49 protein-coding genes, 2 tRNA genes and 1 other RNA gene (1 of these 52 running past the window's edge) are annotated in these 52,006 nt (G+C 63.9%); 30 read left to right on the plus strand and 22 right to left on the minus strand.

Features of this window, described 5'->3' with window-relative positions; all coding sequences use genetic code 11:
* Positions 1 to 236: the 5' end (the start) of an alpha/beta fold hydrolase gene (locus tag G455_RS0110060; RefSeq protein ID WP_028093592.1), read on the minus strand. It extends 646 nt beyond the left edge of the window; the window shows 236 of its 882 coding nt (coding positions 1-236); the start codon lies at positions 234 to 236; its stop codon lies beyond the left edge, outside the window.
* Positions 237 to 356: 120 nt separating this feature from the next.
* On the opposite strand from G455_RS0110060, the gene G455_RS0110065 reads away from it, so the two are divergent.
* Entirely contained in the window at positions 357 to 1,694 is a 1,338-nt protein-coding gene (locus tag G455_RS0110065; RefSeq protein WP_229861769.1) for an MATE family efflux transporter, read from the plus strand.
* A 99-nt stretch (positions 1,695 to 1,793) separates the two neighbouring features.
* On the opposite strand, the gene G455_RS0110070 is transcribed toward G455_RS0110065, so the two are convergent.
* The 5 genes from G455_RS0110070 to G455_RS0110090 all read right to left on the minus strand — a co-directional run bounded on the left by G455_RS0110070 (position 1,794) and on the right by G455_RS0110090 (position 8,417).
* Positions 1,794 to 1,868: transfer RNA gene (locus tag G455_RS0110070), tRNA-Gly, on the minus strand.
* A 27-nt stretch (positions 1,869 to 1,895) separates the two neighbouring features.
* Positions 1,896 to 1,970 (minus strand) — tRNA-Gly (locus tag G455_RS0110075).
* Positions 1,971 to 2,120: 150 nt separating this feature from the next.
* Complete coding sequence (locus G455_RS26910; RefSeq protein WP_229861768.1) at positions 2,121 to 3,272, minus strand: Hint domain-containing protein; 1,152 nt, start codon at positions 3,270 to 3,272, stop codon at positions 2,121 to 2,123.
* A 433-nt stretch (positions 3,273 to 3,705) separates the two neighbouring features.
* Positions 3,706 to 7,143 (minus strand): pyruvate carboxylase, encoded by a 3,438-nt coding sequence (locus tag G455_RS0110085; RefSeq protein WP_028093595.1) that lies wholly within the window; start codon positions 7,141 to 7,143, stop codon positions 3,706 to 3,708.
* Between the two features lie 110 nt (positions 7,144 to 7,253).
* Positions 7,254 to 8,417, minus strand: coding sequence for an alpha-hydroxy acid oxidase (locus G455_RS0110090; RefSeq protein WP_028093596.1), 1,164 nt, complete (start codon positions 8,415 to 8,417; stop codon positions 7,254 to 7,256).
* Positions 8,418 to 8,496: 79 nt separating this feature from the next.
* Between G455_RS0110090 and G455_RS0110095 the strand changes: the two genes are divergently transcribed.
* Positions 8,497 to 8,919 (plus strand): DUF1810 domain-containing protein, encoded by a 423-nt coding sequence (locus tag G455_RS0110095; RefSeq protein WP_028093597.1) that lies wholly within the window; start codon positions 8,497 to 8,499, stop codon positions 8,917 to 8,919.
* Between the two features lie 426 nt (positions 8,920 to 9,345).
* Here G455_RS0110095 and G455_RS0110105 read toward each other — a convergent pair whose 3' ends face one another.
* Positions 9,346 to 9,552 (minus strand): cold-shock protein, encoded by a 207-nt coding sequence (locus G455_RS0110105; RefSeq protein WP_028093598.1) that lies wholly within the window; start codon positions 9,550 to 9,552, stop codon positions 9,346 to 9,348.
* 229 nt (positions 9,553 to 9,781) lie between these two features.
* Between G455_RS0110105 and G455_RS0110110 the strand changes: the two genes are divergently transcribed.
* Entirely contained in the window at positions 9,782 to 10,102 is a 321-nt protein-coding gene (locus tag G455_RS0110110) for an ArsC/Spx/MgsR family protein (protein ID WP_028093599.1), read from the plus strand.
* Between the two features lie 40 nt (positions 10,103 to 10,142).
* Positions 10,143 to 10,511 carry a hypothetical protein gene (locus tag G455_RS0110115; RefSeq protein ID WP_028093600.1) on the plus strand — a complete coding sequence of 123 codons (369 nt, stop codon included), beginning with the start codon at positions 10,143 to 10,145 and terminating at the stop codon, positions 10,509 to 10,511.
* On the opposite strand, the gene G455_RS0110120 is transcribed toward G455_RS0110115, so the two are convergent.
* From G455_RS0110120 to G455_RS23765, 5 genes are all read right to left on the minus strand, one after another.
* Positions 10,508 to 11,245, minus strand: coding sequence for an HvfC/BufC N-terminal domain-containing protein (locus tag G455_RS0110120; RefSeq protein ID WP_028093601.1), 738 nt, complete (start codon positions 11,243 to 11,245; stop codon positions 10,508 to 10,510). The genes G455_RS0110115 and G455_RS0110120 overlap by 4 nt on opposite strands.
* Positions 11,242 to 12,096: an MNIO family bufferin maturase gene (bufB, locus tag G455_RS0110125; protein ID WP_028093602.1), complete on the minus strand. Its 855-nt coding sequence runs from the start codon at positions 12,094 to 12,096 to the stop codon at positions 11,242 to 11,244. The genes G455_RS0110120 and bufB overlap by 4 nt, the downstream gene beginning before the upstream one ends.
* A complete protein-coding gene (locus G455_RS0110130; protein ID WP_028093603.1) occupies positions 12,096 to 12,401 on the minus strand; it encodes a BufA1 family periplasmic bufferin-type metallophore in 306 nt (101 codons plus the stop codon). Before G455_RS0110130 ends, bufB begins: the two co-directional genes overlap by 1 nt.
* A 139-nt stretch (positions 12,402 to 12,540) precedes the next feature.
* A complete protein-coding gene (gene thrS, locus G455_RS0110135; RefSeq protein WP_028093604.1) occupies positions 12,541 to 14,487 on the minus strand; it encodes a threonine--tRNA ligase in 1,947 nt (648 codons plus the stop codon).
* 175 nt (positions 14,488 to 14,662) lie between these two features.
* A complete protein-coding gene (locus G455_RS23765; RefSeq protein WP_051312351.1) occupies positions 14,663 to 16,372 on the minus strand; it encodes an ATP-binding protein in 1,710 nt (569 codons plus the stop codon).
* A 190-nt stretch (positions 16,373 to 16,562) separates the two neighbouring features.
* On the opposite strand from G455_RS23765, the gene gatC reads away from it, so the two are divergent.
* The 6 genes from gatC to rpmG all read left to right on the plus strand — a co-directional run bounded on the left by gatC (position 16,563) and on the right by rpmG (position 20,814).
* Positions 16,563 to 16,850: an Asp-tRNA(Asn)/Glu-tRNA(Gln) amidotransferase subunit GatC gene (gatC, locus tag G455_RS0110145; protein WP_028093605.1), complete on the plus strand. Its 288-nt coding sequence runs from the start codon at positions 16,563 to 16,565 to the stop codon at positions 16,848 to 16,850.
* Between the two features lie 3 nt (positions 16,851 to 16,853).
* A complete protein-coding gene (gene gatA / locus G455_RS0110150) occupies positions 16,854 to 18,344 on the plus strand; it encodes an Asp-tRNA(Asn)/Glu-tRNA(Gln) amidotransferase subunit GatA (protein WP_028093606.1) in 1,491 nt (496 codons plus the stop codon).
* Positions 18,345 to 18,384: 40 nt separating this feature from the next.
* On the plus strand, positions 18,385 to 19,206 hold the full coding sequence (locus tag G455_RS23770) for a hypothetical protein (protein WP_051312353.1): 822 nt from the start codon (positions 18,385 to 18,387) through the stop codon (positions 19,204 to 19,206).
* Entirely contained in the window at positions 19,193 to 19,894 is a 702-nt protein-coding gene (locus tag G455_RS23775; RefSeq protein WP_051312355.1) for an N-acetylmuramoyl-L-alanine amidase, read from the plus strand. The genes G455_RS23770 and G455_RS23775 overlap by 14 nt, the downstream gene beginning before the upstream one ends.
* Before the next feature lie 147 nt (positions 19,895 to 20,041).
* Positions 20,042 to 20,437, plus strand: an RNA gene (rnpB, locus tag G455_RS25570) — RNase P RNA component class A.
* A gap of 209 nt (positions 20,438 to 20,646) precedes the next feature.
* Positions 20,647 to 20,814 (plus strand): 50S ribosomal protein L33, encoded by a 168-nt coding sequence (gene rpmG, locus G455_RS0110165; protein WP_028093607.1) that lies wholly within the window; start codon positions 20,647 to 20,649, stop codon positions 20,812 to 20,814.
* Positions 20,815 to 21,246: 432 nt separating this feature from the next.
* On the opposite strand, the gene G455_RS0110170 is transcribed toward rpmG, so the two are convergent.
* Complete coding sequence (locus G455_RS0110170) at positions 21,247 to 21,984, minus strand: Bax inhibitor-1/YccA family protein (protein ID WP_028093608.1); 738 nt, start codon at positions 21,982 to 21,984, stop codon at positions 21,247 to 21,249.
* 319 nt (positions 21,985 to 22,303) lie between these two features.
* Positions 22,304 to 22,513 (minus strand): DUF1127 domain-containing protein, encoded by a 210-nt coding sequence (locus G455_RS0110175; RefSeq protein WP_028093609.1) that lies wholly within the window; start codon positions 22,511 to 22,513, stop codon positions 22,304 to 22,306.
* 124 nt (positions 22,514 to 22,637) lie between these two features.
* Here G455_RS0110175 and G455_RS0110180 point away from each other — a divergent pair, with 124 nt between their 5' ends.
* The gene (locus tag G455_RS0110180; RefSeq protein ID WP_028093610.1) at positions 22,638 to 23,510 is read left to right on the plus strand and encodes a LysR family transcriptional regulator; all 873 of its coding nucleotides are present in this window, start codon (positions 22,638 to 22,640) and stop codon (positions 23,508 to 23,510) included.
* Between the two features lie 35 nt (positions 23,511 to 23,545).
* Here G455_RS0110180 and G455_RS0110185 read toward each other — a convergent pair whose 3' ends face one another.
* Positions 23,546 to 24,502: an NADPH:quinone oxidoreductase family protein gene (locus G455_RS0110185; protein WP_028093611.1), complete on the minus strand. Its 957-nt coding sequence runs from the start codon at positions 24,500 to 24,502 to the stop codon at positions 23,546 to 23,548.
* A 301-nt stretch (positions 24,503 to 24,803) separates the two neighbouring features.
* On the opposite strand from G455_RS0110185, the gene G455_RS0110190 reads away from it, so the two are divergent.
* From G455_RS0110190 to G455_RS0110200, 3 genes are all read left to right on the plus strand, one after another.
* Positions 24,804 to 25,175 carry a helix-turn-helix domain-containing protein gene (locus tag G455_RS0110190; protein ID WP_028093612.1) on the plus strand — a complete coding sequence of 124 codons (372 nt, stop codon included), beginning with the start codon at positions 24,804 to 24,806 and terminating at the stop codon, positions 25,173 to 25,175.
* Positions 25,176 to 25,420: 245 nt separating this feature from the next.
* Complete coding sequence (hisN, locus tag G455_RS0110195; protein WP_028093613.1) at positions 25,421 to 26,221, plus strand: histidinol-phosphatase; 801 nt, start codon at positions 25,421 to 25,423, stop codon at positions 26,219 to 26,221.
* 128 nt (positions 26,222 to 26,349) lie between these two features.
* On the plus strand, positions 26,350 to 27,687 hold the full coding sequence (locus G455_RS0110200; protein ID WP_028093614.1) for an 8-oxoguanine deaminase: 1,338 nt from the start codon (positions 26,350 to 26,352) through the stop codon (positions 27,685 to 27,687).
* A 188-nt stretch (positions 27,688 to 27,875) separates the two neighbouring features.
* On the opposite strand, the gene guaD is transcribed toward G455_RS0110200, so the two are convergent.
* On the minus strand, positions 27,876 to 29,165 hold the full coding sequence (gene guaD / locus G455_RS0110205) for a guanine deaminase (protein ID WP_028093615.1): 1,290 nt from the start codon (positions 29,163 to 29,165) through the stop codon (positions 27,876 to 27,878).
* Between the two features lie 137 nt (positions 29,166 to 29,302).
* On the opposite strand from guaD, the gene mgtE reads away from it, so the two are divergent.
* The 8 genes from mgtE (at position 29,303) to G455_RS25565 (ending at position 37,374) form a co-directional block, all read left to right on the plus strand.
* Complete coding sequence (mgtE, locus tag G455_RS0110210) at positions 29,303 to 30,709, plus strand: magnesium transporter (protein WP_028093616.1); 1,407 nt, start codon at positions 29,303 to 29,305, stop codon at positions 30,707 to 30,709.
* Positions 30,706 to 31,305, plus strand: a complete 600-nt coding sequence (locus G455_RS23780) for a 5-formyltetrahydrofolate cyclo-ligase (RefSeq protein WP_051312357.1) — start codon at positions 30,706 to 30,708, stop codon at positions 31,303 to 31,305. The genes mgtE and G455_RS23780 overlap by 4 nt, the downstream gene beginning before the upstream one ends.
* A 275-nt stretch (positions 31,306 to 31,580) precedes the next feature.
* The gene (locus G455_RS0110220; RefSeq protein ID WP_028093617.1) at positions 31,581 to 32,069 is read left to right on the plus strand and encodes an HPP family protein; all 489 of its coding nucleotides are present in this window, start codon (positions 31,581 to 31,583) and stop codon (positions 32,067 to 32,069) included.
* On the plus strand, positions 32,069 to 32,626 hold the full coding sequence (locus tag G455_RS0110225) for a TetR/AcrR family transcriptional regulator (protein WP_028093618.1): 558 nt from the start codon (positions 32,069 to 32,071) through the stop codon (positions 32,624 to 32,626). The genes G455_RS0110220 and G455_RS0110225 overlap by 1 nt, the downstream gene beginning before the upstream one ends.
* Positions 32,627 to 32,837: 211 nt before the next feature.
* Positions 32,838 to 33,236, plus strand: a complete 399-nt coding sequence (locus tag G455_RS25560) for a hypothetical protein (protein WP_051312359.1) — start codon at positions 32,838 to 32,840, stop codon at positions 33,234 to 33,236.
* 148 nt (positions 33,237 to 33,384) lie between these two features.
* Entirely contained in the window at positions 33,385 to 34,197 is an 813-nt protein-coding gene (locus tag G455_RS0110235) for a TIGR00282 family metallophosphoesterase (RefSeq protein WP_028093619.1), read from the plus strand.
* Positions 34,198 to 34,341: 144 nt separating this feature from the next.
* On the plus strand, positions 34,342 to 36,120 hold the full coding sequence (locus tag G455_RS0110240; protein WP_028093620.1) for an SLC13 family permease: 1,779 nt from the start codon (positions 34,342 to 34,344) through the stop codon (positions 36,118 to 36,120).
* Between the two features lie 78 nt (positions 36,121 to 36,198).
* Positions 36,199 to 37,374, plus strand: coding sequence for a TPM domain-containing protein (locus G455_RS25565; protein WP_051312361.1), 1,176 nt, complete (start codon positions 36,199 to 36,201; stop codon positions 37,372 to 37,374).
* A 114-nt stretch (positions 37,375 to 37,488) separates the two neighbouring features.
* Here G455_RS25565 and G455_RS0110250 read toward each other — a convergent pair whose 3' ends face one another.
* On the minus strand, positions 37,489 to 39,261 hold the full coding sequence (locus G455_RS0110250; protein WP_028093621.1) for an SLC13 family permease: 1,773 nt from the start codon (positions 39,259 to 39,261) through the stop codon (positions 37,489 to 37,491).
* A 144-nt stretch (positions 39,262 to 39,405) separates the two neighbouring features.
* Between G455_RS0110250 and G455_RS0110255 the strand changes: the two genes are divergently transcribed.
* A complete protein-coding gene (locus G455_RS0110255; RefSeq protein WP_028093622.1) occupies positions 39,406 to 40,146 on the plus strand; it encodes a YebC/PmpR family DNA-binding transcriptional regulator in 741 nt (246 codons plus the stop codon).
* 102 nt (positions 40,147 to 40,248) lie between these two features.
* Here G455_RS0110255 and G455_RS0110260 read toward each other — a convergent pair whose 3' ends face one another.
* Complete coding sequence (locus G455_RS0110260; RefSeq protein ID WP_028093623.1) at positions 40,249 to 41,007, minus strand: SDR family NAD(P)-dependent oxidoreductase; 759 nt, start codon at positions 41,005 to 41,007, stop codon at positions 40,249 to 40,251.
* A 178-nt stretch (positions 41,008 to 41,185) separates the two neighbouring features.
* Between G455_RS0110260 and G455_RS0110265 the strand changes: the two genes are divergently transcribed.
* The gene (locus tag G455_RS0110265) at positions 41,186 to 42,079 is read left to right on the plus strand and encodes an AraC family transcriptional regulator (protein ID WP_035366580.1); all 894 of its coding nucleotides are present in this window, start codon (positions 41,186 to 41,188) and stop codon (positions 42,077 to 42,079) included.
* 22 nt (positions 42,080 to 42,101) lie between these two features.
* Here the strand turns inward: G455_RS0110265 and G455_RS0110270 are convergent, their stop codons facing one another.
* Positions 42,102 to 43,010, minus strand: coding sequence for a LysR family transcriptional regulator ArgP (locus G455_RS0110270; RefSeq protein WP_028093625.1), 909 nt, complete (start codon positions 43,008 to 43,010; stop codon positions 42,102 to 42,104).
* Positions 43,011 to 43,097: 87 nt separating this feature from the next.
* Here G455_RS0110270 and G455_RS0110275 point away from each other — a divergent pair, with 87 nt between their 5' ends.
* The 5 genes from G455_RS0110275 to G455_RS0110295 all read left to right on the plus strand — a co-directional run bounded on the left by G455_RS0110275 (position 43,098) and on the right by G455_RS0110295 (position 47,148).
* On the plus strand, positions 43,098 to 43,697 hold the full coding sequence (locus G455_RS0110275) for a LysE/ArgO family amino acid transporter (protein WP_028093626.1): 600 nt from the start codon (positions 43,098 to 43,100) through the stop codon (positions 43,695 to 43,697).
* Between the two features lie 40 nt (positions 43,698 to 43,737).
* The gene (locus G455_RS0110280) at positions 43,738 to 44,655 is read left to right on the plus strand and encodes a DMT family transporter (RefSeq protein WP_028093627.1); all 918 of its coding nucleotides are present in this window, start codon (positions 43,738 to 43,740) and stop codon (positions 44,653 to 44,655) included.
* Positions 44,656 to 44,743: 88 nt separating this feature from the next.
* Positions 44,744 to 45,319 carry a choline-binding transcriptional repressor BetI gene (gene betI, locus G455_RS0110285; RefSeq protein ID WP_028093628.1) on the plus strand — a complete coding sequence of 192 codons (576 nt, stop codon included), beginning with the start codon at positions 44,744 to 44,746 and terminating at the stop codon, positions 45,317 to 45,319.
* Positions 45,316 to 46,824, plus strand: coding sequence for a choline-sulfatase (gene betC, locus G455_RS0110290; RefSeq protein WP_028093629.1), 1,509 nt, complete (start codon positions 45,316 to 45,318; stop codon positions 46,822 to 46,824). Before betI ends, betC begins: the two co-directional genes overlap by 4 nt.
* A gap of 87 nt (positions 46,825 to 46,911) precedes the next feature.
* On the plus strand, positions 46,912 to 47,148 hold the full coding sequence (locus G455_RS0110295) for a YdcH family protein (protein ID WP_028093630.1): 237 nt from the start codon (positions 46,912 to 46,914) through the stop codon (positions 47,146 to 47,148).
* A 69-nt stretch (positions 47,149 to 47,217) separates the two neighbouring features.
* Here G455_RS0110295 and G455_RS0110300 read toward each other — a convergent pair whose 3' ends face one another.
* The 3 genes from G455_RS0110300 to G455_RS0110310 form a co-directional block, all read right to left on the minus strand.
* Positions 47,218 to 48,618 (minus strand): helix-turn-helix domain-containing protein, encoded by a 1,401-nt coding sequence (locus G455_RS0110300; protein ID WP_028093631.1) that lies wholly within the window; start codon positions 48,616 to 48,618, stop codon positions 47,218 to 47,220.
* A 109-nt stretch (positions 48,619 to 48,727) separates the two neighbouring features.
* Positions 48,728 to 49,918, minus strand: coding sequence for a multidrug effflux MFS transporter (locus G455_RS0110305; protein ID WP_028093632.1), 1,191 nt, complete (start codon positions 49,916 to 49,918; stop codon positions 48,728 to 48,730).
* A 70-nt stretch (positions 49,919 to 49,988) separates the two neighbouring features.
* A complete protein-coding gene (locus G455_RS0110310) occupies positions 49,989 to 51,302 on the minus strand; it encodes a M10 family metallopeptidase C-terminal domain-containing protein (protein ID WP_229861771.1) in 1,314 nt (437 codons plus the stop codon).
* Between the two features lie 457 nt (positions 51,303 to 51,759).
* Between G455_RS0110310 and G455_RS0110320 the strand changes: the two genes are divergently transcribed.
* On the plus strand, positions 51,760 to 52,006 hold a 247-nt coding region (locus G455_RS0110320; RefSeq protein WP_028093634.1), incomplete at its 3' end, for a transposase.

A 52,006-nucleotide genomic window follows, 5' to 3' on the forward strand; every position in this document is an offset into this window, starting at 1 on the left:
CCGACCAACTGCGAGGTGCGATACATAGCGACGTCATCGGGGGCCCAGCTTTGGCCATAGCCGCGCTGGTCGGGGGCGATGCAATGGAACCGTTCGGCCAGAAGCGGTGCCAGTTCGGCCCAGGCGCCGCCGAATTCGGGAAAGCCATGCAGCAGCAAAAGCGGAGGATTGGCCGGGTCGCCCCAGCGGCGCAGGAAGAACGGGTGGCCGTTCAGATCAATGGTCTCGGTTCTCATGTCGGCACTCTAATCGCTTGCGGCCCTTCGGCAACGAAAATTCCCGGACGCGTCGCGACGGAAAGCCCCGGCTTGCCAGATGGCGGGGGGGTGTCTATGGCCAGAAATATGATCAAAGAGATGTCATATATCGGCCACGTCAAGGCGGTCGCACTTTTGGGGCTGCCGCTGGTCGGCGGGCATCTGGCGCAATTCGCCATCGGGTTGACCGACAGCGTGATGCTGGGGTGGTACGGGGTGGAGGCGCTGGCCGCGGTCACCCTTGCATCGAGCTATTTCTTCGTCCTGTTCCTGACCGGGGCCGGCTTTGGTTGGGCGGTGATGCCGATGGTTGCCGCCGCCTCTGCCGCCGGGGATGAGACCAGCGCGCGGCGCGCCACGCGCATGGGGCTCTGGTTGTCACTGCTCTATGCGGCGGCGGTGCTGCCGCTTCTGTGGTGGTCCGGGCCGATCCTGCGCGCCTTGGGGCAGCAACCCGAGGTGGCGGCAGATGCCGCGCAGTATCTGCGCGTGGCCTGCTGGGGGATGGGGCCTGCGCTGCTGGTGATGGTGCTGAAATCCTATCTCGCGGCGCTGGAGCGGACGCAGATCGTGTTGTGGATCACGGTTCTGGCGGCGCTGGCCAACGGTTTGGCCAATTATGCGCTGATCTTCGGACATTGGGGGATGCCGGCGCTGGGGCTGCGCGGGGCGGCGCTGGCATCGGTCATCACGCAGGGCATCTCGTTCCTGGCGGTGGTGCTCTATGTCGAGTTGGTCTTGCCCGAACAGGAGCTGTTTCGCCGCTTCTGGCGCCCGGATTGGGAGATGTTCGCACGGGTGTTCCGGCTGGGGTTGCCCATCGGTATCACCAGTCTGACAGAGGTCAGCCTGTTTGCGGCTTCGGCCGTGATGATGGGCTGGCTGGGGACGGTGCCGCTGGCCGCCCACGGAATCGCGCTGCAGGTGGCGTCGGCCACTTTCATGCTGCATCTGGGGCTGTCGAATGCCGCGACGGTGCGGGCGGGAAATGCCTTTGGTCGGGGCGATCGGGCGCATATGGCGCGCGGCGCCGTGGTGGTGACGGCGATGTCGCTGTGTCTGGCGCTGCTGGCAAGTGCGGTATTTCTGCTGGCTCCCGAGGTTCTGATCGGGTTGTTTCTTGATCCCGCCGATCCGGAGCGGGCGCAGATCATGGCCATTGGTTCGGCGCTTTTGGCGGTGGCGGCGCTGTTCCAACTGGTCGATGGTGGGCAGGTGGTGGCGCTGGGGCTGTTGCGTGGGGTGCAGGACACCACCATGCCGATGGTGATTGCGGCGCTGTCCTACTGGGCGGTGGGGCTGCCGTCGTCCTATCTTTTGGGGTTTGTCTGGGGCATGGGCGGCATTGGCATCTGGCTGGGGCTGGTGGCCGGGCTTGCCTGTGCAGCGGCGCTGCTGATGCTACGGTTCTGGCGGCGTGGCCTGGCCCTGGTCTGATCCGGGAACTGACTGGCGGCTGATCGGGACGGACACCGGAAAGATCACGAAACGGGCCTGGGGTCCGTCGTGATCTGTTCAGAGTCATCTGAGATTTTTTGGAGCGGGCGATGAGATTCGAACTCACGACCCCAACCTTGGCAAGGTTGTGCTCTACCCCTGAGCTACGCCCGCATCCTTGGGTAGGTCTTTTATACTCTCTGGAGCGGGCGATGAGATTCGAACTCACGACCCCAACCTTGGCAAGGTTGTGCTCTACCCCTGAGCTACGCCCGCATCCTTGAGTGAGGCGTGAGATATAAATATCCGGCCGGGGCTGCAAGAGGAAAATGCACCGACCGGGCGGATTTTTCTCCGGCATCGCGGGAAGATGGAAAAAACTGGGGGCGGGGGGCTGCGACCGTGCCCGATCGGCGGATCTGGTGGTCAGGCGTCGAGGCGGGGGGCCAGAAACGCACGATGGTTCTTGCAATGGCGCTGTGTCATCACCTTGGCCCGCTTGCCGGGGATCAGTTTCCGCGCCGGGCGGGGGGCGATGCCCGGGTGCCGCGCCAGGTCGGGAAACAGGGTCAAAATCTCGGTCCGGGAGTCGACGGGCAGATGTTTCAGCGCTTCAGGTCCAGTGTAGAGCGATTCCGTCGGCGCGCCATTGGCCAGGAGCAGTTGATGGCTGTCGAACAGGATATGGTAATAGGTCACTCCCGCGCCGGATTCGGCACTGTCCCTATCCATCACGATCCCGGGTGCGCCGATCAGATGTTTGGCGGCGACCAGAACCTCCGGGGTGTCGAACATCCGCGCCGAGATGCGCGAGGCGACCAGCATCCGATGTTGTGGCGAGACCAGCAGATCTTCCCGTGGGGTGCGCGGTCCGAGCGCACCGGCGGTGATGCGGATCGGGCACAAATTCGGATAGCGCAGCAGGTCCCTGGCGCTTAGGCAGCGTGACAGGATCAACCGGATCGCCTGCGGCCCGTTGTCCAGCGTCAACACATGGTCCCCCTCCCGCAGATCCTCGATCGCGATTTCACCATGCAGGGTCGTAATCAGCGTGCCGGTTGTAAAGCAGGGCGGTGGAGGCGGCGGGTGCATCTCCTGGCCGTCCTCGCCAGAGCCGCGCAGGATGGTCAGCTTGGTCTCCTCGGGCGGCCAGTCGCCGTCGAAGGTGTATCCGATCACGGTGCTACCGGAATAGGGGTTGTCGGGATCGCTGTCGACGCTGACCGCCACCAGTCGATATTTGGTGCCGTCCTGATCTCGAACCCAAAGCTCATATTCGTCTTCTATCCGCAGACCCGAGGGATAGGTGGTGCCGTCAATCCTGACGCTGTCGCTGATCACCTGGTTGTGCGCGGGAAAGTTGCCGCCGCTCCAATATGGGTTGGCGGGATCGTCCTGCAGCCTGTCGTCTTCATCGTTGACGCCAACGGTCAGCAGATCGTCACTGCGGTAGCTGAATTTATAAGTGCCCCAGTTCCAGCCGGCCCCGCTTCCGAACTGGACTTGAAAATCGCTGGGCCGTGCGCCGATGAAATCGAGCCCTGACAGGGGGATGATCTGGAGCGAATAGCTGGGCAAGGGGGGACCTCCTTCCGGGCCTTTCCGGGGGCGTGCGGCACGTCACGCCTTTAGAACGGGGGAGGTGTTACTTTTGGATTTCCCGCATCGGAAAATTTTGTTTGAATTTTGTGCAATCTGCGGGAGGAACCGCTGCGGGGCCGGGACAATCAAGACAGGCGGGAGAGATCGCTGGCCCCCGGGGATCGCGCATGTCGCGTCCGGGTGCTTTCAAGCTTCTGTTTCGGAATTATATTTTCGGATTCGCGGTGAAATGGCGCGCCGCTGAGAGGTGTCTCATCGACCATGCCAGCGAAGAAGAGAGGCGGCAGAAGGCGAGCGTGAAAAAGATATTAAATATTATTGAAAATCGGTCAGAGTGGCCTGTGTCCGCAGGTCGGCCCTGCCAGGTGTCCCCCGCCGGTCGCTGCGCGCCAGCCGGCGGGGGAGGGGATCATTCCAGTTCGATCAGCAGGTCCTTGGCGTCGATCTGGGTGCTGGGCTGGACATGCAGCGCCTTGATGGTGGCGTCGCGTTCGGCGTGGATGCCGGTTTCCATCTTCATCGCCTCGATGGTCAAGAGCAGGTCGCCTTCCTTGACCTGTTGGCCGGCCTGCACTGCGACGGTCGCCACAACTCCCGGCATCGGTGCACCGATATGGTTGGAGTTGCCGAGCTCTGCCTTCGGGCGGGCCACCTTGGCCGATTTCACCAGACGGTTCGCGACACGAATGGTGCGCGGCTGGCCGTTCAGTTCGAAGAAGACCTTCACCTCGCCATTCTCGTCGGTCTCGCCCACCGCCTGACAGCGGATTTCCAGCGTTTTGCCGGGGTCGATCTCGGCACTGATCTCCTCGCCCGGCTCCATGCCATAAAAGAAGGTCTTGGTCGGCAGGGTGCGCACGGGACCATAGGTCCGGTGCCGGCCCATGTAGTCGAGGAAGACCTTGGGATACATCAGGTATCCCATCAGATCCTCGTCATCGATGTGCTTGCCTTCAAGCTCTTCCTTCAGCTTGATGCGGGTCTCGTCCAGATCGACGGCGGGCAGGTGCTTGCCAGGGCGTTCGGTATTGGGCGCCTCGTCCTTCAGCACCTTCTTCAGGATCACCTCGGGGAAGCCCTGCGGCGGCTGGCCCAGGTTGCCGCGCATCATATCGATCACCGAATCCGGGAAGCTGACCTCGACCGTCGGATCCTCGACCTGCGCGCGGCTCAGGCCCTGGCTCACCATCATCAGTGCCATGTCGCCCACCACCTTGGACGAGGGCGTGACCTTGACGATATCGCCGAACATCATGTTCACATCGGCATAGGTCTTGGCGACCTCGTGCCAACGTTCCTCCAGCCCAAGACTGCGCGCCTGGGCCTTGAGGTTGGTGAACTGGCCGCCCGGCATTTCGTGCAGATAGACTTCCGATGCCGGCGCTTGCAGGCCGCTCTCGAAGGCGGCGTATTGGCCGCGCACTGCCTCGAAGTAATCGCTGATCTCGCGGATCGCGTCGATATCCAGCCCGGTGTCGCGATCGGTGTGGCGCAGCGCCTCGACCACCGATCCCAGCGTCGCCTGGCTGGTGTTGCCCGAGAAGCTGTCCATCGCGCAATCGACCGCATCCACCCCGGCCTCGGCCGCCGCCAGGATCGAGGCGATGGCGACGCCGGCGGTGTCATGGGTGTGATAGTGGATCGGCAGCCCGACTTCCTGCTTCAGCGCGCGCACCAGCGCCTTGGCCGAGGCAGGCTTCATCAGCCCGGCCATGTCCTTCAGCCCCAGCACATGGGCGCCGGCGGCCTCAAGCTCCTTGGCCATGTCGATATAGTATTTCAGATCGTATTTCGACCGCGCCGGGTCCAGCAGATCGCCGGTATAGCAGATGGTGCCTTCGCAAATTTTATTCTGTTCGATCACCGCATCCATGGCGACGCGCATGTTCTCGACCCAGTTCAGGCTGTCGAAGACGCGGAAGACGTCGATGCCCTGGGCAGCTTCCTTGATGAAGGCCTGCACCACGTTGTCGGGATAGTTGGTGTAACCGACGCCATTCGATCCGCGCAGCAACATCTGCGTCATCAGGTTCGGCATTGCCTCGCGCAGGTCGCGCAACCGTTGCCAGGGGCATTCTTGCAAGAAGCGGTAGGCGACATCGAAGGTCGCACCGCCCCAGCATTCGACTGACAGAAGCTGCGGCAGGTTGGCGGCATAGGTCGGGGCGACCCGGATCATGTCGATCGACCGCATCCGGGTTGCCAGCAGTGACTGATGCCCGTCGCGCATGGTGGTATCCGTGATCAGCAGCTGCTTTTGCGCCCGCATCCAATCGGCCACCGCCTTGGGCCCCTTGTGCTCAAGCAGGTTGCGGGTGCCCATCTGGGGTTCGGCCTTTTTCGCCGGCGGTTTCGGCAGTTTCAGCCCCGCCGCCGGCAGCGGCCGGTCCTTGGTTTCGGGGTGACCGTTCACCGTGATGTCGGCGATATAGGTCAGCACCTTGGTGCCGCGGTCCTGTCGTTTCGGGAAATGGAACAGGCCCGGCGTTTCGTCGATGAACTTGGTGGTATAGGTATTGTTCAGGAATACCGGGTGCTTCAGCAGGTTCTCGACGAAAGAGATATTGGTGTTCACGCCGCGGATGCGGAATTCGCGCAGCGCCCGGTCCATCCGGGAGATGGCCTTCTGCGGTGTCTGGGCGTGGGCGGTGACCTTGACCAGCAGCGAATCGTAATACCGCGTGATCACGCCGCCGGCGTAGGCCGTGCCGCCATCCAGCCGGATGCCCATGCCGGTGGCGGTACGATAGGCGCTGATGCGGCCGTAATCGGGGATGAAGTTGTTCTGCGGATCCTCGGTGGTGATCCGGGTCTGCAGCGCATGACCGTTCAGCCGGATATCGTCTTGGTTGGCCTTGCCGGTGGCCTCGGCAATCGTCTTGCCCTCGGCAATCAGGATCTGCGCCTGCACGATGTCGATGCCGGTGACTTCTTCGGTCACGGTATGTTCGACCTGAACGCGCGGGTTCACCTCGATGAAATAGAATTTCTCCGTCTCCATATCCATCAGGAACTCGACGGTGCCGGCACATTCATAATTGACGTGCTTGCAGATGCGATAGCCCAGATCGCAGATCTCGGCCCGCTGGGCGTCGGTCAGATAGGGGGCCGGGGCGCGTTCCACGACCTTCTGGTTGCGGCGCTGGACCGAACAGTCACGCTCGTAAAGGTGATACATGCCGCCATGCTTGTCGCCGAGGATCTGGACCTCGACGTGCCGCGCGCGGGTGATCATCTTTTCCAGATACCCCTCGCCATTGCCGAAGGCGGCCTCGGCCTCGCGCCGGCCTTCCATCACCTTCTCGGGCAGTTCCTTGGCGTTCAGGATCGGCCGCATGCCACGGCCGCCGCCCCCCCAGGAGGCCTTGAGCATCAGCGGAAAGCCGATCTCCTCTGCCTCGGCGACGATAGCGTCCATATCATCGCCCAGCACCTCGGTCGCCGGGATCACCGGCACGCCGGCGGCGATGGCGACCTTGCGGGCGCTGGCCTTGTCGCCAAGCGCGCGCATGGTGTCGGCCTTGGGTCCGATGAAGGTGATCCCCGCCTTTTCGCAGGCATCGACGAAATCGGGGTTTTCGCTGAGCAGCCCGTAGCCGGGGTGTATCGCGTCCGCGCCGCTTTCGCGGGCGACGCGGATGATTTCCTCGATCGACAGATAGGCGGCGACCGGGCCCATGCCTTCGCCGATCTTATAGGCCTCGTCCGCCTTGAACCGGTGCAGGCTGAGCTTGTCTTCCTCCGCATAGATGGCAACGGTCTTCTTGCCCATCTCATTGGCGGCGCGCATCACGCGAATGGCGATTTCACCGCGGTTTGCGATCAGGATTTTGCGGAAGTCGGACATAGGCACCTCTGTCGGTCTTTAGGGTGTCGCCGCAATGCAGCGTGGTCTGCTGCAAAGGCGTAACGGCGTTTGTCCGACGTGACCAGCATGGTTGCGCTATCGGCCTATCATCAATCTGTCATAATGCGCGGCAGGGCCGGCAGCGGGAGGGCGGGGGGCAGATCGCCCAACCGTTCCATCCCCAGTTGGCCCATATTAGCCACCAGATCGCGGCGCAGCACCTCGATCAGATGTGCCGGGCCCTTGGCTCCGAGCGCGGCGAGCGCATAGTGGAAGGGCCGCCCCATCATCACGAAATCAGCGCCAAGTGCGCGTGCCCGCAGGATATCGAGCGCGCCTTCGGCGCCGCTGTCGAAGATCAGCGGCAGCCGGGTGGCGGCGCGAAGCTGCGGCAAGGCCTCGATCGCAGCGGGGGCGCCGTCGAACTGCCGCCCGGCATGGTTCGACACCCAGAGCGCATCGACGCCGATCCGTTCCAGCGGTTCGGCATCCGCGGGCCTCAGTACGCCCTTTACCAACAGGGGCCCTTGCCAATGGTCGCGGAGCCACTGCACATAACTCATGTCCGGGGAGGTGCGCAGTAGATAGCCGACATGCGCGGTCGACGAGAGCGATTCGCTGGCCTGCTGCACATATTTGTCCAGCATCCGCATATGCGGCATGCCGCGCCGGGCCATCCCCAGCGCCCAGGCCGGCCGCATTGCCACCTGCGCCAGCAGTCGCGGCGTCAGCTTCGGCGGCTGGGTCAGCCCCGATCGGGTCTGGCGTTCACGACGCGACGCCACAGGGACATCGACCGTCAGGATCAGCGCGCTGAACCCCGCATCGCGGGCGCGGTTCAGCATATCAGTGCGAATGCCTTCGTCCTTCGGCGGATAAAGCTGGAACCAGCCGTGTTCACCCAGATGCGGTGCCAGATCCTCGGGGCTCTGGCTGGCGACGGTGGACAGCGAATAGGGGATGCCGGCCTCTGCCGCGGCACGGGCCAGGTGGCCTTCGGCATCGGGCCAGATCAGCCCGGACATCCCCACCGGAGAGATGCCGAAGGGCAGCGGAAAATCGCGCCCCAGAAATCGGGTGCTCAGATCGGGGGTCTGCGGGCCGTGCAGGATTGACGGCAGAAAGCCCACCGTATCAAGCGCGGCGCGGTTGCGGGTCTTGGTGGCCTCGGTTCCGGTGCCGCTGTCGAGGTATTCCCAAACGAATTTTGGCAGCCGCTGGCGGGCGCGGCGTTTCAGATCGGGAATTCCGGGGTAAGTGCTGTGCAGGTCCATGGGCGGATTTGTTGCCAATCTGTTGAGATTGTCCAGAGTTCCGCGTTGCGATGAGGCCGCGGGGGACTATCTTTCGAACATGGACGATCTTTCCCGATTTCATCAGGCCCAGACGGATGTCTGGCCGCAGGCGCTGGCCGAGCTTCGGTCCGGTGCAAAATGCAGCCATTGGATGTGGTTCATCTTTCCGCAGTTACGCGGGCTCGGTCGGTCGGCGACCGCGCGCCGCTTCGGGATCGCCGATCTTGCAGAGGCACGAGCCTATCTTGCCGACCCGGTCCTTGGGGGGCGGTTGCGCCAGGCGGTGGCGACGCTGTTGGATCATCGCGACCGCAGTGCCCAGGCCATCCTGGGGCCGGTGGACGCGGTCAAGCTGTGTTCCTGCGCCACGCTGTTCGAGGCGGCGGGGGGAGGGGCGGTCTTCGGGGAGTTGTTGGAGGTTTTCTACGACGGCCGCCGCTGCGGCCTGACGCAGGCGCTGCTGCGTGGTGAGAATGTATAGCGAAACGCTACACGAAACGTCATAAATACGTTACATTGGGGCATGGTGCGTTGGCTTCTCCCCCTCTGTATGGTCGTGGCGCTTGCTGCGGCGGATGGGGTGCGGGCGCAATCTCCGCTGGCCGAGGTGATCTGCGAATCGACGGGCAGGATGTATGATCGTCTGGAGGGGCGCATGCGCCTGGCGCGCGGCGCAACCGGCATCCGAGACCGCGACCAGGTGATCGAGGTCTGGTCCGGGGACCGCGGCAGATGGGCTCTGATCGCAACCTATGCGACCGGGATATCCTGTCTTCTGGCGATAGGCGAAGATTGGCAGACCCTCGCGCCCGAGGTTGCCGGAACCACTCCGTCAGCACCGGAGGGATAACAGAAGCGCCCGCCCCGACGAAGGGCAGGGACGGGCGAGTATCTGAAAGGGGAAAGTTTACAAGGCTTTCAAATCCGAGGCCATTTTCCGTCCGTCGCGTCCGTCCTGAAGCTCGTAGGAAACCTTTTGGTTGTCGGCCAACCCCGTCATTCCGGAGCGCTCGACGGCCGAGATATGCACAAACACATCCTTGCCGCCTTCATCCGGCGCGATGAAGCCATAGCCTTTGGTGGTATTGAACCATTTCACGGTGCCAGTCGGCATCTCCCGTGTCTCCTTCTGACTTGCTCTTGGCCCCGCGCGTCTTCCCAAGCGCGGGGGCGCGACCGATTGTACAGATGACCGGCTCAAGATCGTCAAAGGCGGTGTCTGATCAGCGGCAACGCAGGAAAAGGATCGCATGGAACCCATAAAAATCAAGGAAAAGGGGATGCGCCCGTCAAAGATGCCGGATATTTGCGCAGGGGGCGTTCATTGCGCAACGGAGACCGAGATGATCCTTTACGGCCTAAAGACCTGCGATACCTGCCGGAAGGCGCTGAAATCCCTGCCGGAGGCAGAGTTCGTCGATGTCCGGGCCGACGGTATGCCCGAAGGTGTGCTGGAAATGGCACTGGCACAATTCGGCACGGCGCTGGTCAATACCCGTTCCACCACCTGGCGCGGGCTGTCGGAAGAGCAACGCGGTCAAGCGCCGCTCGATCTTCTGCGCGCTCACCCGACACTTATGAAACGGCCGTTGATCGTGGTGGGGGACGGTCAGATGCATCTGGGGTGGACGGCGCAAACCCGTACTGCCCTTGGCGTTTCCTGATCCGCTCCCTATCTGAAATCCGGTCAAGGAGGCCAATATCATGCGAAACGCAGCCCTGGTTCTGGGTCTGATCGGCGGGGTCGTCGGGATGATCGTCGGGTTTTTCAGCTATGGCTATACCGTTGCGATCGATCATTTCGGCGAGGTGGACGGGTTTCTGGAGCAGGTGGCGAATGTGGACGTGATCCGCACCGCGTCGTTGTTGTCGCCGTTGCTGGCGATCGCCGGCGGTGCCATGGCGCGGGCCCGGGCGCTGGTCGGGGGGCTGCTGATGCTGATTTCGGCGGGCGGCATGTATTACGCCTTCGGCTTCAACGTCTTTACCATGTTCCCGATCGCCTTCGTCGGGTTGGGCGGTGTTCTGGCGCTGGCCGCCGGCAAGCCGGACGAGCCCAAGGCGCATTTCTAGGTCAGGCTGGCGCCGATGATCGCACCCCCCTGCAGCAGCAGGGTGAAGAGGGCGGCAAGATCGACATCCGCCGCCTCGGCTCGGGCGCGGTCTTCTGCCTCGCCCAGGGGGGCGCCCTGCAACAACGCCGCGACGAAGCCCGCGCCGCCCGGCGGCAAGGGCTGGGGGAGCGGGTCATAGGCGGGGCGGGTGATCAGCACATCCTGCGCCACGGCGCGCGGGGCAGGGGCATTTGTTTCGGTATTGAACCGCCAGATGTCGAAGATCGGCCAGGGAGAGCGCAGCAGCCGCAGCGCTGGGGCCAGGTCGAGGTGCACTTCGGCCAGTCGATCGGGCGGCAGGGCGGCGAGCTGCTGTGCCGGCAGTGGGGGAGCATCGGCGGCGTGATAAGCGTGGCGCAAGGCCAGATCCAGCCGCGCGACGTCGCCGAGATAGCCCAGATCGGCAAGCCGAGTGTCGGCCTCCAGAAATTCGGGGAAACCCTCACCATAAAGCATCAGCAGCGGTGAGGACGGTGGATGGGCGCGCAGGAACCGAAGGGCGAGGTCCTTCATGACCCCATCGCCAAGCAGCCGGGTGATCACCGGAAAGCCGGTGCAAAGCGCCTCGATCAGGCTGGCGGTGACGGTGTTGCGGTGGATGGCGAAGCGGCCGGGACGGTCGAACAGCCCCTCGGGCAGGGCGGAGGCCGGATCAAGCAGGTTGCGGGCAAGCCGCTCTTCGCGGGCGCTCATCGCGACAGGCTGCCGAGGGCACGGGCGGCGCGGCCCGCCTCGGCGGCGAGCACCGGCCAGTCGGGAATATCGTTGTCCCATTCGATCAGCACCGGACGCGGGCCGCTGCGGGCAAGCGTATGGTCAAGCAGCGCCCAGACCGGATCGGCGACTGGTGCCCCGTGGCTGTCGATCAGCACCGGTGCACCTTGATCGTCCTGCTGCGCCTCATGACCGCCAAGGTGAATCTCTGCCACCTGATCCAGCGGCAGCGCCTCGACATAGGCCTGTGGCGAAAAACCCAGATTGCAGGCCGACACAAAGACATTGTTGATGTCGAGCAGCAGTCCGCAGCCGGTGCGGCGGCTGAGTTCGGCCAGGAAGGCGGGTTCCGTCCAGGTGCTTTCGGTGAAGCTGACATAGCTTGAAGGGTTTTCCAGCAGCATCCGGCGGCCCAGAAACGCTTGTACTTGGTCGATATGATCGGCCACCCGCGTCAGCGTCGCATCGGTATAAGGCAGCGGGAGCAGATCGTTCAGAAAGGCGCCGTCGTGACTGGACCAGGCAAGATGCTCAGAGAAACTGGCGGGCGCCAGCCAATCGCACAGATGGCGCAACCGGGCCAGGTGATCGGGGTCCAGTCGGTCGCTGCCTCCGAGGCCGAGACCGACCCCGTGAACCGAGATCGGGAACCGCTCGTTCAGATGGCGAAGCTGTGCCAGCGGGCGGCCACCGTCCCCCATGTAGTTCTCGGCATGGATCTCGAGCCAGCGCACCATCCCGGGCGCGGCGCAGAGGTCGTTGAAATGCTGCGGCTTGAAGCCGACACCGGTGGCGTCGGGCAGGGCGGCTTGCCGCGCCGCGCCGGGCATCAGGACGGCAGATCGCGTTTCAGCGCTTTCAGCGCGCCGTGGCGCGGCGTGCCGTCGGCCATGGGCGGCAGGGCGATATCCTTGCAGGTGCCGAAATTGACCAGCTTCCAGGAATTGCCCTGATAATCCACGGTCGAACTGCCGGCGCAGGTCGTGCCGGGACCGGCGGCGCAATCGTTCTGTCCGGCGAGCGCGACGCCAAAGCATTTCTCCTTGGTCTGGGCGTCGACGCTGGAAGCTAGCGTCGTACTGAGCGCCGCACCAAGTGCGCCGGCAATCGCGAGGGATTTGGCAGTCTGGGACATGTGGGTTTCCTTCTCTTCAGTCGGGTTGTCTGAATGTTACAGGAAAACGAGCGCCTGTCTCTGGGGAAAGACAGCGGAGTTGCCGCTGTCTTGCGCCCCCCGGGTCTGGCGAGCCGGGGGGCTGTTGTATTGCCTGAAGTTACAGAAGATCGGGCGGCGTTGCCGCTTTGGACAGTTCGGCGGCGATCTCGTCGAGCGTTGCCATGCTGGTCTGTTTCTCACCCAGCCGGCGAACCGATACTGTGCGCTCCTCGACCTCGCGATGACCGACGGCCAGAATCACCGGCACTTTCGACAGCGAATGTTCGCGAACCTTGTAGTTGATCTTCTCGTTGCGAATATCGGCTTCGGCCCGGACGCCGCCAGCCTTCAGTCTGGCCACGACTTCCTGCACGTACTCATCGGCCTCCGAGGTGATCGAGGCAACCACCACCTGACGCGGCGCCAGCCAGAACGGCAGCTTGCCCGCATGTTCCTCGATCAGGATGCCGATAAAGCGTTCGAACGAGCCCAGAACCGCGCGGTGCAGCATGATCGGCCGATGCTTGGCGCCGTCCTGGCCGACATAGCTGGCATCCAGCCGTTCGGGCAGGTTGGGATCGACCTGCAGCGTGCCACATTGCCAGTCGCGCCCGATCGCATCGGTCAGCACGAATTCCAGCTTGGGACCGTAGAAGGCGCCTTCACCTTCCTGGATCTCGAAATCATAGCCGGCGGCCTTGCAGGCGTTGCCCAGCGATTCCTCGGCATGATCCCAGCTTTCCTCTGTCCCGATCCGCTTTTCGGGGCGGGTCGACAGCTTGATGCTCCAGTCGTGGAAGCCGAGGTCGGCATAGATGCCGGCGAGGAATTCGATGAACTTCTTGGTTTCGACCTCGATATCCTTCTCTTCGCAGAAGATATGCGCATCGTCCTGGGTAAAGCCGCGCACCCGCATGATCCCATGCAGCGCGCCCGAGGGTTCATAGCGGTTGCACGAGCCGAACTCGGCAATGCGCAGGGGCAGATCGCGATAGGATTTCAGGCCCTGGTTGAACACCTGCACGTGGCAGGGGCAGTTCATCGGCTTCAGCGCGTTGATGGTCTTTTCGCGCGCATGTTCCTCGTCGACTTCGACGATGAACATGTTTTCCTGATAGTTGTCCCAATGACCGGAGGCTTCCCACAGCTTGCGGTTCACCACCTGCGGCGTGTTCACCTCGACATAGCCGTCGCGTTCCTGCTGGCGGCGCATGTAATCCTGCAGCGTGGTGTAGACCTTCCAGCCGTTCGGATGCCAGAACACCTGGCCCGGCGCCTCTTCCTGCATGTGGAACAGATCCATCTCGCGGCCCAGCTTGCGGTGGTCGCGCTTGGCGGCTTCCTCCAGCATATGCAGGTAGGCTTTCAGTTTTTCCTTGTTCTGGAAAGCCACGCCATAGATGCGTTGCAGCATCGGACGATTGGAATCGCCGCGCCAATAGGCGCCGGCCACATGGGTCAGCTTGAAGGCATCGCCCGGCACCTGCCCGGTGTTCTGCAGGTGCGGCCCGCGGCAGAGATCCTGCCAATGGCCGTGCCAGTACATGCGCAGCGGCTCATCCCCGGGGATCGCCTCGACCAGTTCGACCTTATAGGGTTCGTTGTTGGCCTGATAATACTCAATCGCGCGGGCGCGTTCCCAGATCTCGGTGGTGACCGGATCGCGGCGGTTGATGATCTCTTTCATCTTCTTTTCGATGAGGCCGAGATCTTCGGGGGTGAAGGGCTCTTCCCGATCGAAATCGTAATACCAGCCGTTGGCGATGACCGGGCCGATGGTGACCTTGGTGGCGGGCCAGATTTCCTGCACGGCGCGGGCCATGATATGGGCCAGGTCGTGACGGATCAGCTCCAGCGCGGGCGCCTCGTCCTTCATCGTGTTGATGGCGATTTCGGCATCATGTTCCAGCGGCCACTGCAAATCCCAGTGCTTGCCATCGACGATGGCGCTGATCGCCTTCTTGGCCAGGGAATTGGAGATATCGGCGGCGACTTCTGCCGGCGTCACGCCTGCGGCATAGGATCGTTTGTTGCCATCGGGGAAAGTGAGAGAAATGTCGGCCATGATCTGGCTGCTCCTCGTCGGTTTGGCGCCCACGGAACGCCCGGTTGCGGGTAATATGGTGTAGGCGTCATGTGGCAGGGGGGCAGAGCCAAGTCAAGCCAGTGCGGCATCGGCCGCTGCGCATTACCGGACGGGAACGCGCAGCCGGGGTGATCGCGCCATCAGCGAGGTGGGGTCAGGATGCGGCCGCCTGGCTGCTCCGCGTGGGCACATATCTTTGCAGGCATTCGGCGATGTCGGTGAACTTGCAGGGCTTGGCGATACAGTCCTCCATCCCCGCCTGGAGATAGCTTTCCTTCTGGTCTGCCATCACATTGGCCGACAGTGCCACGATCGGCGTATGCTTGTTGGGGCCAGCGCCCTGGCGGATTTCCAAAGTGGCCTCAATGCCGCTTTTGCGCGGCATCTGGATATCCATCAGGATTAGATCGAACTCCTGTTGTGCCGCGGCGGCCACGGCTTCGACCCCGTCGGCGGCGACTGCGGGGCAGACACCCAGCCGGGCCAGGAATTTCCGCGCGATGAACTGGTTGGTCTTGTTGTCCTCGACCAGCAGGACATGGGCCTGATCGAAACTGCCGGGGGTGGGCGAAGGGCCGACTTCCAGCATGTCGACCGGGTGTTCGCCTTCGATCAGCGGAAAGGTGAACCAGAATGTGCTGCCATGACCAAGCCGGCTGTTGACCCCGGTTTCGCCGCCGTGAAGCTCGGCAAGCTGGCGGGCGATCGACAGGCCCAGCCCGGTGCCGCCGTAAAGCCGGGCGGTCGAATTCTCGGCCTGTTCGAACTGGTTGAAGATCCGCTGCGCCGCCTCATGGGTCAGGCCGATGCCACTGTCCTTTACTGCGACCTTTAGCATCTGGGTTCCCGGCAGGCGGGTGATCCGCACCTCGACCGCGCCCCGATCCGAGAATTTCACCGCGTTGGAGACATAATTCATCACGATCTGAGAAAGCCGGTCGCAATCGCCGACCAGATAGCGGGGGACATCCTCACCATAGCTGACCTCCAGTCTGATCCCCTTTTCGTCGGCCGCCGAGGACAGGGCGGAAAACACGTTGGTCACAAGATCCTCGCGCCGGAACACGCGTTTCTCCAGGGTCAGCCCGTGTTCGGTGATGCGGGAGAAATCGAGAATGTCGTTGACGATGCGCAGCAGCGTTTCGCCGGATTTCATCGCGGTCAGCAGCAATTCGCGCTGTTCGCTGTCCTGTGGGTAATCGTTCAGAAGCTGCACGGCGCCGATGATGCCGTTCAGCGGGGTGCGGATTTCATGGCTGACATTGGCCAGAAAGAAGGATTTCGCCTTGTTGGCCGCCTGCGCCTCGCGTCGGAGCTTTTCCAGGTATTCGGTGGTCTTCTCGATCTCCTTGGTGAACAGATAGGTGCCGGCGCTGCTCAGGACCATCACGTTCGCCAGAATCAGCGATATCCAGGTCGGTACCGTCAGCGTCCCGAGGAGTAAGACATTGGCGGTGGCCGCGACACATAGCAACAGGCCGATCCGGGTACCAAAGAGCAATATGATCAGGGGCGGCAGCGCCGCAAGATAGATTGCCGCGCCCCACAGATGGCCGCTGGGCGACAGGCCCTGAAGATTGATCTTGAAAAAGACGATCAGCACCAGTGCCCACATCGCCAGTCGACTGTTGCGTCCGTGCGCGATGGCGATCGGTGGCAGCAGGTAGAGCAGCCCGCTCCAAAGGCTCCATTGCGCGCGCAGCGGCGAGATGCCGTGGATGGTTTCGAAGGCGATCAGGCTGTCGATCAGATTGGTGAGGGCCGCCAGCAGGGAAAACCAGGTGACAAAGCGCCGCCGCGCGGTGTCGAGCCGGTTTTCCGGATCGAGCTGCGGCCAGATGAAGTCTAACAGAGAACTCGCCATACTGTGTAACACCTTTGGCAACGGGAACATGGGTGCCAAGAGAATCACCCTGAGGTTAAGGATGACGCGTTAGGGTTGAACAATCGTTAGCCGGCACCAGGATCGCCAATCCGGGGTGTGATGTGTGCTCAGACTTGAAGGCGGCGCTGCAGGGCGGTAAACGCCGAGCTGGAAAAGCAAGGGGTTCTTCATGTCGATCGACGAAAGCACCGCCGCCCGCGTGGCGAAGCTCGCCCGGATCCGGGTCGAGGAAGATGCGCTGCCGGCGCTGGCTGCCGAATTCAACACCATCCTCGGGTTCATCGAGCAGCTGAACGAAGTGGATGTCGAAGGAGTGGAGCCGATGACGAGCGTCACGCCGATGCGGCTGAAGCGGCGCCGCGACGAGGTGACTGACGGCAACCAGCAGGACAAGGTGCTGGCCAATGCCCCTGATGCGCGCGAGGGGTTTTTCGCGGTGCCCAAGGTGGTGGAGTAAGACATGAGCGATCTGAACAAGCTGGGTCTGGCCGAGGCGCGCGACGCGCTGCGCAAGGGCGATGTCACCTCGGTCGAACTGACCGAAGCCTGTCTGGGTGCGATCGAAGGCGCCGGAGCCCTGAACGCCTTTGTCCACAAGACGCCGGAACTGGCGCTGGAACAGGCCAAGGCCGCCGATGCGCGCCTGAAGGGCAGCGAAGAGGCGCCCGCCATGTGTGGTCTGCCGCTGGGGATAAAGGATCTCTTTTGCACCAAGGGTGTGCCGAGCCAGGCGGCGAGCCGCATTCTCGAAGGCTTCCTGCCGCAATATGAATCGACAGTGACGCAGAAGCTGTTCGGCGCCGGTGCGGTGATGCTGGGCAAGCTCAACATGGATGAGTTCGCCATGGGCTCATCGAACGAGACCTCGACCTATGGCGATGTGACCAGCCCCTGGCGGCGCGCGGGGGACGATGCGGCGCTGACCCCGGGCGGGTCCTCCGGTGGATCTGCTGCCGCCGTGGCGGCCGATCTCTGCCTTGCGGCGACCGGCACCGATACCGGCGGTTCGATCCGTCAGCCGGCGGCCTTCACCGGCACCGTTGGGATCAAGCCCACCTATGGGCGCTGCTCGCGCTGGGGCATTGTCGCCTTCGCGTCTTCGCTCGATCAGGCCGGGCCGATGACCAAATCGGTGCGCGATGCGGCCATCATGCTGGGCACCATGGCCGGGCACGATCCGAAGGATTCGACCTCGGCCGATCTGGCGGTGCCGGATTTCGAGGCGATGCTGACCGGCGATATCAAGGGCAAGAAGATCGGTATCCCCCGGGAATACCGGATGGACGGCACGCCGGCCGAGATCGAGAAACTGTGGTCCGACGGCGCCGCCATGCTGCGCGATGCCGGTGCCGAGATCGTCGATATCTCGCTGCCGCACACCAAATACGCGCTGCCGGCCTATTACGTGATCGCCCCGGCCGAAGCCTCCTCGAACCTCGCCCGCTATGACGGCGTGCGCTATGGCCATCGCGCCAAGCTCGCTGTCGGCGACGGTATCACCGAGATGTATGAAAAGACCCGCGCCGAGGGCTTCGGGGCCGAGGTGCAGCGCCGCGTCATGGTCGGCACCTATGTGCTGTCGGCGGGCTTCTATGACGCCTATTACAACCGCGCCCGCAAGGTCCGCACCCTGATCAAGAAGGACTTCGAGGACGCCTTTGCCGCTGGCGTCGACGCGATCCTGACGCCGGCCACGCCCTCGGCCGCCTTCGGTCTGGGCGAGATGGCGGATACCGATCCGGTCAAGATGTACCTGAACGACGTCTTCACGGTGACGGTGAACCTGGCCGGTCTGCCGGGGATTTCGGTGCCCACCGGGCTCGACGCGCAGGGGCTGCCCTTGGGGCTGCAACTGATCGGTCGGCCCTGGGAGGAAGGCGATCTGCTGAACACCGCCTATGCGCTGGAGCAGGCGGCGGGCTTTGTGGCCAAGCCGGGGAAATGGTGGTAAAACCCCGTCCTGCAAGATCAGGAACGGCAGGACGGAAGCCATGCGATATCTCTATGCGGCGCTCATTCTGGGTGGATTGAGCGCCTGCGCTCCGGCGGTTCCCGACAGTGGTGCCGGGATCGGGTACAATAATTCCCTGCAGGACCGGCGGGCCCGTGATGCGGCGCTTGCCGGTGGTGCGACATCGGCTTCGGTGGCGCCCCCCGTGGCGGTGTCTTCCGAGCCGCTGGCCGCGGCGGGGACCCTGCCGACCCAGGCGCCGGTGATCCAGCACTCTGCTGCGGCGGATGACAGCGCCGCCGAGATCGCCCGCGAAGCCGCCGCCGCACTGGGAGAGGCGCCTGCCGCCGCCGATCCGGGGGTGCCGTTGCAGGCAATTCCCGCCGCGCCTGCGTCGGCGGTTGCCAGTGCGGGCAACGGGGCGGTCGGTCTGTCCGACGAGAATGACTTCAAGGCCGTTTCCAGCCGCGAAAGCATCCAGAGCGATGCCGAAAGGATTGCCCGCAACCGGGCGCAATATCAGGAAGTCGAACCCACCGCGCTGCCCCGGCGCAGTGATGAGACTGGCCCGAATATCGTTCAATATGCGTTGAGCACCACCAATCCGCGCGGCATGCAGCTTTATTCCCGTTCGCCGTTGAAACTGCCGGGGCGGGCGGCGCGAAATTGCGCGAAATACGGCTCTGCTGATCTGGCGCAGATGGCCTTTCTCGAACGGGGCGGGCCGACGCGCGACCGGCTCGGGCTTGATCCCGATGGCGACGGTTTCGCCTGTAATTGGGATCCCGCGCCGTTCCGCCAGGCCGCGATCGCGGGCGCTGCGGCCAATGCCGGATCGACCTCTGGCCATGCGGGCGACTGAGGCGCGCGACGTGGCCCTGCCGCACTGGCATCCTTCCCCCAATTTTGGGGTGCGCAGGGACGGGTTAAGCCCGTCCCTGATCGTTTTGCACTATACCGCGATGGAGAGCGCGGCGGCGGCGCTGGAGCGGCTCTGTGACCCTCTGGCGGAGGTCTCTGCGCATTATCTGATCGGAGCCGACGGGCAGCTCTGGCAGATGGTCGACGAAGCGGCGCGGGCCTGGCACGCCGGTGCCGGGTGCTGGGCCGGGCGGGAGGATGTGAATTCCCGCTCGATCGGCATCGAGCTGGACAATCGCGGCGATCATCCGTTTTCCGAACCGCAAATGGCGGCGCTGGAGGCGCTGTTGCCTGGGATCATGGCGCGCTGGGGCATTGGCCCGGCGGGGGTGATCGGCCATTCCGACATGGCACCGGGGCGCAAGCGTGATCCGGGGCCGCGGTTCGACTGGGCCCGGCTGGCGCGGCAGGGGCTCGCGCTGGCGCATCGGCCCGGGCGGGGCGGGGCGGTGACGCCCGAGGGATTTCGGGCACTGGCCGTTGCGGCCGGATACCCCGCTGACGGTGACCCGGAGGAGCTGCTCGAGGCGATACGCCACCGTTTGCGGCCCTGGGGCCGGGGGAGGCTTGTCCAGGGCGATATGGACGCCTTGGCGGGGTTTGTCGCGGCACGGGCCGCATTGGCCTGAGCCGGCCTCTCAAGCCGGGCGCTGGGGCGCCCTCTTCGGGGCCTGGGGCCCGGGAAGAAGCCGCCCGGGCAGAGACGGGTAGGGACGAACCCTCCGGAAACGATCCCCATTGACCTGCCCCCTCCATCGCCCTTATCTGCACCTCGCGCGGAGGGCCGGATGGCCGCGGCGGTCTCGTGCCGTCGAGGAAAGTCCGGACTCCCTGAAGCAACGGTGCCGGGTAACGCCCGGGCGGGGTAACCCGACGGAAAGCGCCACAGAGAACAGACTACCGTCCTCCGGGGCGGAAAAGGTGAAACGGTGGGGTAAGAGCCCACCGCGCCCCTGGCAACAGGGGCGGCATGGCAAGCCCCACCGGGAGCAATGCCGAATAGGACCCCCGCGCGGTCAGGTCCCCGAAAGGGAAACCGCCGCTAGGCTCGCTTCAGCCGAGAGGGGTCGGGTTGGCAGCAGGAGGCGCGGCGCGAGTCGCGTCCCAGATGAATGGTCGTCGACGGGGCCTTGGCCCCTGAACAAAATCCGGCTTACAGGCCCTCCGCGCATGGATTTCTCCCCGGATCGGGGTGGCCAGAGAAGGACCCGAGAAGGATTCTGGCCCGCTTCGGGCGCCGGGTAGCCGGTGCTGCAGGGTTTGTGGGCCGGGATGTTGCGGAATTCGCGAAAACGCGGTTGACTCGGAGCCAGACCTGAGTAAAAGGCAGGCTTCATGAGAATTCTACGGGCGCGGCTGTGCCCGGCGCAGGAGAGACCCAATGGCGAAGCCGACCACCATCAAAATCCGCCTGAACTCGACCGCAGGCACCGGCCACTTCTATGTGACCAAGAAAAACGCCCGCACCATGACCGAGAAAATGGCGGTGCGGAAATACGATCCGGTTGCTCGTAAGCATGTCGAGTACAAGGAAGGCAAGATCAAGTAAGATCGCCTTTCCATGCCGGTTCGACCGGAAGCTGAGGCCGTGCGCAAGCGCGGCCTTTTTGCTTTGTGATAGGCCGATTTGTCTGGGTGCCTGGGGCAAGCCGGGGGCTCGGGGCAGTGCCTCCGCGCCGGTGCTCAGGAGGCTGTCGCGGCTTTCCCAGCGTGCGGGAGAGCCTTCGGCGCCGGTCTGTTTTCCGGGGTTGTGGTGCGATCTGGCGCGGGTGGCAGCAGGGGCCGCGTGGATCGACGGGGCAGGCTGGCGTGCTGGTCCGTCGCCATGGTTGCCGGTTATGCTGGGGCTTTGATCGCGGTCATGTTTCGCCCGTGTGCTGGGGGACTGAGACATCCTTGCCGCCGAGAGGAACACTCCCGTCGCATAGAAAAAGGGCCGGTCCATCGACCGGCCCTTCAGCTTTGGGATATTCCCTGCGGCTTATTCGCGGTTGCCCAGCAGTTGCAGCAGGAACATGAACATGTTGATGAAGTCCAGGTAGAGCTGCAGCGCGCCCATGATTGCGGCCTTGCCCAGCCACTCACGGTCGCCGGAGTGGGCATGTTGCAGGTAGACGCCCTTGATGTTCTGGGTGTCATAAGCGGTGAGACCGGCGAAGATCAGCACGCCGATGATCGAGATCGCGAACATGATCGCCGGCGAGCCGAGGAAGATGTTGATGATCGAGGCCACGACCAGGCCGATCACGCCCATCATCAGGAAGGTGCCCATGCCGGACAGGTCCTTCTTGGTCACATAGCCGAACAGCGACATGCCAGCGAAGGCGATCGAGGTCACCAAGAAGACCTGGGCGATCGAGAAACCGGTGAAGGCCACGAAGATCCAGCTCAGGCTCAGGCCCATAACGGCGGCGAAGGCATAGAAGAACAGCTGCGCGCCAGCGGCGGACAGGCGGTTCAGCGCGGCGCTGAAGGCAAAGACCATGATCAGCGGGGCGAACATCACCACCCAGCCCAGCATATTCGGGCGCAGCGTCAGCGGATCGCGGAAAACGCCGAGCAGCTCGGGGCTGGTGCCCACGGCCCAGGCCACAAGGAAGGTCAGCAGCATGCCCACGGACATGGTGCCGTAGACCTTGTTCATATGAGCGCGGAGGCCCTCGTCAATCTGGGCGCTGCGTGCGCCGGCAGACGTCCTGATCGTGTCGAATTCAGCCATTGATGGTCTCCAGTAAAAAACCGTTGGAACCGGTCCCGCAAGAGCACCGGCAATTGCCCCCAATATCGGAGAGGTGGGTCAGCTTTTCAAGGAGTTAGGGCGCAATTTCGACAAGTTGCGACAGCTTGGCCGGACCAGTGTGATTCGCCCTATGCGCGAATCAGGCATCGAATCAACGGGAAGGCGGAGGGGGGAGCGGGCTGAAACCAGACAGACCGCACACCCGGCGGGGTGGCGGCCTGTCAGTCCCGGTCGGCGGCGGGACAGGCGGTGCTGTTGACGGTTCGGGGAGGGAACCGGTGCCCGGGGGGCTGCAGCATCAGCAGCGCCAGGTTTCCGGGGCGTCCCAGAACGACCGGCTTGCCTCGGCGCGGGCTTCTTTGCGGCTGATACCGATATCTTCCAGCGCTCGATCATCCAGTTTCAACAGCGCGCGACGCTGGCGATGTACGGCGAACAGGTGGACCAGGCGGGCCAGCGGACGAAGCCAGGCTCTGCGCCGGCCGGCGGAGGTGGTTATGAAGGTCATGTCTCATCTCCTTCCAGGATTGTGATGCTTCGGTTGGTTGGATCAAATTTCTTGATCTATATGGCGAGGTGTGATCCATTTTGAAAACGAATGTTTTTGATTTCATTCATCAGGGTTTGTGATCATGAGGAATCTCGATCTGACAACGCTCCGCTCTTTTGTCGCGGTGGCCGATTATGGCGGCGTCACCAAGGCGGCGGGCTTCCTGCATCTGACCCAATCGGCGGTCTCGATGCAGTTGAAGCGGTTGGAGGAGCTGTTGGGGCTGGATTTGCTGGATCGCTCGGGCCGCAGCATCGCGCTGACCCCGGCGGGAGAGCAGCTTTTGGGGTATGCGCGCCGGATGGTGTCGCTGAACGACGAGGTGATGGCCCGGCTGACCGATCAGGCCTTTGAGGGAGAGGTCTTGCTCGGCGTGCCGCATGATATCGTCTATCCGGTGATCCCGCGGGTGATGCAGCGGTTCAACGCTGTATACCCTAGGGTCAATGTCAATCTGGTGACGTCGAACACCCGGCAGTTGAAGGCGGATTTCGCCCAGGGCGCCTTCGATCTGATCCTGACGACCGAGACCGGCATGGGCGAGGGCGGCGAGACCATTCACCGGATGCCGCTGCGCTGGGTGGGCGCGCGCAACGGATCGGCCTGGCGGCAGCGGCCGCTGCGGATCGGGTTTTGCCGCCATTGCATTTTCCGCACCGTCTCGATCGCGGCGCTGGAGGATGAGGGGATCGTCTGGGAGGCGGCGCTGGACAGCGATTCCGATCGCACCGTCGAGGCGACGGTCAGCGCCGATCTGGCGGTAGGGGTGCTGCTGGAGGGGACCCAGCCGGAACATCAGGAGGTGATCGACCACGGCGGCACCTTGCCGCCGCTGCCGGTGCAGGACATCAACATGTACGGGGCGGAGCGGGTGCGCGCCGAATATGTCGCGACGCTGGCCGGGCTGATCCGTCAGGGATTTGATGCGCTGCGGCCGATGCGCGCCGCCGGCTGAGACCACCGCGCCGGCGATCTCGGGGCGATGGCCGATTACATGGTGATCACCACCTTGCCGGTTGACCGCCGGTCGCGTAGCAACGCCAGCCCTTCCTCGACCTGGTCGAGCGGCAGGAGGTTGCTGACATGCGGCTTCAGCCGACCCTGCAGATACCAGCCGATCAGGGTGGCCAGGCTTTGCGTCACTGCCTCGGGGCGGAATTTCAGATATCCGCCGATGTAAAATCCGATCACCGTCAGGTTCTTCACCAAAATATGATTGGCGGGGATTTGCGGCACCTCGCCGCTGGCAAAGCCGATCGGCAGCAGCCGCGCCTCGGGGTTGCAGGCGCGAAAGGCGGCTTTCCACAGCTCCCCGCCCACCGCGTCATAGACAACATCGGCGCCGCCCAGCTCCAGCACCCGGGCACGCAGGTCTTCATCTGCTCCGATCAGGTGATCAGCGCCGGCGGCCTTGGCCACCGCCAGCTTGTCGTCCCCGCGGGCCTGGGCGATCACCGTGGCGCCCATCAGCTTGCCGATCTCGACCGCCGTCAGCCCGACGCCACCGGCCGCGCCGGTGACAAGCAGGGTTTCCCCGGGCTGCAGCCGGGCACGATAATCCAGCGCCATATGGCTGGTTCCATAGGCGATCTGAAAGGCGGCAGCATGCTCGAAAGGCATTTCATCGGGGATTTTTACCACGCGAGCGGCATCAAACACCCCTCTTTGGGCCAGACCGCCCTGGCCGCTGTAGATCGCGACCCGGTCGCCGGGCGTCAGGCCGGTCACGCCCGTGCCCAGCGAATCGATCACGCCGGCGATCTCCATCCCCGGGGTAAAGGGCAGGGACGGCGTGTCCTGATACGTGCCTTTCAGCATCAATAGATCGGCGAAATTCAGTCCGCATGCGCGGATTGTGACCCCGATCTGGCCTGGCCCGGGAACCGGATCTGGAAGATCGGTAAGCCGAGCCTGGCCTCCGGCTGAGGTCAGATGATAGGCGCGCATGAAATTTCCCCCTGTTGTCATTCACATAAACGGCAATAGGGAATTCTATGTCACATGCCCGGCCTCGAGCGAACCTATGATTGCGTCACGTCGCGTGATTTTGGAACGTACAACCATAGGGAAAGATATATTAGTTCTAAATCAACTGACTTGCGCTTATCGGAAAAGCCCGTACTATTCACTCAGCGGGTGCAAATGGCGTGCAGTGGGGAGGGGAACCGCACGGGAACGCCGCAAGCAAGGGCAGCGGAGAGGCGTCTTGGCCTTTGTCCGGCTCGTAAATTAACGTAAGGAGAAGCCCATGACCCATCCCGTTGACGTTCATGTGGGCAAACGGGTCCGACACCGCCGCTGGCTGGTGGGGATGACCCAGCAGCAACTGGCCGAAAAGGTCGGTATCAAGTTTCAGCAGATTCAGAAGTACGAGACCGGTGCGAACCGGATCAGCGCGTCCCGGCTCTGGGATATCGCCGATGCACTGGATGTTCCGGTGAGCTTCTTCTTCGAAGGTCTGGACGAGACCGAGAAGCAACCGGCGGGCAAGGCCAGCATCCCGGCCGATCTGATGGGCGATAAGGAGGCGCTGGATCTGATCCGCTCCTATTACGCCATTCCGGAAAATCAGCGCCGGCGCCTGTTCGAACTGGCCCGAGTGTTGAGCGACGTCGCCTGAAAATGGCGGCGCGGTCCCGGTCGTGCGGCCGGGACAATTACAGAACCGGCATCTCTGACGGGGGTGTCGGGCGCTGTGGTATGACCCGGTGGCTGTCTTCGCCCTTGTGTCTGTCTTCTCCCCCGTGCCCGTCGATGCGATCCTTGCCTGGGGTGTCCGGGGCGGGGCGCGCATCTGTGCCCTGTTTGCCGCCTTTGTGAGTGTGTCGGGTTGCATCCGTTTCCGCCTCGTGGCACCTGAGCGTCATGACCGATCCCGTGCTCTCCGCCCTTGGCGATCTCGATGTCGCCCATAAGCTGGCTGATACCGCCCGTGCGGTGATCCTGCCTTATTTTCGCCGTGCGGATCTGACCGCTGACAACAAGGTGATCGGCGGTTTTGATCCAGTGACCGAGGCCGACCGTGCCGCCGAACAGGCAATGCGGACGGTCCTGGCTGAACTGCGCCCCGAAGACGGTATTCTCGGTGAAGAGTTCGGCAGCGAAGCAGGCCGCAGCGGTCGCACCTGGGTGCTCGACCCGATTGACGGAACCCGCGGGTTTCTCAGTGGCACGCCGACCTGGGGGGTGCTGATCGCCCTGTCCGAGGCATCCGGGCCGGTGCTGGGGATCATCGACCAGCCCTATACCGGCGAACGTTTCGTCGGCGGCCCGGCGGGGGCTGAGATGACCGGGCCGCAGGGCCGCCGGACATTGAGCACCCGCCCAACTGCGCGGCTGGAGGAGGCGATCCTTTTCACCACCTTCCCCGAAGTCGGCACCACCGACGAACGCAGGGGCTTCGAAACGGTGGCGCGTCAGGTGAAACTCACCCGCTATGGCATGGATTGCTATGCCTATGCGCTTCTGGCCGCCGGCCATATCGACCTGGTGATCGAAGCCGGGCTGAACCCCTATGACGTCCAGGGCCCCATCGCGGTGATCGAGGCCGCCGGTGGCGTGGTGACCGACTGGCAGGGGGGGAGGGCCGATCAGGGCGGTCGGCTGCTCGCGGCGGCCAATCCGGAGCTGCACGCCCAGGCGCTGGAGATCCTGCGCCGGATCTGATCCCCCCCTTGGCTTGTGGCGAATCGATCCTCCGGCTAGGACAGGCAGGCGCCGAGTCCTTCGCCCGTCTTCTGTCGGCGCGTCTTTCACACTTCGTCACCGAAATGGGCCATATACGGAGTGTGCACATGACTGACATCCTGATCCGCAATGCCTTTGCCATCCTCACCATGGATGATGCCGGACGCGAACTTTCCGGCGAGGATATCCTGATCCGTGGCGGCATCATCGCCGCCATCGGCCCCGATCTGCCCGCCCCGGGAGCGGAGGTGATCGAGGCTTCGGGCTGCGTCGTCACGCCGGGGCTGGTCAATACCCATCATCACCTCTACCAGAGCCTCACTCGCGCGGTGCCCGGCGGCCAGGATGCGCTGCTGTTCGGCTGGCTCAAGACGCTCTATCCGATCTGGGCCCGCTTCGGCCCGGAAGAGGTCTATACCTCCGCCCTCACCGGGTTGGCGGAGCTGGCGCTTTCTGGCTGCACGCTGACCTCGGATCACCTCTATCTCTACCCGAACGGCGCCCGGCTCGATGACACGATTGCCGCGGCGGCGGAGATCGGGCTGCGCTTTCACCCGACCCGGGGCGCCATGAGTATCGGCGAAAGCGCCGGCGGGCTGCCGCCCGACAGCCTGGTTGAACGCGAGGCGGATATCCTGAACGACGCCATCCGGGTGATCGACACCTTTCATGATGCCCGTGAGGGGGCGATGGTGCGTGTCGGCATTGCGCCATGCTCCCCCTTTTCGGTCAGTCGAGAGCTGATGCGCGACGCCGCCCTTCTGGCGCGCGACAAGGGGGTGATGCTGCATACCCATCTGGCCGAGAATGACGAGGATATCGCCTACAGCCTTGCCACCTTCGGTTGCCGCCCCGGCCAATATGCCGAAGACCTGGGCTGGACCGGGCCCGACGTCTGGCATGCCCATTGCGTCAAGCTCGACGCGCAAGAGATTGATCTATTTTCCAGAACCCGGACGGGCGTGGCGCATTGCCCCTGTTCGAACTGCCGTCTCGGATCGGGCATCGCGCCGCTGCGCGCGATGCGTGATGCGGGCGTGCCGGTGGGCCTGGGCGTCGACGGTTCGGCCAGCAACGACAGCGGCAACCTGATCCTCGAGGCGCGCCAGGCGATGCTGCTGCAGCGCGTTGCCCGCGGCGCCGATGCGATGAGTGCGCACGAGGCACTGGAAATCGCCACCCGTGGCGGCGCCGATGTGCTGGGACGCCCTGACTGCGGCCGGCTGGCGCCGGGAAAACGCGCCGATATCGCGCTCTGGGACGTGACAGGTATCGACAGCGCTGGCAGTTGGGAGCCGGCGGCGTTGTTGCTGGCGGGGCCCGCGCGGGTGAAACACCTGCTGGTCGAAGGCCGTCAGGTGGTGCGCGATGGCGATATCGTCACGCTCGACCTGGCTCAGGTGATCTCGCGGCAGAACCGGCTGGCCGCCGCACTCAAGGGCTGAGGCACAGGGGGCTCTGCCCCCGGCCTGCGGCCTCCCCCGGGATATTTTCGCCAGATCGAAGGCAGTCAGCGTCTTTGTGGGCGCGGAGAAACGCATCTGGTTTCGGCGGACATCTGTGGCGCGCGGGGGCTTTATTTTTCTGGCTGTAAATATCCCGGGGGTGCTGGGGCAGAGCCCCCGCCACAGGCTCAGGATTTCACCCGCTGCCCGCCGATCCAGACTTCGGCCACGGCGCGATCATCGCCCATCATGATGGTGGGAAAGATCGCCTCCCAGAGCTCCTCGGCCTCCGCCTCGCGCTGGGCGATGGCGGGGGTGGAGGCGAGATTGAGCACCACCAGATCGGCCTCCATGCCGGGCGCGATATTGCCGATCCGATCCTCCATCCGTAGCGCCCGGGCGGAGCCGACGGTGGCGAGCCAGAGCAGTTGCGCCGGATGCAGCGGATTGTTGCGCAGCTGGCCGATCTCATAGGCGGCGGCCATGGTCCGGAGCATCGAGAAGCTCGATCCGCCGCCGGTGTCGGTGGCCAGCCCAATGCGATGCCCTTCGGCCATCAGCCCGGTCATGTCGAACAGGCCCGAGCCGATGAAGGTATTCGAGGTCGGGCAATGCACCAGGGCGGCGCCGACCTCGCGCAGGCGGTCCTTTTCGCGCGGCTCGAGGTGGATGGCGTGGCCATAAAGGCCGTTGGCGCCCAGCAGGCCGAAGGATTCGTAGGTGTCGAGATAGTCTCGCGCGTCGGGGAAGAGCTGCTTCACCCAGGCGATCTCATCGGTCTGTTCGCTCAGATGGGTCTGCATCAGGCACTCGGGGTGTTCGGCCCAGAGCGCGCCCATTGCCTCCAGTTGCTCTGCCGTCGAGGTGGGCGAGAAGCGCGGGGTGATGGCATAGGAAATCCGGCCCTCCCCATGCCATTTTTCCAGCAGCGCCTTGCTGTCGTCATAGGACGATTGTGCGGTGTCGCGCAGCCCTTCGGGCGCGTTGCGGTCCATGCAGGTCTTGCCCGCCACCACCCTTTGGCCGCGCGCCTTGGCTTCGGTGAAGAATGCCTCAACGCTGGCGGGGTGGATGGTGCAGAAGGAACACATGGTGGTGGTGCCCGCTGCCGTGGTCAGGTCGAGGTATCTGGCCGCGATTTCAGCCGCATAGGCCGGGTTGGCGAAGCGCATTTCTTCGGGGAAGGTATAGCTGTTCAGCCAGTCGATCAGCCGCTTGCCCCAGCTCGCGATCATCGCGGTCTGCGGGAAATGCACATGCGGGTCGATAAAACCAGCCACGATCACATGCTGGCCATGGTCGTGACGGCTGGCGTTCGGGTGTGCGGCTGCCAGCGCCGCCGTCTCACCGACCGCGGCGATCCTTCCGTCCCGGATCACCAGCGCCTCGTCCAGCCGGGCGGATGTCTCGGGCGTGGTCTCGAACGGTGTGCGGTCGAAGGACAGAACGCGCCCTGTCAGTAGGATTTCCTGGGTCATCTGCGATCCGTTTCCGCCATTGCTGTACCGCCTTCAGAGTAGTGGGGCTGACTGCTCAGGTAAATTACGCCATTGTCATTGTTTTTCTGTAGTAGCTTCTTCTATTTTGCCGCCAATCCGAACCGAAAGGGGTGAGCATGAGCACAGGCGACGACCGGGTCGAGACCGACATCCCTCAGGAGGAGATGGGCGGCGAACGTGCCTATACGCTCGACCGGCGGGCCATTGCCGCGATTCTCTATGCGGTGGACATCGACGATCGCGACAAGCTGATCGACCTGATGGAGCCGTTGCATGCGGCCGACATCGCTGACCTTCTGGAACAGATCAACGCCTATGACCGGGCGAGGCTGATTCGGCTCTATGGCAGGGAGTTCGACGGGGAGATCCTCTCGGAGCTTGATGAGGGGGTGCGCGAAGAGGTCATTCACCTGCTGCATCCGCAGGTGCTGGCCGAGGCTGTGCGCGAGCTAGACAGCGACGATGTGGTCGATCTGGTCGAGGATCTGGAGGGGCCGCAGCAGCAGGCGATCCTGGGCGCTCTCGAGGCCTCGGACCGGCTGGCGGTGCAGCAGGCGCTGACCTATCCGGAGAATTCCGCCGGCCGTTTGATGCAGCGCGAGGTAGTGTTTGCGCCGGAGCATTGGAACGTGGGGCAGGCGATAGATTATCTGCGCAGTTCCGAGGAACTGCCGGAGCAGTTCTATCATATCGTGCTGGTCGATCCGCGGATGCGTCCGGTGGCCAATGTGACGCTGGGCAAGCTGATGGGGTCGCGCCGCGAGGTGGCGTTGAAGGATATCGCCGAGGAGATGTTCCAGATCATCCCCGTCGATCAGGACGAGGCCGACGTGGCCTATGCCTTCAACCAATATCACCTGATCTCGGCGCCGGTGGTGGATGATGATGGCCGGCTGGTCGGGGTCATCACCATTGACGACGCGATGATCGTTCTGGACGAGGAGAACGAAGAAGACATCCTGCGTCTGGCCGGGGTGGGAGAGGAAAGCTCGCTCTCCGACCGGGTGATCGACACCACCAAACGGCGGATCCCCTGGCTGGTGGTCAATCTGGGCACCGCGGCACTGGCGGCGCTGGTGATTGCCCAGTTCGAACAGACCATTGCCGTGCTGGTGGCGCTGGCGGTGCTGATGCCGATCGTCGCCTCGATGGGCGGCAATGCCGGCACCCAGTCGCTGACCGTGGCGGTGCGGGCCCTCGCCACCCGCGACCTCACCCGCGCCAATGCCTGGCGGGTGATCCGGCGCGAGATGCTGGTGGGGCTGTTGAACGGGTTGACCCTGGCGATCCCGCTGGGGGTGCTGACGGCGCTGGCCTTCAGTACGCCGCTTCTGGGGGTGGTGATCGGCACGGCGTTGGTGATCAACCTTTTCGTGGCGGCGCTGGCCGGTGTGGTGATCCCGATCCTGCTGGACAAGCTGGGTGTCGATCCGGCGCTGGCCTCTGGTGTCTTCGTCACCACGATGACCGATGTGGTAGGTTTCTTCGCCTTTCTCGGGCTTGCTACCGTGGTGCTGCTGTGAGCGATCTGGCGGCGCTGAAAGACGCCGCGCGCGCCGCGGCCTTCGCCCGCCGCAAGGCCGCGCATGAGGCGGGCGGGGCGGGGCGTGCCGGGCTGCTCAGTTCGATCCTGGCGGGCTATCGCGGCGTGCCGCTGGCGGGCTACATGCCGATCCGGTCCGAGATCGACCCGCGCCCGGCGATGGCCGAGGCTGCGGCGCATGGCCCCGTTGCCGTGCCGGTGATCGAGGGGGCAGGGCAGCCGCTGCGCTTCGCCCTGTGGGAGCCGGGGGGCGAGATGATTGCCGGTCCCTTTGGCGCGCGGATCCCTGCGGCGCCAGAGTATATCGAGCCGGAAATCCTGATCGTGCCCTTGGTGGCCTTCGACGCCGCCGGCAATCGGCTGGGCTATGGCGGTGGGTTTTACGATCGCACGCTGGAGCAGTTGCGCGCCCGACGCGCCACGCTCGCCATCGGCTTTGCCTATGATGCGCAGGAGGCGGGCAGCCTGCCGCTGGAGCCGACCGATCAGCCGCTGGACCTGATCGTGACCGACAGCCGGGTGCTGGACCTGCGCGCGCCTCAGCTTCTTCGCGGGCGGCAGGAGCCGTCAGGCTAGCGCGCGACCGCGCGTGTGTCCTGTCGCGTCCTGCGTCGCGATTGGCGAAGGGCATCCCTTCCGGCTCACGATTTGTCTAGACGTCGAAGGCGTTTACCCCGCTGACCCCGGTCGCGCCGAGCGTGCTTTTCCGAATATCGAGAAAAGCTGCATCGAAACAGGAGCTTCGGTGCGCGATTGGGCTATTGCTTATCGAAGAAAATGGTCATTGACCTCATGCGATTTTAATGTGTAACGATTGGTTCATAATGAAATGATCGTTACAGGTCGACACTATGATCAGATTCCTCTCTCCCAGTCTACCTTGGCCTCGCTTCAGGAACGTCCTGCTTGCTGGGGTCGGTGGCTTTCTCGGGATCGCTTTGCTGGCGTTTCTGACACATCAATTCGCCATGCCGGTGCTGATCGCCCCGTTCGGGGCAAGTTGCGTGCTGTTGTTCGCGGCCCCCTCAGCGCCACTGTCCCAACCGATCAACGTGATCGGTGGCCATTTCGTCGCCACATTGGTTGGGCTTCTGCTGCATGGCTGGTTGCCGTCGACATGGTGGGCGATGGCGCTCGCTGTGGGATGTGCCATCGGCTTGATGGTTGCCCTGCGCGTTACCCATCCGCCTGCCGGCGCTGATCCCCTTGTCGTTTTCTCCGCCGCGCCGGGCTTTGGGTTCCTCTTCATCCCGGTATTGGCTGGATCGGTGATCTTGGTGATGATCGCCCTGGCGTTTCATAGACTCAACGGGACCGAATATCCCAAAAGGACGCAGTGATGGCGCGCAGTTATCTGGAACGGGACGATCTGATCCCGCAGTTGGCCGAGATATTTCGACGCTATGGATATGAGGGCGCCAGCATTGGCGTGATTTCGAAGGAGACGGGTGCGGGGCGGAGCAGTCTTTATCACTTTTTCCCTGGCGGGAAGGAGGAGATGGCCGATGCGGTTTTGGCGCAGATTTCCGACTGGTTTGAAGATAATGTCTTTGTTCCGCTAAAGGAGAAACCGGCAGAACAAGCGCTCCCGGAAATGGCTGCGGCCATCGAGGCCTATTTCCACTCGGGCCAGCGCATTTGCCTTGTTGGCGCCTTTGCTCTCGACGAGGTACGCAACCGCTTTTCCGAGCGTATCGAAGGTTATTTTGCCCGTTGGTGTGAAGCGCTGACGCAATGCCTTCAGGAGGGTGCCCGCTCCCAAACCGAAGCCCGACAGGAGGCGATCAGCACTCTGGCCGCGATTCAGGGGGGAATCATCCTCGCCCGGGCCTCAGGCAATGACATGGCATTCCAGAGCGCGGTTGCCGCTGCATTGGCTCGGGCGCAGCGGATGTGAGCCGAGGCCGACCCTGTCCAGACTTAGACCCTTGCAAGGAAACAGCAAGCTTGACGCCGAACGCCTGAGACTGTGGTCCGCCATGTCCGCTTTGCCTGCAAATTGCGCGCCGGCTCCCGGGTAGGTTTTCCCTCGTTCGGTTTGATTTGGGGATTCGCGGGCGCGCCGCGATACTCTGGGGCAGGTTGTTTCCGGTTTTCAGGAGGTTTTCATGTTCTCCCCCTTCGACATCTGGGCCCCGATCATCCGGGCTCCGTTTTCCGGCAACGTGACGCAAGAGATCGCGCCGCGGGTGCTGTCTCCCGATATCCAGGGGGTGCCGGAGATCGAGGATCGCGTCCAGACCGAGGTGGCAAGCTATGGCAAACAGCTCGGCAAGCTGCTTGAGGCGGTGCAGATGCTGGCCGAGGATGCAGGGAAAACCGTGCCTGATATCGACAAGCTGATCGCCGGCGTCGAAGTGGTGAAGAAAGAGAGCAAGGCCGATCTGCGCGCCAATGCCGAGGCCGCTCTGGCCCGGCTGCGGGCGGTGGACGAAGCTGGATGGCGCGCCGTTCTGGCGTCCCGGGGCGGTTCTTCCGATCCCGAGGCCGGTGGTGCGCGCGGCTGAGGCTCTTGCCGCCGACGCGATGCCTGTCGTGGCGCATCATCATCGCAGCCATGGGGAAAGCGCTGGCTGGACGGATCGGGCCGGGCGGATCGGGCTGGCCCAGAGGCTGGGTCTTGCCCTCGGGCGTTGCGGCGCCTACGAAGCAGGGATGAAAATTCTGTATCTCGGTGACGTGATGGGCCGCGCGGGCCGCACGGCGATTTCCGAACATCTTCCGCGCCTGCGCCGCGACTGGCAGATTGATTTCGCCATCGTCAATGGTGAGAATGCCTCGAACGGCATGGGGTTGAGTGGCGAGCATGCGAAACTGCTGTTCGATGCGGGGGCCGATTGCGTCACGCTGGGAGATCATGCGTTCGACCAGAAGGACATGATGCAGGCGATCGAACAGGACAGCCGGATCGTCCGACCGATCAATTTCGCCAAGGTGGCGCCGGGGCGGGGGTATCGGCTGTTCAATGCTCCGGGCGGGCGCAAGGTGCTGGTGGCGCAGGTCTTGGGCCAGGTGTTCATGAAACGCGCCTTCGACGATCCTTTTTCGGCGCTGGAACCGGTGTTGAAGTCGCATCCGCTGGGCGGTCTGGCTCAGGCGGTGGTGGTCGACATCCATTGCGAGGCGACTTCGGAAAAAATGGCGATGGGGCATTTCTGCGACGGGCGCGCCAGTCTGGTCGTGGGCACCCATACCCATGTGCCGACGGGGGATGCGCAAATCCTGCCCGCCGGGACCGCCTTTCAGACCGATGCCGGCATGTGCGGCGATTATAATTCAGTGATCGGCATGGATAAGGCCGAGCCGATGCGGCGCTTTATCACCGGGATGCCGAAATCGCGCTTTACCCCCGCAGCCGGCGAGGCGACGGTGTCGGGCGTCTATGTCGAAACCGATGATCGCACCGGGCTGGCCAAGCGGGTGCGGATGATCCGTCAGGGCGGCCGGCTGGAACAGGCTGCGCCCTGAGGCGCGCCTGAGGCGTGAAAATGGCCATTCGGCCCGGTTGCATCCCGCGGGTTTGACAGGAAGCGCTTGCTCCGACCGGGGCAATCGAAGAAACTGGCCGCCGGCCCGCGCGGCCGGATTTGTCGAGGCCATTGAACCGGAAGCATGCAGTTTTTCCAACTTAGTGAAACGGGCGGCGCCATTCTGACGCTGCTGATCGTCGCGGGAATGTTTGTCATGTTCCTGCGTGAAAGCTATCCGACCGAAGTTGTGGCGCTGGCCGGGGTTTCAGTCATGCTGATCACCGGAGTTCTGCCTTATGACGCGGCGCTGAGCGTACTGTCGAACCCGGCGCCCTGGACCATCGCGGCGATGTTCATCATCATGGGGGCGCTGGTGCGGACCGGGGCGCTCGACGCCTTCACCAACCAGGCCAGGGCCCAGGCGCAGACCCGTCCGAAGATCGCCATCGGCTTGTTGATGGCCTTCGTTGTTCTGGCCTCTGCAGTGGTGTCGAACACGCCGGTGGTGGTGGTGATGATTCCGGTGTTCATCCAAATTTCCCGCACCCTGAACGTTGCGCCCAGCAGGCTTCTGATCCCCCTCAGCTATGCGGCGATCCTCGGCGGGACATTGACGCTGATCGGCACCTCGACCAACCTTCTGGTCGACGGGGTCGCCCGCAGTGCCGGGCTCAGACCGTTTTCGATCTTCGAGGTGACACCGCTGGGGCTGGTTCTGGTGGTCTATGGCATGCTCTACCTCCGTTTCGTCTGCCCGCGGTTGCTGCCCGAGCGGGTCAGCATGGCCGGGCTGCTGAGTGACAAGTCGCGGATGAAATTCTTCACCGAGGCGGTGATCCCCCCTGAAAGCAACCTGATCGGCCGCGAGGTTCTGGGTGTGCAATTGTTTCAGCGTGAAGGAGTGCGGCTGATCGACGTGGTGCGGGGCGATCAATCGCTGCGCCGCGATCTCAAGGGGGTGACGCTTCAGGTTGGTGACCGGGTGGTGCTCCGGACCCAGATGACCGAGTTGCTCAGTCTTCAGCGCAACAAGGAGCTCAAGCGCGTCGATCAGATTTCCGCAGTGGAAACCTCCACCGTCGAAGTGCTGATCTCGCCCGGCTGCAAGATGGTCGGGCGTAGCTTGGGGGCGATGCGGTTGCGCCGCCGCTATGGTGTCTATGTGCTGGCAGTTCACCGGCGCAACCAGAACATCGGCCGGCAACTGGACGATCTGGTGGTGCGGGTCGGCGATACGCTGCTGCTCGAGGGGGCGCCGACCGATATCCAGCGGCTTGCCGCCGAGATGGAGATGGTCGATGTCTCGCATCCCTCGGCGCGCGCCTTCCGGCGCGGCCATGCGCCGATCGCCATCGGCGCGCTGGTGGGAATCGTGGCGCTTGCCGCCTTCGGTGTGGCGCCGATCCTGTTCCTGTCGGTGCTGGCGGTGGCGGTGGTACTGCTGACCCGCTGCATTGATGCCGATGAGGCGTTCTCTTTCATCGACGGTCGGCTGTTGGCACTGATCTTCTCGATGCTGGCGATCGGGGCCGCGCTGGAACATTCCGGTGCCGTGCGTTTGGTGGTCGAAGCGGTTTCTCCGGCGCTGGGCATGTTGCCGCCGTTTCTTGTGGTCTGGGCGATCTATCTGCTGACCTCGGTTCTGACGGAGCTGGTCTCGAACAATGCCGTCGCCGTTGTGGTCACTCCCATCGCCATCGGGCTGGCACAGGCCATGGGCATTGATCCGCGCCCGCTGGTAGTGGCGGTGATGATCGCCGCTTCGGCGTCTTTCGCCACGCCGATCGGTTATCAGACCAATATGCTGGTCTATGGGCCGGGCGGCTACAAGTTCACTGATTTCATGCGGGTGGGTATCCCGCTGAACTTGACCGTGGGGCTCTTGGCCTCGGCGCTGATCCCGTTGTTCTGGCCGCTTTGAGGTGGGGCAGGGGGCTGCAGCAGAGGGGTCACACCGACAGGGCTATTGGCTGCAAGACCCCGAGGGAGATCGCCGAAGATGACACGCCATGATCTGAAGATCGCCGGGCTGATTGCCGCCGTGGTGGTCGTCATCGGGCTGGCTCTGGGCTATGGTGTCGGGGTGTTGACGGGGGGCGGGCGCGCCTTGCCCGGCGCTCCGGCCGAGGCGCCGGCGGCCTTCGCCGGGCCAGAGGCCCTGCGGTTGGTCAATCCCGAGGGCGGCAGCCTGCCGGGGTATCGCGATGTCTATGTCAACGATTACGCGGGGCTTCTGGACGCCACGGCCTCCGCCCGCATTCGCGGCGATCTGATCGAGCTTTATGACCGGACCGGTATCGAAATGACGGTGCTGACGATCCGGAGCCTTGGCGAGTATGGCCATGACGGGGCGATCGAACCCTTTGCCACCGCATTGTTCAACGCCTGGGGCATCGGCAATGCCGTGCGCAACGATGGGGTGTTGGTGCTGGTGGCGCGCGATGATCGGGTCATGCGGATCGAGATCGGCGCCGGCTATGACGTCGATTGGAACGCTCGGATGCAGCGGGTGATCGACACCGGCTTTCTGCCCTATTTCCGCGATGGGCGTTATCAGGACGGGATCGAGGCGGGGGTGAGCGAAACGATCCGCAGCCTCACCGGGCATTTGCCCGGCACCTATGACGACAGCACACTTCGCCAGGGCTGGGATTGGATCCTCCGGTGGTTCTCCGGTCTGGGCGATTGGCTTTGGGCGGTCATTGCGCTGCCTCTGGCGGGCGCGGGCCTTGGGGTGCGGCGTTATCTGCGGCTGCGCCCGCGGCCATGCCCCACCTGCGGCAGGATCATGCGCCGGCTGGGGGAGGAGGCCGATGACGCCCATCTCGATGGCGGTCAGCAGCTCGAGGAATTCCTCAAGTCGGTCGATTACGACGTCTGGCTTTGCGATGGCTGCGGTCATATGGACATCCACCGCTATGGCAATTGGTTTTCAAGCTATGGCGCCTGCCCGAAGTGCCAGTATCGCACGTTGAGCACCACGGCGGAGGTCCTGGTGGCCGCAACCGAGAGCAGTACCGGGCAGAAACGGCTGACTTATGATTGCCAGAACTGCGGCTATCACGACACCGAACTTCGCACGATCCCGAAGGTGACCGAGTCCTCCTCCGGCTCGGGCCGGTCGTCCTTCGGTGGCGGATCATCCTCGGGCGGCGGTGCGAGCGGAAGCTGGTAGCAGGCGGTGTCGATACTTGGGGTGCGGTTGCCCTCTGATAGACAAGATGGCCTAACGCTGACCCTGGGGTTTCGCGCGGGAAATGGAGGGGGGCAGGCCTTGGGCACATGACATTCAGAACGGCCAGAACACCAATATCGCCGGGATCGACACGGCGATGATCAGCGCTTCCAGCGGCAACCCCATGCGCCAGTAGTCGCCAAAGCGATACCCCCCGGGGCCGAGGATCAGCGTGTTGTTCTTGTGCCCGATCGGGGTGAGAAAGGCCGAGGAGGCGGCCACCGCCACCGCCATCAGAAAGGGATCGGGCGAAACTCCCAGCGATTGCGCCATCTGTATGCCGACCGGTGCGGCAACGATTGTGGTGGCGGTATTGTTCAATACATCTGACAGCGTCATCGTCACCACCATCAGCACCGTCAGCACCGCCCAGGCCGGCCAGCCCTGCGTCAGCGTCACCAGCCCGTCTGCGATCAACTTGGTGCCGCCGGAGCTGTCGAGCGCGGCGCCGAGCGGGATCATCGACCCCAGCAGCACCACCACAGGCCATTCGACGTGATCGTAAAGTTCGCGCAAGGGCAGGATGCCGGTCAGCGCATAGCCCATGACCACGATGCCAAGGGCGACGGGCAGATAGATCAGCCCGACGCTTGCCGCCAGAACCGCCACCGCGAACAGCCCGATCGCCAGCCAGACCTTGTCGTTGGCGGTCACGCTCAGCCCGCGTTGGGCCAGCGGCAGGCAACCCAGCCAGTCCGTCACATCCGGTCCCCGGTCGCGCGGGCAAAGCAGCAGCAGGATATCGCCTGGCTGCACCGGGGTCTTGCGCACCTCGCGTGCGATGCGCTCACCGCTGCGGGATATGCCCATCAGGATGGTGCTCTGGCGCCAGGCCAGCCCGATGCCCTGCGCCGATTTTCCCGCGATGCGGGCGGTTTCGGGCACCACGACCTCGATCAGATCAAGACCCTCTCCGGCCGCCGTCAGCTTTTCCTGCCGCGCGGCATCCGAGAAGGCGAGGGAGAGCGCGGCGCGGAATTCGTCCAGGGCCTCGGGCACCGCTTCGAGCACCAGCGTATCGCCAGCCTCGAGCAGGGCGTTCGCCGCCCGGCCATAGCGGCGCTGGCCGCCGCGGATCAGCCCGAGGATCGCCACATCGGTCTTCTCGGCCACCTCGTCAAGCTGGCCGAGCCGCTTGCCGATATGGGGCGAACCTTCGGGCACTGTCAGTTCGGCGATATAGGGGGCGAATTCCGCAGGTCCGCTGACCATCTGGCCGCGATCCGGGATCAAACGCCAGCCGAGCGTCGCCACGAAGACCAACCCGGCGATCGCGGCGACGCCGCCCACCGGGGCGAAATCGAACATGTGATACGAGGCGCCCAGCGTCTGTTCGCGGATGGTGGCGATGACGATATTGGGCGGCGTGCCGATCAGCGTGGCCATGCCGCCCAGAATGGTGGCAAAACTCAGCGGCATCAGCGTATAGGAAGGGGCACGCCCGGCCTTGCGCGCGGTCTGGATGTCGACCGGCATCAACAGGGCAAGGGCGGCGACATTGTTCATGAAGGCGGACAGCAGCGCGCCGACCCCGCCCATCATCACGATATGGCCGCCAAGGCTGCGCGAGGCGTCGACCAGGGTGCGGGTGATCAGATAGACCGCACCGGACCGCACCAGCCCGGCCGAGACGATCAGCACCAGGGCCACCACCAGCGTTGCCGGATGTCCGAAGCCGGAAAAGGCCTGATCGGTTGGCACCACCCCCAGCACCACGCCGGTCAGCAATGCCGAAAAGGCGATGATGTCATACCGCAAGCGCCCCCAGAGCAGCAGCACGAAGACAAGGGCGAAGATGGTGAAGAGGAGGAGCTGATCGGTGTTCATTGCCCGAGCTTAGCGGCTGCACGGTCAAGGGCAACTGTCGCGGTGCCGGTCGGCAAAACCCCGGTGTTTCGCGGGGCGGGTTGATCAGGGGCGGGGCTAGCGGCTATATGACCGCCAATCCAGAAATCAGGACGAGGACGCACCATGGCCGGGCACTCCAAATGGGCCAACATCCAGCATCGTAAAGGCCGCCAGGACGCGGTTCGTGCGAAGCTCTTTTCAAAGCTTAGCAAAGAGATCACCGTCGCTGCCAAGATGGGCGATCCGGATCCGGACAAGAACCCGCGTCTGCGGTTGGCCGTGAAAGAAGCCAAATCGCAATCCGTGCCCAAGGACGTGATCGAACGCGCGATCAAGAAGTCCCAGGTAGGTGAAGGCGACGATTACGAAGAAATCCGTTACGAGGGCTATGGCCCGAACGGCGTGGCGGTGATCGTCGAGGCAATGACCGACAACCGCAACCGCACCGCGTCGAACGTGCGATCGACCTTCACCAAGAACGGTGGCAACCTGGGTGAAACCGGCTCGGTCGGCTTCATGTTCGAACGCAAGGGCGAGATCACCTATCCCGCCACCGTGGGCGATGTCGACGCCGTGATGGAAGCTGCCATCGAGGCGGGCGCCGAAGATGTGGAAAGCTCGGAGGAAGAACATGTGATCTGGTGTGCGGACACCGATCTGAGCGAAGTGGCCGGTGCGCTGGAAGCGGCACTGGGGGAGAGTGAAAGCACCAAGCTGGTGTGGAAGCCGACCACCACCACCGAGATGGATCTCGAGAACATGCAGAAGCTGATGAAGCTGGTCGATGCGCTGGAAGACGATGATGACGTGCAGCGCGTCACCACCAACTTCGAGGCCTCCGACGAGGTGATGGCGCAGCTCTGATTGCGGCGCCCGCCCCGGACATTTTCGAAACGCCCGGTCGATGTGCCGGGCGTTTGCATTTTCGGACGCCTCACTTCGTCCTCGAGGCTCGGGCGGGTCAGGTCAGAGCAATTGCCCGCCCGATACCTCGATCCGCTGCCCGGTCATCCACTGCAGGTCTCCGGTCAGCAGTGCGGTTATTGCGCCGCCGATGTCATCCGGCAACCCGGCCCGCCCCATCGCCGTCATCTGGGCGACATGGCGGTTCGCTTCTGGGTTGTCGCGCACGGTGCCGCCGGCGAAATCTGTCTCGATGGCGCCGGGGGCGATGACATTCGCCGTAACGCCGCGCGGGCCGAGCTCGCGGGCGAGATAGCGGGTCAGAACCTCGATCCCGCCCTTCATCGCGGCATAAGCGGAGAAGCCCGGCAACGAGAAGCGGGCCAGGCCGGACGAGACGTTCAGAATGCGACCGCCATCGGTGATCATCGGCAGCAGGGTCTGGGTCAGGAAGAAGGGGCCGCGCAGGTGGATCGACATCAGTTGATCGAAATCGGCTTCTGTCGTCTCGGCAAAGAGTTTGGCGATGCCGGTGCCGGCATTGTTGATCAGCGCGTCGAAATCGCGCCGCCCCCAGGTTGTTTGCAGGCTATCTGCCAACCGGTCGGCGAACTCCTGAAACCCCGCGGTGTCGCGGGTATCAAGGCGCAGCGCCACGGCGGTGCCGCCTGCCGCGGCGATCTCGGCCAGAACGGTGTCGGCGGCCTCGGCGTTGCTGTTGTAGGTCAGCACGATGCCCAGGCCTTCGCGGGCCAGGTGAAGGGCGGCATTGCGGCCAAGCCCGCGGCCGCCGCCGGTGATGAGGGCGATTTTGCCGGTCATGGGGAAACTCCGTCTCTGTGGTTCGATACGGTCAATCTGGCAGCAGATCGCAATTCCTGCCTGCCTCATCCTCCGGCAATCTTGCCCGATCCTCCGAATGTCTGGCGCGACGTGGGACGGGGGCCTATTGTGGTGGCTATGAATGGTGGCGTTTCTGCAAGCCTTCGGGGTGTCCAAGATGTCCAATCCTCTTCCTGATCCTGACCTGGCCGGGCAGGTCCTTCGTTTTGCAGATCGGCATGGCGCCGATCATCGCAGCTTTCCCACCGGGGTGGCGGGGCTGACGCTGGTACGTACGCGGGCGCCGACGGCGCTGGAAGCGCAGGCCTATCACCCGCTGGTTTGTCTGGTGTTGCAGGGGCGCAAGGAAAGCTATCTGGGCCGCGAGCGGGTCGAATTCACCGCCGGTAATGCGGTGATCATCAGCCTTGATCTGCCGACCCGGGCGCGGGTGATCGAGGCTTCGCCGCACAGGCCCTATGTGGCCTTGGCGCTGAGGCTCGATCTCGATCTGGTGCGCAGCCTGGGGCTGGAGATGGAGCCGGTGGTCGAAGCGGCGGAACAGCCGGCGCGTGCGATCGAACCGGGACCGGTGGACGCGGCGCTGGTGGATGCGATGCGCCGGCTCTTTGCGCTGGTCGATGCACCGCAGGATCGGCCGGTGCTGGAACCGATGATCGTGCGGGAGATCCACTATCGCCTGCTCACCGCACCGCATGGTGGCATGTTGCGGCGGCTGGCGCAGCGCGACAGCCATGCCAGCCGCATCCATCGGGTGCTGGCCCGGATTCGGGGCGATTGCACCACCGCCTTCTCGGTCGCGGAGCTGGCGACCCTGGCGGGGATGAGCCCGTCAAGCTTTCACGATCATTTCCGCGCGGTGACCAACACCACGCCCTTGCAGTACATCAAGGACATGCGGCTGCTGGAGGCGCGCCAGCGGTTGCGCAGCGGTGGCGACCCGGTGTCCAGTGTGGCCTTTGCGGTCGGCTATGAAAGCCCGACCCAGTTCAGCCGGGAATATGCCCGCAAGTTCGGAGTGACACCGCGCGCCGACCGCGACGCCGCCTGATCGCTGCGCCTGTCTTTCGACATCATGTCTGCCCTGCCTTGTTCTTTTCCGGTGGGATCAGCGCCGCGCTGGCGGCAGTGCGCACCGCGCGGGTCAGCGGGCGCAGCGCCGGGGCCATCACCCGGCTGACCTGCCAGCTTAATCCCACATCGAGCGGTCGGTCGGGCAAGACCGGCACCAGGCGACCCTGGCGCAGATGCTCTGCCACCAGATGTGCCGGGTTCATGCCCCAGCCGAGGCCGGCCAGCGCCGCATCGGTGAAGGCGGTGGTCGAAGGCAGGGAATGCGCCGGAGGGCTGAGGCGGCGGTGGGTGACGGTTTCGATCCACTGGCGTTGCAGCCGGTCCTTGGCATTGAAGATCATGCAGGGCGCTCTCGCCAGTGCCTCGGCCGTGACACCGTCCGGGAACCAGCGGGCCATGAAGGAGGGGCTGGCGGTGGCGAGATAGCGCAGCGATCCCAGGGGATAGGCGTCGCAGCCCGTCACCGGCTGATCATGTGCCGAGACCGCCGCGCTGACCGCGCCGCGTTTCAGCCAATCGGCGCTGTGGTCCTGATCGTCGATCACCAGATCGAACAGCAGATCGGAAACCGCCGCCATCGCCGGCACGAACCAGGTGGCGAGGCTGTCGGCGTTGACGGCGAGCTTCAGCCGCGCCGGCCCGGGCCCGGGATCGAGCGCCAGATCGCGGGACAGCTGCGCCTCCAGCAGCCCGACATCCTCGGCATGTTTGGCGATCCGCGCGCCCATCGGCGTGGCTGTGCAGGGGCTGGCGCGATGGACCAGGGCCGCCCCCACCCGGTCCTCCAGCGCCTTGATCCGCTGCGAGACGGCCGACGGGGTGACGCCCAGATCGGCGGCAGCAGCGTCAAAGCTGCCTTGCCGTAGCACGGCGGCGAGAGCAGCGAGTTGGGCGGGATCGAACCGCATTAGAATTCCTAATTTAGGGTAAGTATCTTTAACTGGAGTAAATTCGATGCGGCCCTTAGTCAAATCCGGACTGAAGGAGAGACCGCCATGCCATCCGCCATCCTGCCCGGCTTCGCCCTGGGGCTCAGCCTGATCGTTGCCATCGGGGCGCAGAACGCCTTTGTCCTGCGCCAAGGGCTGCGGCGCGACCATGTTCTGGCGGTGGTGCTGACCTGCGCGCTGTCGGATGCGGTGCTGATCGCAGCGGGCGTCTCGGGGATGGGCCGTCTGGCCACGCTGGCGCCCTGGTTCGAACCGGCGATGCGCTATGGCGGCGCGGCCTTCCTGATCGCCTATGGTGGGCGCAACCTGCTGGCGGCCGTGCGCGGCGGGGTGGCGATGCAGGTGGCAGGGCAGGGCGCGCGCGGGCGGGGCAGTGTGCTGCTGACCTGCCTAGCGCTGACCTGGCTCAATCCGCACGTCTATCTCGATACCGTGGTGCTGATCGGTTCGGTCTCGGCGCAATACGACGATCGGCTGGGGTTCGCTCTGGGGGCGGCAGCGGCGAGCTTTGCCTTCTTCTTCAGCCTCGGATTCGGGGCCAGGCTGATCGCGCCCTGGCTGGCACGCCCTGGCGCCTGGCGTGTACTCGATGCCGGGCTGGGGCTGGTGATGTGGGGCGTTGCCCTGCGACTAATTGTCATGTGAAGTCTTGTGTGGTGCGGCAATTGCGTGTTCAACCGCTGGTATGACACAGCCTAACGTCGCTTCCTTGCTCGCGCGCCCGCTGGCCGGTGTTCTCTGGATGCTGGCCGCCGGTGTGACCTTTGTGGTGATGACGGCTCTGGTCAAATCTCTGGGACACCGGATTCCGGCGCCTCAGGCTGCCTTTTTGCGCTACGCGATGGGGCTGATCTTCGTGCTGCCGATGCTGCGTCCGATCCTGGCCACCCGTTTCACCGGGCGGCTCGCCGGACTTTTTGCGCTGCGGGGGATGCTGCATGCGGGGGGCGTGATGCTCTGGTTCTTCGCGATGACGCGGATTCCCCTAGCCGAGCTGACGGCGCTGAACTACCTGTCGCCGATCTTCGTGACCATCGGCGCGGCGCTGTTTCTGGGCGAACATCTGGCGATCCGCAGGATCGTGGCGATCGGCGTGGCGCTGATCGGGACCGTGGTCATTCTGCGCCCCGGCTTTCGCGAGATCGAACCGGGGCATCTGGCAATGCTGGTGGCGGCGACGGTGTTCAGCGGCTCTTACCTGGTGGCCAAGGTGCTGGCCGACAGGGTGAGTCCGGTAGTGGTGGTCTCGATGCTGTCGGTCTGGGTTACCATCGGCCTGGCGCCCTTTGCCATCGCGGTCTGGGTCCGGCCGACGCCTTACGAACTGGCGATGCTTTTCGCGGTGGCCTGTTTTGCCACCGCCGGGCATCTGATGATGACCATGGCGATGCGGGCGGCGCCGTTGACCGTGACCCAGCCAGTAACCTTCCTGCAATTGGTCTGGGCGACGCTGATGGGGTATCTGCTGTTTGGCGAAAATGTCGATGTCTGGGTGCTGGCCGGTGCCGGCATGATCTTGGCGGCGATCAGTTTTATCACCTGGCGCGAAACTTTGATGGGGCGGCGCAGCGTCACGCCGCCGACCCCGGCCACCAAGATCTGAGCACGTGGCGAATGGTGAGGGCCTTCTTGATTGACGGGTCAGTCGGCAAGTCTTAGCGTCGTTCGGCCAAGTCAGAAAGGGTGAGCCCATGCCAAAGCTGGGAATGGAACCGATTCGCCGCGAGGCGTTGGTGCGCGCCACCATCGCCGAACTGGGAGCCGCCGGTACGCTGGATGTGACCGTCAGCCAGATCGCGCGCCGCGCCGGCGTTTCGAGCGCATTGGCGCATCACTATTTCGGTGGCAAAGATCAGATCTTTCTGGCCGCCATGCGGCGCATCCTCGCGGATTTCGGCGCCGATGTACGGCATGAATTGCGTGCCTCCCGCCCGCGGCTTCGGGCCGAGGCGATCGTGCGGGCCTGTTTCTCGGGGTCGAGCTTCACCGCCGAGGCGGTGGGGGCCTGGATGTGTTTCTATGTCTTGGCCCAGAGCAATGCCGAGGCGCTGAGGCTGTGGCAGATCTATCATCTGAGGCTGCGGTCGAACCTGATTCATGCCCTGCGTCCGGTCTGTTCTGCGCCGGAGGTGGCGGCGGACACGTTGGGGGCGTTGATCGACGGGCTCTATATCCGTGCCGCGCTCGATCCCGGTCTCAGCCCGGCCCAGGCCGAGCAACAGGCCCTTTCGGTGTTGAATAACCTCTGTGCGAGGCCGCAGGCATGAGCCAGCCCAACATCCTGATCGTGATGGTCGATCAGCTTAATGGCACGTTGTTTCCCGACGGGCCGGTCGATTGGTTGCATGTGCCGAACCTGAAGAAACTGGCCAGCCGCTCCAGCCGTTTCGCCAATGCCTATACCGCCTCGCCACTTTGTGCACCGGGGCGCGCCAGCTTCATGTCCGGGCAATTGCCGTCGCGCACTGGCGTCTATGACAACGCAGCAGAGTTCCGCAGCGACATCCCCACCTATGCCCACCATCTGCGGCGGGCGGGCTATTACACCTGTCTCTCGGGCAAGATGCATTTCGTCGGCCCCGATCAGCTACATGGGTTCGAGGACCGGCTGACCACCGATATCTATCCCGCCGATTTCGGCTGGACGCCCGATTACCGCAAGCCGGGCGAGCGGATCGACTGGTGGTATCACAACATGGGATCGGTCACCGGGGCAGGTGTGGCCGAGATCTCCAATCAGCTCGAATACGATGACGAAGTCGCCTATCACGCCAGGGCCAAGCTCTATGATCTGGCGCGGGGCAGGGATGGTCGGCCCTGGTGCCTGACCGTCAGCTTCACCCACCCGCATGATCCTTATGTGGCGCGACGGAAATACTGGGACCTCTACGCCGATTGCGATCATTTGCAGCCTGATATCCCGGCGATCCCCTACGAGGATCAGGATGCGCATTCGAAGCGGATCTTCGATGCCAACGACTGGCGCAATTTCGATATCACCCCGCGTGACATCGAACGCTCCCGCCGGGCCTATTTCGCCAATATCTCCTATCTCGACGACAAGATCGGCGAGATTTTGCAGGTGCTTGAGGAGACCCAGCAAGAGGCGATCGTGGTCTTTCTGTCGGATCACGGCGACATGCTGGGCGAGCGCGGGTTGTGGTTCAAGATGAATTTCTTCGAAGGCTCGGCTCGGGTGCCACTGATGATCTCTGCGCCCGGGTTGCCGGTCGGGCGGGTGGAGACGCCGGTTTCGACCCTGGATGTGGTGCCGACATTGGGCGCGCTGGCCGGTGTCGATCTGGGCGAGATCGCGCCCTGGACCGATGGCGAGGATCTCTGCCCGCTGGCGCGGGGCGCGCGCCGGGACACGCCTGTTGCGCTGGAATATGCCGCCGAGGCCTCTGAATCGCCCTTGGTCTGTTTGCGGCAGGGGCAATGGAAATATACCCGCTGTCTGCTCGATCCCGAACAGCTGTTCGATCTTGAGGCCGACCCGCATGAGCTGACCAACCTCGCCGCCGACCCGGCCCATGCCGATACATTGGAGCGGTTTCGCGAGATGGCCGGCGCGCATTGGCAGTTGGATCGGTTCGATGCGGAGGTTCGCGCCAGCCAGGCGCGCCGCTGGGTGGTTTATGAGGCGCTGCGGCAGGGCGGCTACTACCCCTGGGATTACCAGCCGCTGCAGAAGGCCTCGGAACGCTACATGCGCAATCATATGGATCTGAACGTTTTGGAAGACAGCCAGAGGTTCCCGCGCGGCGACTGAGGCGCGCCGGGTTTGATCGGCGTCAATGTGGTGGACTTGCGCGCTCCATAGGGTATAGCGACACCAAATGTTGGAAGGAGCGAACAGATGACGCATACCCCGCACGAGCTGAATGAGGAATTCCCCGAGCAGGTCGAAAAGATCGCCGAGCTGAAGAAAAGCGATCCGCATTTCGCCAAGCTGGTCGATGAATATCACGAGGTGAACCGTGCCGTGCACCGGGCCGAGACCAATGTCGAGCCGGTGGAGGAGCTGACCGAAGTCGATCTGCGCAAACAGCGCGCTGCCCTGAAAGATGAGATCTGGGGCCTGATTTCGGCCTGATCGGTCGACAGGTTGAAAGATCATGAAACGCGCGGCCGCTTGGTCGCGCGTTTTGCGTTTCAGCCGCGGCTATTTCACCTCGTAGGGGAGGACGCCGCGGCGGTTGGCGTCGATATTGAGCCGACGTTCCAGCGGTGGCACCGAACGCTGGTGGCAGGTCTTGCGTTCGCAGATCCGGCAGGAAATCCCGATCGGTTCGAAAGCGTTGGCATTGTTCACGTCCAGCGTGTCGGCATAGACCAGCGCGTCGGCGTGGCGCACCTCGCACCCCAGCGCGATGGCATAGCGACGCACCGGCGCGCCGAAGCTGCCGCCGGGTTTCGATACATCGCGCGCGAGATTGATATAGCGCACCCCGTCCGGGGTTTCGGCCAGTTGCAGCAGGAAGCGGCCCGGTGTCTCGAAGGCCCGGTGCACGTTCCACAGGGGGCAGGCGCCGCCGAAGCGGGCGAATTGCAGCCGCGTGGCGCTGTGGCGCTTGGTGATGGTGCCGGCCTGGTCGACCCGGGCGAAGAAGAAGGGAATGCCCTTGGCGCCGGGGCGCTGCAGGGTCGACAGCCGGTGCGCCACCTGTTCGATCGAGGCGTCGAAGCGGGCGCCCAGAAGTTCCAGATCGTGGCGGGTCTCCTGGGCGGCCTCCAGAAAGGTGCTGTAAGGCATCAGTGCCGCGCCGGCGAAATAGTTGGCCAGCCCGATCTTGGCGATGGCGCGGGCCTCGTCGCTGCGGAAGCGGGCGAAATCCAGCGTCGCCTCCAGCAGCTTGTCCTGCTGCAGCAGCGCCAGTTGCAACAACATCTGAAAGGCTTGGGTCTGCGGCGTCGCCCGGGTCGACAGGCGCAACATGCGGGTTTCGATATCGTAATCGCGCATCGGTGCGATATCCACCAGTTCGATGCGCACGCCGAGTCCTTCGAGCGCCGCCATCGCGGTTTCGCGCATGTGGCCGGGACCGCAGCTCTGCTGGGCGAAATTCTCGGCCGCGCGATCCACCGCGTCGATGTAGTTATCGCAATAGTGGAAGAAATCGCGCACCTCTTCCCAGGGGCTGGCCTCGATTTGCGCATCTTCCCGCCCCAGCGCCTCGTCCAGCGAGGCCAGTCGTTCATGCGTCTGGCGGTAACTGCGGTGCAGCGCCAGAAAGGCCCGGGCCAGCGCCGGCGCGTTCGAGGCGGTCAGTCGCAGATCGGCCAGCGGCGGGGCGACATCGGCGAAGACCGGATCTGCCAGAACTTCGCGCATGTCGCTGACCAGTCGCTCGCTGTCCCCGGTGGAGAGTTCGGTGACATCCAGGCCGAACTCCTGCGCCAGCGCCAGTACCACCGTGGTGCTGACCGGGCGATTGTTGTTCTCCATCTGGTTCAGATAGGGCAGGGACACGCCGAGCTTGCTGGCGAAATCCTTCTGCGTCAGGCCGAGCCGTGTGCGCATCTCGCGCAGCTTGGCGCCGGCATAGAGCTTTTGCGTGGCCATGGGGGGTCCGTGGGCGGTTATTTGCGGCTTTGCTTTCTGTACTGGATAGATTTGCAAAGCGCCGGATGCAAGTCCGAGCCGACATCCGGGAGGGGGCTGGGAAGGGGTGTCACAGTCGGAGCTGTCGTTCCCGCAGGATTACCAGAACAATAGCGACGGTGCTGAGAATGGCACAGATGAACATGATCACCAGCAGGGGGCTGGCCCCGGTTTCCGGGGTCAGTAGCGCCCCGGCGAGTGCGCTCAGCCCGGCACCGCCGGCCAACATGGTGGCGCCGTTCAGGCCCGAGGCGGTGGCGGCCAGATGCGGGCGCACCGACAGCGCCCCGGCGGTGGCGTTGGGCAGCACCATGCCGTTGCCCAGTCCCACCAGGGTCATGAAGCCGAAAAAGCTTTCCGCCGAGCCGGCGCCGCTCGACATCACGGCCAGCGATATGCCGATCCCGGCGGCGCAGACCAGGCTGCCCAACAGCACCATGGTGTTCAGCCCGACGCGCACGGAGTAGCGTCCAGACAGGTAATTCCCCAAGAAATAGCCCACCGCCGGCGCGCCGAAATAGATGCCCAGGGTCGAGGGCTCCAGCCCGTAGACCTCGGTTCCGACGAAGGGTGCGCCGCCGAGAAAGGCGTAGAAACAGCCGGCCGAAAATGCCGCCGCAAGGGTGAACCCCCAGAACCGGGGGGAGCGCAGTAACTCAGGGTATTCGCGGAACTGGGCGATCAAGGTCTTGCCGCTTTTATGCGAGGTCTCGCCGAAATCCACATAGGTCAATATCAGCGTGGCCAGGCCAAGCACTGCGAGCAGCCAGAAATTCGCGGTCCAGCCGAACAGCCCGTCCAGAAAGCCGCCGACGATCGGGCCCAGCATCGGCACCACGGCCATGCCCATGGTGACATAGCCGATCATGCTGGCGGCCTGATCGGCGGGATAGATGTCGCGCACCGCCGCGCGACCCAGCACCATGCCGACGACGACCACCGCCTGGCCCATGCGGAACAGCAGGAAGATCTCGGCCGTGGGGGCAAGAAGGCAACCGATGGTGGCGATCAGGAACAGCACCAATCCCCAGAGGATCACCGGCCGGCGTCCCATATTGTCGGCGATCGGGCCGATCAGGATCTGCACCACCGCATTGATCCCGAGATAGAGCGCAACCGAAAGCTGCATCAGCCGGTAATCGGTTTCGAAATAGGCGGTCATCCCCGGCAAGCTGGGAAGGAAGATGTTCATCGCCAGAGCCGACAAGCCCGACAGCAGGATCAGCGTTCCGATATGGGGGGGAGTGCGGGGCCGCGCCATGGGGCTGCCGGGCCCGGCGGGCTCCTGCAAATGCGCCATGGAGTGCCGTTTCAATTGTTCCTCGCCTGCGTCAGCCGATCAAGATATCGTTGCTGAGCGCATCCACTGTCATGTCTAGGACAGTCAGAACATCGCCGCCACTGAAATCGAACACCACATCATCGCCGACCTGGCTGGCATGGTCGAGCACGGTGGCGAGATCGCCGAAACCATTGAGGTTGAGGCTGTCGCGATCATCGCTGAAATCACCGATCCGGTCGCGTCCGCTGCCCAGGGTAAACACGAAGTGATCCCTGCCCCCACCGCCCAGCAGCAGGTCATCGCCCTTGCCTCCGTCCAGCGTATCGCGGCCAAGGCCGCTTTTCAGCGTGTCGTGACCGGAGCCGCCGTTCAGGATATCATCGCCGCCTTGCCCGAGCAGCTTGTCGTTTCCGGCCTCCCCCTTCAGCCTGTCGTTTCCGGTGCCGCCCTTCAGGGTGTCGCCCCCCGTGCCGCCGCGCAGCAGATCGTTGCCGCCATTGCCGCGCAGCACGTCGCTGCCGTCGACGCCCTTGAGAAGATTGCGTGCTGCATTGCCGATGAGCACATCATTGCCGCCCCCGCCGGTGGCATTCTCGATCCGGGTGTCGAAGGCGATCACCATGTCGTCGGTGGTGTCGAAGCTGGAAAAACTGCCCGGTTTCAGGTTGAGCTTGACGGCAGGGCCATGGCCGCCGGCATCAAGCGTGTCGCGCCCGCCTGTATCCCAGATCAGATCCACGGTTTCCGTGCGCGGGCCGGTATAGCTGGTGTTGCCTGCATTATATTCCGCAGCGCCCCAGATGGCCTGGGTGGCGAAGACGTCGAACAGCATCATCGCGTCGCTGCGCAGGCCGTTGTCCGGATTGTCGGTATAGGACATCACGGTGAACTTGTTGGATTCATAGGTGTCGGGCAGTGCGGGGGCGGAAAACGGGTGTTTCAGTCCCAGCGCATGGCCCAGTTCGTGCAGCAGCAGGTTGGGGGTGTCGCTCAGGTCCAGCGTGTTGTCATAGACCACATAGCTGTCATAGCTGGTGATCTGTTTCGTCGCGGAGTCGTATGTGGCGCTGTAGCCGCCATAGCCGGCGGTGCTGCCGGGCAGGGTAACCTGGCCGACGTTCAGATCGGGGTCGTCCTGGCCGCTGACCTCGACGAAGTCGACATTCAGGAAGGTCTCGATATGGGCCAGGGCGGCCTCGAAGGCGATCTGATCGGCGGCGGTGAAGCTGGTCCAGCCTTCATAGACCGAGCCGGTGGGCAGATCCGACGGACGGCTGGTGCCGGCGTATTGATAGGTAATCACCGCAGGGGAGGCGTCGGTGGTATTGATCGGGTTCATCTCGTTCAGCAGGGAAAACTGCATCCCGGACAAGATATCGCTCTTTGAAATCATGTTGCGACCTGATTGCTGGAAACGGAAACATTATTGCGCGCATGTTAACATGTGGGTGCGGAAAATTATAGTATTGGAGTGAGCCGTACCTTCTTGATCCAAATTGCGCTGCCGCGTGATCACCCGGTGACGGGCGTCTTGTGGTTCGCACAGGTGTTTGCGCTGAAAGAAAACGGTTGCTCGAAAGGGCAGCCGCTGTGGCGATGGGGCGGATCGAGAAAGAGTTTTCCGACAACGCGGAGGCGATCGAAAACTGGTAACCAGGATGGTCCTGTCAGCAGACAGACCTCCTCCGGCGGGCCAAAGCCTGGTTGCCGGTTCGCCAGAAAATTCGCGACGGCTCAGATGTGCTAGGCTCAGGACCCATTAATCGGCTTGCGGTGCCACTGGCGGCGTGATTCACGCTCTCCAACTATAGGAGGGTGTGGTGAGCAATCTTTTCTGGCTGAGCGACGAGCAGATGGCGCGGCTCGAGCCGTTTTTTCCGAAGAGCCATGGCCGCCCACGGGTCGATGATCGTCGTGTTCTGAGCGGGATAATCTTCGTCAACCGCAATGGGTTACGTTGGAGCGATGCACCGAAGGAATACGGTCCAGCCAAGACGCTCTACAACCGCTGGAAGCGTTGGAGCGAGATGGGGGTGTTCGCCCGAATATTCGAGGGGCTGGCGGCCG

Origin of the sequence: Pseudodonghicola xiamenensis DSM 18339 (genome assembly GCF_000429365.1) — a bacterium.
Taxonomy (GTDB): Bacteria; Pseudomonadota; Alphaproteobacteria; order Rhodobacterales; family Rhodobacteraceae; genus Pseudodonghicola; species Pseudodonghicola xiamenensis.

What these genes read in the sequence shown, in the direction of transcription:
- G455_RS0110065 (WP_229861769.1), top strand. Translation starts at nt 357, where the DNA reads ATGTCATATATCGGCCACGTCAAGGCGGTCGCACTTTTGGGGCTGCCG.
- G455_RS0110085 (WP_028093595.1), bottom strand. Translation starts at nt 7,143, where the DNA reads ATGTCCGACTTCCGCAAAATCCTGATCGCAAACCGCGGTGAAATCGCC.
- G455_RS0110090 (WP_028093596.1), bottom strand. Translation starts at nt 8,417, where the DNA reads ATGGACCTGCACAGCACTTACCCCGGAATTCCCGATCTGAAACGCCGC.
- G455_RS0110095 (WP_028093597.1), top strand. Translation starts at nt 8,497, where the DNA reads ATGGACGATCTTTCCCGATTTCATCAGGCCCAGACGGATGTCTGGCCG.
- G455_RS0110105 (WP_028093598.1), bottom strand. Translation starts at nt 9,552, where the DNA reads ATGCCGACTGGCACCGTGAAATGGTTCAATACCACCAAAGGCTATGGC.
- G455_RS0110110 (WP_028093599.1), top strand. Translation starts at nt 9,782, where the DNA reads ATGATCCTTTACGGCCTAAAGACCTGCGATACCTGCCGGAAGGCGCTG.
- G455_RS0110115 (WP_028093600.1), top strand. Translation starts at nt 10,143, where the DNA reads ATGCGAAACGCAGCCCTGGTTCTGGGTCTGATCGGCGGGGTCGTCGGG.
- G455_RS0110120 (WP_028093601.1), bottom strand. Translation starts at nt 11,245, where the DNA reads ATGAGCGCCCGCGAAGAGCGGCTTGCCCGCAACCTGCTTGATCCGGCC.
- bufB (WP_028093602.1), bottom strand. Translation starts at nt 12,096, where the DNA reads ATGCCCGGCGCGGCGCGGCAAGCCGCCCTGCCCGACGCCACCGGTGTC.
- G455_RS0110130 (WP_028093603.1), bottom strand. Translation starts at nt 12,401, where the DNA reads ATGTCCCAGACTGCCAAATCCCTCGCGATTGCCGGCGCACTTGGTGCG.
- thrS (WP_028093604.1), bottom strand. Translation starts at nt 14,487, where the DNA reads ATGGCCGACATTTCTCTCACTTTCCCCGATGGCAACAAACGATCCTAT.
- G455_RS23765 (WP_051312351.1), bottom strand. Translation starts at nt 16,372, where the DNA reads ATGGCGAGTTCTCTGTTAGACTTCATCTGGCCGCAGCTCGATCCGGAA.
- gatC (WP_028093605.1), top strand. Translation starts at nt 16,563, where the DNA reads ATGTCGATCGACGAAAGCACCGCCGCCCGCGTGGCGAAGCTCGCCCGG.
- gatA (WP_028093606.1), top strand. Translation starts at nt 16,854, where the DNA reads ATGAGCGATCTGAACAAGCTGGGTCTGGCCGAGGCGCGCGACGCGCTG.
- G455_RS23770 (WP_051312353.1), top strand. Translation starts at nt 18,385, where the DNA reads ATGCGATATCTCTATGCGGCGCTCATTCTGGGTGGATTGAGCGCCTGC.
- G455_RS23775 (WP_051312355.1), top strand. Translation starts at nt 19,193, where the DNA reads ATGCGGGCGACTGAGGCGCGCGACGTGGCCCTGCCGCACTGGCATCCT.
- rpmG (WP_028093607.1), top strand. Translation starts at nt 20,647, where the DNA reads ATGGCGAAGCCGACCACCATCAAAATCCGCCTGAACTCGACCGCAGGC.
- G455_RS0110170 (WP_028093608.1), bottom strand. Translation starts at nt 21,984, where the DNA reads ATGGCTGAATTCGACACGATCAGGACGTCTGCCGGCGCACGCAGCGCC.
- G455_RS0110175 (WP_028093609.1), bottom strand. Translation starts at nt 22,513, where the DNA reads ATGACCTTCATAACCACCTCCGCCGGCCGGCGCAGAGCCTGGCTTCGT.
- G455_RS0110180 (WP_028093610.1), top strand. Translation starts at nt 22,638, where the DNA reads ATGAGGAATCTCGATCTGACAACGCTCCGCTCTTTTGTCGCGGTGGCC.
- G455_RS0110185 (WP_028093611.1), bottom strand. Translation starts at nt 24,502, where the DNA reads ATGCGCGCCTATCATCTGACCTCAGCCGGAGGCCAGGCTCGGCTTACC.
- G455_RS0110190 (WP_028093612.1), top strand. Translation starts at nt 24,804, where the DNA reads ATGACCCATCCCGTTGACGTTCATGTGGGCAAACGGGTCCGACACCGC.
- hisN (WP_028093613.1), top strand. Translation starts at nt 25,421, where the DNA reads ATGACCGATCCCGTGCTCTCCGCCCTTGGCGATCTCGATGTCGCCCAT.
- G455_RS0110200 (WP_028093614.1), top strand. Translation starts at nt 26,350, where the DNA reads ATGACTGACATCCTGATCCGCAATGCCTTTGCCATCCTCACCATGGAT.
- guaD (WP_028093615.1), bottom strand. Translation starts at nt 29,165, where the DNA reads ATGACCCAGGAAATCCTACTGACAGGGCGCGTTCTGTCCTTCGACCGC.
- mgtE (WP_028093616.1), top strand. Translation starts at nt 29,303, where the DNA reads ATGAGCACAGGCGACGACCGGGTCGAGACCGACATCCCTCAGGAGGAG.
- G455_RS0110220 (WP_028093617.1), top strand. Translation starts at nt 31,581, where the DNA reads ATGATCAGATTCCTCTCTCCCAGTCTACCTTGGCCTCGCTTCAGGAAC.
- G455_RS0110225 (WP_028093618.1), top strand. Translation starts at nt 32,069, where the DNA reads ATGGCGCGCAGTTATCTGGAACGGGACGATCTGATCCCGCAGTTGGCC.
- G455_RS25560 (WP_051312359.1), top strand. Translation starts at nt 32,838, where the DNA reads ATGTTCTCCCCCTTCGACATCTGGGCCCCGATCATCCGGGCTCCGTTT.
- G455_RS0110235 (WP_028093619.1), top strand. Translation starts at nt 33,385, where the DNA reads ATGAAAATTCTGTATCTCGGTGACGTGATGGGCCGCGCGGGCCGCACG.
- G455_RS0110240 (WP_028093620.1), top strand. Translation starts at nt 34,342, where the DNA reads ATGCAGTTTTTCCAACTTAGTGAAACGGGCGGCGCCATTCTGACGCTG.
- G455_RS25565 (WP_051312361.1), top strand. Translation starts at nt 36,199, where the DNA reads ATGACACGCCATGATCTGAAGATCGCCGGGCTGATTGCCGCCGTGGTG.
- G455_RS0110250 (WP_028093621.1), bottom strand. Translation starts at nt 39,261, where the DNA reads ATGAACACCGATCAGCTCCTCCTCTTCACCATCTTCGCCCTTGTCTTC.
- G455_RS0110255 (WP_028093622.1), top strand. Translation starts at nt 39,406, where the DNA reads ATGGCCGGGCACTCCAAATGGGCCAACATCCAGCATCGTAAAGGCCGC.
- G455_RS0110260 (WP_028093623.1), bottom strand. Translation starts at nt 41,007, where the DNA reads ATGACCGGCAAAATCGCCCTCATCACCGGCGGCGGCCGCGGGCTTGGC.
- G455_RS0110265 (WP_035366580.1), top strand. Translation starts at nt 41,186, where the DNA reads ATGTCCAATCCTCTTCCTGATCCTGACCTGGCCGGGCAGGTCCTTCGT.
- G455_RS0110270 (WP_028093625.1), bottom strand. Translation starts at nt 43,010, where the DNA reads ATGCGGTTCGATCCCGCCCAACTCGCTGCTCTCGCCGCCGTGCTACGG.
- G455_RS0110275 (WP_028093626.1), top strand. Translation starts at nt 43,098, where the DNA reads ATGCCATCCGCCATCCTGCCCGGCTTCGCCCTGGGGCTCAGCCTGATC.
- G455_RS0110280 (WP_028093627.1), top strand. Translation starts at nt 43,738, where the DNA reads ATGACACAGCCTAACGTCGCTTCCTTGCTCGCGCGCCCGCTGGCCGGT.
- betI (WP_028093628.1), top strand. Translation starts at nt 44,744, where the DNA reads ATGCCAAAGCTGGGAATGGAACCGATTCGCCGCGAGGCGTTGGTGCGC.
- betC (WP_028093629.1), top strand. Translation starts at nt 45,316, where the DNA reads ATGAGCCAGCCCAACATCCTGATCGTGATGGTCGATCAGCTTAATGGC.
- G455_RS0110295 (WP_028093630.1), top strand. Translation starts at nt 46,912, where the DNA reads ATGACGCATACCCCGCACGAGCTGAATGAGGAATTCCCCGAGCAGGTC.
- G455_RS0110300 (WP_028093631.1), bottom strand. Translation starts at nt 48,618, where the DNA reads ATGGCCACGCAAAAGCTCTATGCCGGCGCCAAGCTGCGCGAGATGCGC.
- G455_RS0110305 (WP_028093632.1), bottom strand. Translation starts at nt 49,918, where the DNA reads ATGGCGCGGCCCCGCACTCCCCCCCATATCGGAACGCTGATCCTGCTG.
- G455_RS0110310 (WP_229861771.1), bottom strand. Translation starts at nt 51,302, where the DNA reads ATGCAGTTTTCCCTGCTGAACGAGATGAACCCGATCAATACCACCGAC.